Raw genomic sequence first — 57,671 nt, forward strand, 5'->3', positions numbered from 1 at the left:
GAGGGTAGCGAACCCCGGCGGGCGCAGCCGTGAACGGCGACAACGCCCGCCAGACTCCACGCGTCTGGTCGATTCTGCGACCGGTGCGTGGACAGGTTTATTTTGCCATGGTGCTGGCCGGGCTGGCCTGTGCTGCGGCGCTGGGGGCGCTGTGCGCGCTGGCCTGGGCGATGCATCAGCTGTTGCACGCCGCCGCCGGATGGCCGTGGCCCGCGCTGCTACTGGCCCTGCTGCTGACGGTGCTGGCCTATGTGCTGCGCCTTACCGCCTTTAACCAGTCACATTTTGCCGCTTTCCGGCTGGAGACGCGGCTGCGCACCGATCTTGCCACCCATCTGGCCCGCGTGCCGTTGGGGTATCTGCAACAGACCGGCTCCGGCGCGCTGACCAAAGTTATGATGGAAGATGTGAAAGCGTTGCATGTGTTTGTCGCTGACAGCACGCCGCTGTATGCCCGTGCCTGCGTCTCGCCCCTGTTAACTTTTCTTTTGCTGTGGTGGCTGGACTGGCGGCTGGCGCTGGCCGCCACGGCGGTGCTGGGCGTGGGAATGGCGGTGGTGTCGCTGACCATGCGCGGCAGTGAAGAGATGACCGCGCGTTACCACCAGGCCAGTGAAAGCGTCAGCAGTGCGGTGGTGGAGTATGTCCAGGCGATGCCGGTGGTGCGCACTTTTGACAGCGGTACAACCACCTTTCAACGTTATCAGCAGGCGCTTGATACCTTTCTGTCCGTGGTGCTGCGCTGGTACAGAATGGTCGGCTTTTCGTCGCGTCTGTCGGTAGCCATTCTTAATCCGCTGCCCACGCTGACCGCACTGCTGTGGTGTGGAAGCTGGCTGATCGGCCAGGATGGCACCGCCCCCGCTAACTGGCTGGCGGTGCTGCTGGTGGGCACCGGCATGGCGGAGTCGCTGCTGCCGCTGATGTCGCTGCGGCATCTGGTGGCCAGAACGCAGATGAGCGTTCAGCGTATTCATCAGGTGCTGGCCACGCCGGTACTGCCGCAGGTGGCCCCGGCCGGTGCGGCGCAGCCTCGCGATAACAGTGTGCGTTTCGAACAGGTTGATTTCAGTTACGGCGGCGAGCGGGTGCTGCACAACGTCAGTTTCACCGTCCCGCAGGGCAGCGTCACCGCGCTGGTTGGCCCTTCCGGCGCGGGAAAAACCACGGTGGCGCGGCTGATCCCGCGATTCTGGGACGTCAGTGCCGGTTGCATCCGGGTGGGCGGCGTCGATGTGCGCGATATGCTACCGGATACGCTGATGCGCCAGGTGGCGTTTGTTTTTCAGGATACCTTTCTGTTTGCCGGCACCATCGCCAGCAATATTGCCCTGGGCGAACCGGATGCTACGCCGCAGCAGATAACGGCTGCCGCCCGCGCCGCGCAGGCGGATGACTTTATTATGGCGTTGCCCCAGGGCTACGATACCCAGGTGGGTGAGCGGGGGGTGTTTTTATCCGGCGGCCAGCGCCAGCGGATTACCATCGCCAGAGCGATCCTGCAAAACCGTCCCATCCTGGTGCTGGATGAGGCGACGGCGTTCGCCGATCCGGAGAATGAAGCCGCGCTGGTGGCGGCGCTCTCCCGTCTGATGCGCGGTAAAACCGTGCTGATGGTGGCGCACCGACTCTCCACCATCTGCGATGCCGATCAGATCCTGGTGTTTGATCGGGGTCGGCTGGTGGGGCGTGGACGCCACCCCGAACTGCTGGCGCAGGGCGGCGTTTATGCCCGGCTGTGGCACAGTTATCAGCAGGCGCAGCACTGGGTGCTGAGCCGCGACAAAATGGAACAACCGGCATGAGCAGCGCAGGAGCAAATACACTGCGTCACAGCTGGCGTGTACTGATGCAGATTGCCGCCAGCCGGATGCCGCGCCTGCGCGCCAGCCTGATCGGACTGGCGGTGGCTGCGGCGGTGCAGGGGCTGGCCCTGGCCTGCCTGATGCCGCTGTTTATGGCACTGTTTCCGGTTTTTCACTCGCACTCAGCGCTCGGCTGGCTGCTGGCGATGACGCTGCTGATGCTGGTCAGCACGGTGATGCGTTGGTGGGCGCAGGGCTTTGATTACCGTGGCGATATGGTGCGCACCACACACCAGCTGCGCAGCCAGCTGGGAGAACAGCTGCGTCGTATTCCGCTGAACATTCTGCAAAACAGTCGTGCCGGTGGCGTCAATGCCACCCTGCTGGGCAGCGTTGATGAAACGCTGAGTTATATCCTGACCATCGCCAATATGATGGCGACGGCGCTGTTTACTCCCCTGGTTGTCGCACTGGTGGCCCTGTGGTTTGACTGGCGCATGGGGCTGATGCTGATGCTGGTTTTTCCACTGTTGATCCCGCTGTATCGCTGGCGGCGTCCAGCCTACGGGCGCGGGATGCGGCTGCTGGCCGATGCCAGTGAGCGGGTCAGCAGCGATATTCTGGAATATACCCAGGGGTTGCCGGTGTTGCGCGCCGCCTGCTGTGTGGGCGCTCAGGCGGCAACCTTGCAGGCGGGCCTCAGTGCCCTGCAAACCATCCAGACCATCGGACAGAAGAAAGGCGCAAAGCCTAATCTGGTGCTGGCGACGGTGATGGAGCTGATGGTGCTGGTGGTGGTGTTTACCGGCACGTTTCTGGTCGCCAGCGGCAGCCTGGATCTTGCCGTTCTGGCCGCGCTGATGGTGATTGTGGTGCGCTTTGGTGAGCCGCTGGCAACCTTTGTGCTCTACACCAAAATGATTGATCTGATCGAAGCGGCGCTGGGCAAGATTAATGGCCTGCTGAATATTGCACCCCTGCCGCAGCAACTGCCTGCCCGGACGCCGGAAAGGTTTGACGCGGCATTTAACCAGGTCAGCTTCAGCTATGCCGGTAAGCCGGTTTTCCACGCCTTGCAGGCACAATTTCCGGCGCGCAGTCTGACGGCGCTGGTGGGCCCGTCCGGCAGCGGGAAAACCACCCTGACGCGCCTGCTGATGCGCCACGCCGATCCGCAGAGCGGCTCGGTGACCCTCGGCGGCGTTGATCTGCGCGCGGTGCCAGCGGAGACGCTTAATCAACTGATTTCCGTGGTTTTTCAGGATGTGTATCTGTTTGATGACAGCATTATGGCCAATATTCGCATGGCCCGGCCGGATGCCAGCGACCAGCAGGTGGAAGCGGCTGCCCGTGCCGCCTGTTGTCATGACTTTATCAGCCGCCTGCCGGACGGTTACGCCACCCGCGTGGGGGACAATGGCGGGCGGCTGTCTGGCGGGGAACGCCAGCGCATCAGCATTGCCCGCGCGATGCTGAAAAATGCGCCGGTGGTGATCCTCGATGAACCTACCGCCGCGCTGGACAGTGAAAGCGAAGTGGCGGTGCAGCGGGCGATTAATGCGCTGGTTCACGATCGCACGGTGATCGTGATTGCTCACCGGCTGTCGACGATCAGCGGGGCGGATCAGATCCTGGTGATTGACGACGGGCGGGTGGTGGAACAGGGGCGGCATGATGCGCTGCTCAGCCGCCAGGGCCGCTACTTCACCATGTGGCAGGCGCAACAACGGGCCAAAAGCTGGCAGGGGCAATCGACGGATCCAGCGAAAGGGTGAGATTGAGTGCTTTCGTTCCGCAGATGTCTGTCGTGCGGGGCAACAACATGACTGGTAATCAGCATGACATCGTCGTTGCGGAGCCTTCTGCCGACGCTTTTTCTTTTCAGGGATAAACACATGCAAATACTCCGACTCTGCCCGCTGGCCTTTACCGGCCTGCTGCTTTCTCCACTGGTTTTTGCCCAGTCTGATACCGGCGATGACACGCTGGTGGTCAGCGCCAGCAAGCAATCTCCCCTGTCGGCCTCGGCGCAGAACGTCTCTTCCAGCGTCGCCAGCGGCGAGCAGTTGCGGGATGCCAATGTTACCGGTACGCAAAAACTCAGTCGGGTATTACCTGGCCTGAATACCGAAACCAGCGGTAGCCTGCTCTATCCGATTATCTCCCTGCGGGGGGTGTCCTCGGCGCAGGACTTTTATAATCCGGCCGTCAGCCTGTATATCGACGGTGTGCCCCAACTTGCCACTAACACCTTCCAGGCGTTGACCGATGTTGAGAGTGTTGAAATGCTGCGCGGACCGCAGGGCACGCTGTACGGTAAAAGTGCCCAGGGTGGGGTGGTGAACATCGTTACCCGCCAGCCGGACAGCACTGCCCGGGGTTACCTGGAGGGGGGCGTCAGCAGTCGTGAGGGGTGGCGCAGCAAACTGAATCTCAGCGGGCCGATACAGGACGGATTGCTCTACGGCAGCGTCACCCTGCTGCGTCAGGTGGATAACGGTGATTTAAAAAACCCGTCCACCGGCAGTGATAATCTGGGTGGTACACGCAGCAGCGTGGGTAATGTGCGCCTGCGACTGGCCCCGGACGACCAGCCCTGGGAGGCGGGATTCTCTGCGACGGAAGATTGTACCCGCGCCACGCAGGACACCTATCTGCCCTTTAATGATATTAAAGGCAGAACGCTGAGTATTGCCGATGGCGCACCGGATCCCTCACTGAAGCGCTGTACGCACAGCCAGTCACTGACGGCGAAATACACCAGCGATAACTGGATTTTCAATCTGGTCGGTGCCTTCCAGCAACAGAATTATCAGCGCAGTTTTCCCAACGGGACGCTGATTGCCACCATGCCGGAACGCTGGAATCAGGATGTACAGGAGCTGCGTGCATCCACCTGGGGCGAGGGGCGCACGGTGGATATGGTCTTCGGACTTTATCGTCAACATACCCGACAGAAAATTGACCTCTCCTACGATATGCCTGCCTTTAACTATATGCAGACCCATTCAGCCACTTCATCGCAAACGCTGGCCGGCTACGGTGATTTGACCTGGCATCTGACCGATCGGGTTGATCTGGGTGGTGGTCTGCGGCTGTCGCACGATCGGTCTGATACCCGCTACCACGGCAGCGTGATGGGCAGTGCCTTTGGCGACAGTAACAGCCAGAATGATAATCAACTGCTGGGGCAGCTGTCGGCAGGCTATAAAATGACCCGTGACTGGCGGGTTTATACCCGCATCGCCCAGGGATACAAGCCGGTTGGATTTAACATTATCCCGACGGCAAACGTCGCGGCAGAACCCTACGCGGCAGAAAAATCCATCAACTACGAGATTGGCTCCCGTTATGAAAAAGAGGATCTGACCTTGCAGGGGGCGCTGTTTTACACCCACAGCCGGGATATGCAACTTTATTCCGGGCCTGCCGGGATGCAGACGCTGAAGAATGCCGGAAGTGCCGATGCGCGTGGGGTTGAACTCAGCGCCGCCTGGCAGTTTACGCCCGGCTGGGCGTGGGATGTGAATGGCAATATGACGCAATCCGAATTCACCAGCGGCAGTGAGCTGTATAAAAATAAGCGGGTGCCCTTTGTTCCGCAGTACAGCGCTGCCAGCAGTGTCAATGGCACGATTGATACCGAATATGGCCTGTTGCAGCCGCGTCTGGCGGTGAATCTGGCAGGCGCACACTACTTCGATGGCGATAATCTGCTGCGGCAGGGCGCATACGTCACCACCGATTTACGCCTTGGCTGGCAGGCAACGGAACGGCTGAACGTTGCGGTGTATGTCGATAATCTGTTTGACCGCCGCTATCGTACCTATGCCTACCTGAGTGGGGATTCGGCGTTTGCGCAGGTTAATACCGGCAGGACGCTGGGACTGGATCTGCGGGTGGATATGTTCTGAAGTCTCTCTTCGTTACCCGGGCTGGTGAGTGGGGGGATCATGCCGTCAGGCTGACGGCGGAGACAGCCAGCCTGGCGACAGAGGATGCTACTGACGGCTGTTTTGCTCCAGCGCGGTAAAGTCTGCGGTGAATTTCTTCAGTAATCGCTCCAGTTGATGACGCTCCTCTTCCGGCCACTGCTGAAAAATGGCCTGATAGATCTGCGCCCGGGTGGCGTCGATTTTATCGGTCATTGCCTTTCCCTCTGGGGTGATGACCGCCTCATTGATACGTCTGTCCACGGCATTCTTCTGACGGCGCGCCAGGCCCGTTTCCTCCAGCTTCGCCACCTGACGGCTTACCGTGGTGTAATCACGACCCACCCTGTCGGCCAGCTCTCCCACGCCTGTCGGCCCGAAGCGGCTTATCAATACCAGCAGCGGAAACAGGGCGCGGTCAAGGTGAATACCGGCATCTTTTATCATTAATTCGTCGCGTTGCGGGCGGTTAAAAGCAGCAACCACGGTCAGCAACGTATCGTGCAGCGCATCGAAGTTATCGGGTTTATGTGTATTTTGCACATTTTTCATTGACGGGATCCGAAGCAGGGAATATTGTGTGCATTATACACATATATCTTGCAAACAAAAAGGAACAGAGATGAAAGCAGCTGTTATATCCGAAAAAGGTAAGACGCCGGTTTTTGGCGATTTTCCGCAACCTGAAGTGAATGAGGGGACGGTAGCGATTACTGTTAAAGCTGCCGCCCTGAGTCAGCTGGTAAGATCGCGTGCTGCCGGTACGCATTACAGCTCAACCGGCAGTTACCCCTTTATTCCCGGCGTGGATGGTACGGGGTATCTGAGTAACGGCGAGCCGGTCTATTTTATTGCTTTAGATCCCGTCTGGGGCAGTATGGCGGAAACCGCGCTGGCAACACCCGGCAGTATCGTGCCATTACCGGCAAACCTTGATCTGGTTGCAGCGGCAGCGATGGGCAATCCGGGCATGTCGTCATGGGCAGCATTAACCCGCCGGGCAGCGCTTCGTACCGGTGAAACGGTATTAATTAATGGCGCGACGGGCATATCAGGAGGGCTGGCGGTACGCATTGCACGCTACCTTGGTGCAGGAAAAATCATTGTCACCGGCCGTAATGCCACTGCGCTGCAACAGTTACGCACTGAGGGAGCAGATATTACCCTGACGCTTGAGCAGCTGCCGACCAGACTGCCCGAACTGATGCAGGAAGGGGTGGATGTGGTGCTCGATTATCTGTGGGGTGAAAGCGCGCTGGATATTATGACCGCTGCGGTTGACGGAGGCGCAAAGGTGGTGCGTTTTGTACAGATTGGCTCTTTGAGCGGCCAGCAGATTTCGTTGCACAGCAAGTTGCTGCGATCTTCCGGGCTGACGTTGATGGGAAGTGGGCTAGGCAGTATTGCAGGTAAAGAGCTGGTGGCGGCGGTGGCTGAGTTTTTCCAGGCCGCCGGGGAGCGCGATTTTACGGTGCCATTCCTCTCCAGGCCGCTAAGCGAAGTGCATCAAGCCTGGCACGAGGAAAAAGGCCGCATCGTATTTACGCTTTAGTTTATGCCAGGTGACAGGGCAAAGATGGGGCGTACCCTGAAAATTGATCGGCAATGTGATGCAGCCTGATAGCGGAATTCCCGCTATGGCGTTTAATTTCCCAGGTTTTGTTGACCGCTGGCTGAACGGAACCTGGGGGTAAACCTGAATGGCATGAGTCAATGGTAAAATCGAATCAGCGGGCTTTGTGCTATCTGGCGTACAAGGCTTGCTGAATGTTTTAGTCCGGGCTTTTTTGAGTTCAGTCATCAGTCACCAGTCTCCAGTCACCAGTCACCAGTCACCAGTCTCCAGTCACCAGTCTCCAGTCTCCAGTCTCCAGTCTCCAGTCTCCAGTCTCCAGTCTCCAGTCTCCAGTCTCCAGTCTCCAGTCTCCAGTCTCCAGTCTCCAGGTTTCGGACTGGACGATCTCTTCAGCTGCTTAAATCCCGGCAGACGGTTTCAAACCTGGATAAAAGGAGAGGGCAAATCCGGTCGACGATTGTCAAAACATCGCCAGGCATTAAAACTGGGTGACAGATTAATCTGCTAATTTCTGAAATTTATTTAAGAAAATACTCGGCATTACTGGCGACCACCTGTCAGTTTCCTGGAGGAAGTTCTCATTCTTATACGGAGCAAGAAAAAAATGAAAAGCAGGAATATTATTTTTTACTCTCCAGAGAAAAAATAATTGAGAAATTACGGCAGGAGGAAATAACAGCCTCTTATTGGTTGATTGTGATAAATAAAAGACTTTTTAATTGGAATTTTTATATTCAAATTTGATTTTTTTAAATTTTTTTAAATTGAATTTTTTAAGAATTGAGGAGATGGACATATACAGGATGGTTATGTATGGAACTGATTCCATGGCCGATTAATATAAGATTTCATTATGTTTAAGTAATGTTAAAAATGTAAATGAAGACAGGGCTGTTTTTTTATTCATGTAAAACAACAGGTTGTAATCTGCGGTTTTGCAAAATTACATTTGATTACAAACGCCGCAGCTAAAATTAATTGAATGTATTCGAAATCTTAAAGATATTTATTGAGCGAACTATTTCCAGACATCGACAAAATTAGATTACTTAAATCTAAGGGCGGTAGCTTGGAAATAAAAAGCGTAAACCATTCAGTAATCCTACGTCTTAAAGAGGCTTAAACATGAATATGAATGAAGAACTTGAATTGAACGAAGTTATTGAAGGTGACGTTCTGACTGAAGAAGAAATGATGGCGATCTCTGGTGGTTTGAAAGCCTGATTTATAGCTCCCCCTGCCGGGGGAGCATTAAAATAATTAGGAACCCGTATGACAGAAAACGATTTTTCTCATCAACAACATCTGGATGTCGTCAGGGCACTGTTCCGTCTCTATACAGAAGATGAATCTACACTTGACGTTGACCTGGAGAGGTTGAAATCAGCCAGTCTGGAAATCATTAACCGAAACAAACTCATTGCGCTGTATCGCTATGCAATGGAGAAATATGAATTACTTCCAGCGCTGGGAAAGAAAAATTTCCGTATGCTTGATTTGATGTGCTGTTATGAGAAAAACCTGCGGGCTAAAAGAGAAAGTCACAATCGGATCCTCTTCAGAAGGATGAAGGAAGAGAAAATAAATTTTGCGGTACGAAAAGGAGAAAGCCTCTCATTTTGCTACAAAGAATCTCATCATCGGATTTCAGGCGATACAGATATACTTATTGATAAGAATGACAAAAATAAAATAGTAGAAATACTTGATTCACTTGGTTATAAAATGGGAGAGTTTGACCACTTCAGAGGGGAAATCAAAGACTATCGTCGTGAAGAACTGATTAAATACAATATAAGTCCGGATCATCTACCGCATTACCTGCTGGTTGATGATGGCTATCCCGTTTCTGTTGATATTGCCTACAGCATTACGTGGTTTAAAGATAATGAAAGTTATTCCACCACGGAATTAATCGATTCATCGACCAGTGAATTAAATGCAGAGGCGAAATTTCTTGATACCACTCTGCACCTCTATCGGGAAACATTTCTTAAATCATCCCTGCTTAATCGTGCTCCCTACCTGTCAGGCATGTTTGACTCCGTTATTCTACACAACAAAAAAAATACAGAAATTGAAGATAACAGAGTGAAAGAGATAGTCTGGTTTTCACTTCAGACTTTAGCAGGCAATGAGTCTTATGAATGTCTGAACAGAAAATATGCCTATTATTATAGCGGAAGTGAAAAAAAACCTATGAAAAATAGCGTTCTTTTTTACATGTTCAAAAACCGAGAAACATCGATAATATTATGAACAGGACTGGATATGGAAAAATTAAACGCGTGGTTTGCAGCTAAAGGTATTAATGAATCTGATCTGAGAGAGGTGTTAATCAAATCAGAACAGGAGGATGTCATCCTGACAGGTAGCCTGCTGGCGGGCTATGGTGATGAAAATTCCGACGTGGATGTATATAAGATTATCGCAGATGAAGATTACGAGCAGATAACAGGCACTGCTGATAACGAAAGGAAATTTCAGCAACAGCGGCAAAGATTCACCATCAACTACATTGATGTTAAAGGCGTTGAGTTTGATGTTGAGATTCATCCTGCATCTAAAATAAACAGGTTGATTGATGAATTTGCTGAGGTTGACGTCGACTCAGAACGGGGAATCATTGAAAGTTTTGACGGCTTGCGCAGTTTTGAAATTGCGCAAGCAATAGACTTGTTGAATCGTCTGAGTATCGGTCACCACCTCAGCGGAAAATCATTAATTTCAGAGAAAATAAAAGCGATATCCCGCCCTAAACTGGCAAAGTGGATGTCAGCAAGACGATTTATTCACAGTCATGATTTTGGCAAGACTTTCAGAAGGAATTTAAATAAAAAGGAATATCTTAACGCATACATAGCATTAACTCATCGCATTGATGCCGCAGTCGACTATGTCCTTTTTGCTGAGGGTACACTCTTTGACCGATGGAAATGGAGAAGCAAAATGGTGAACGGCAGCAATAACGAAAAAATGATCAAAGCCTATTATGAAGTTCATGTGTGCGGCAATATCAGCAAATTGCATCTTATGCATTTGAATGAAATGACAGATGCTCTGATTGAAAGTTATAAAAATTCGCGGAATGATTTCATTTAATAAAGCATAAAAATAATAGTGATTGAGCTGGAGGTCAAAATGCAAAGCAATGACGTTGTGATAGATATTATTACTGAAAACTTACATCATTTCTCTAAACAATGTTTGAAAACAATCACTAATGAAATTGATAATGAAGATTCTGACCTTTATAAGTCAATAATAAGGAAGTTTTATAACGAAGTCCTTGATAACTGCCGTTCAGGTACGCTGGCCAGAAGTATTAAAAACTACCTTAAGCCAGATGATAAAATAATAGACATAATGTGTGGGACAGGAACGCTGACCAAAGCGCTGGAAAATACAGGGTATAACATTGAAGCTGTTGAAAGAGAGAGTGCACTTTATGGTGTTAAAAACTTTGAATATAAAAACTACGATGAAAATTGTAGCCTCGGCCACTATGATGTCAGCCTGCTAATCACCGTATTGCATCACGAAGAAAAATACTGGAATTTGCTTGAACTGGCAATGGCCCATAGCGACAAAATTATAATAGTAGAAAACGTTATCGACAAAAGGCATACCCAGGAAATCCACGAAAAAATCGATGAATTTTTTAACAGAATGCTGAATCAGTTTTCTGCTGATTGTCCTGGAAAACATCTGAGTGATATTGAGTGGCGAATATTATTAAGCACTTTACAGTCATTTAAGCTTACCCGTGTAGAAAAAATAGGATTTGTACCCGGAATTCCGGTTCCTCACTATTTATATGTGCTGGAGAGAGAGTGCAATGGCAAAAAGAGCAGCAAACTGTCATGAGGCAATATGCAATGGCGAACCGGTCGAAGCGTTTGAGGGGAAAAAAATCTCATTTATTCGCGGAGAATATCTGCTGAGAGATGATAACCTGCTACTGGATTGTCCGGATAAATACCGGAGAGTTGAAAAATATCTTTTAAAACTCTATGCTATTCACCCGGATGCCAAATACAGGTTTTCCGATCTTGATTCTGGAGAGATGCTGATAGCTGGATTTTTCGATTGCTGTTTTGAAAAAAACACCATAACGGGAAATCGTGGACATCGTAATAAAAGTTTCCTTGCTCATCACTATAAACTTGAGTTTGAACTGCTCAAAAGGATATCAGATTCATTGTCGTTACCCCTGTTGAAACTTATCGTGCCTTTTATCAGCTCACTACAAGAGTTATATAATATAAGAGACGGTTTGAACATCAGCAGTCATAAGATACAAATTATTCCAATGATAGAGACGCCCGGTCTTCTTGATGAAATACTCTCAGCTGAAATGCTTCAGTTCGATGAAGTTGTTGTCGGCCTGAATGACTTAACGTCGCTTTATTATGGTATGACGCGTGAGAAAAATAGCATCAACGTAGGTGATGTTTTATACCAGAAATTACTTCAGTTGGTGGATAAAAAACTGAAAGTTACCCTGGCGGGCAATATCAGGTCTGAAACCATTCAGAATGCTGATGACACTTTTCCACTGGCTATGCACCTGTGGAACGGGTGGAATGATAATCTGGCCAGAGAGAGAGTCACAAAGATAAAAGAGCTGGCCTTACAATTGAAGCATGATTATTTCAAACGTAAAGTGGTGGAAAATGAAAATTTCAGAATATATACCATATACGAAAAAAATAATATCAATAAGTGATATGCAATCGATTGAAAGTGAAACGCATAAACATTTTGAAGATGCTTTTTTCAGAACTGAATACTATATCAGACAAAGCAAATCATGGATTGACTCTTCAGAATTTAAAGAAAAATTGTATGCCGATATCCAGTATGCGGCAGAAAATGGCTATAAACGCATTTTGTTACGTGCACCAGATATCCAGTTAAATGAACTTGCTATCTACGATGCAAGATTTAATAAAGAAGATAATTCAATTATCGGGCATCGTGGTATCAGAATTCAACATCTTTATCATGACTATTTTTCGGACTTCAGAGAACTGTATCAGGAAATAATCTCAAGTTTTTCCCTCTCCGTAGAAATTGTCTGGCCATATGTAACACAATTGAGAGAATGTGATTTATTTGAACTGACTCCCAGCTATTACATCATGGTAGAAACGCCAGCACTGTTAATCGATCTTGTCCAGAAAAGGATAAGGAAGGAAATAAAGGGCTATGTCATTGGATTAAACGATCTCTACTCTCTCTATTTTGGTGCTTCGCGACAGGTAAGTTATTATCGGCAGGACATGTCTGAGTTGATTAACTTCACCATTGAGATGATAGAAAAAAGTAAAATTGAAAAAAAATACATCTATTGGGCAGGATATTATGCAGAGAAAGATGCCCGGTTAATAGTGGAAAAAGGTTTTGAAAATTTAATCATCGATCAACAAGCGTTGACCTGTACTGATAGCACCATGGATAAGGTATGGGGTTTATATGATAAACAACTTGAAAAAATAAGAAGGGTGCTATGAGTATTGAGCTGGCCAGGAAGAAAATGACAGAACTGGGGCTGCTGGTCAGCGGGATGCTGGAAAGTCTCAGATACGACATTTTATATAAACAATTTGTTGATGCTGAAGAGATATTGAAGGCCTGCGAACATTTATATGATCTTGCCAGATGTTATGCATCGATTAATGAAAGAATAACTGAACTCAGGGGCAGCAGCAGAAAGATCAAAGCCGCCAACAGAAAAAGTTTTCTCTCTTTGAAACGCGAAACCGAAGATAAAATAGCATCATATTATTCAAACAGCGATCCCATTCTTGATGCACCAGGTCTGAAAGTTTTGAAAACGCTTTCACTGACATTAAAGGATTATACCTATCCCGTCTCAAACAGCGATGACCTGGTTTATCATCCACAGTTGAATGGTATCAGCAGAGGGAAGAATAAGCCTGTTTATCTTGAATCGAAGGGATATGAAAAAGTCAATTTAAGTGAAAATATAAATACCACTTTGACCGAGGAAGAAGTAAAAGACCTCTGGTTACAGCGGGATGAAATTGATGCCGTTGAAACTTTCTTAATCGCCCTTGAAGCGCACTTAACCGAGAACGATGTCGAAAGTATCGTGACAACATCAAGATTTGCCTGGGATGAAGCACGTCATCACTATTACGGTTTGATGAAACTGGCAGAATATGGAATTGATGAGAAAAGTTTACCTTACAACGTCGTGGGTATTGCTGTCAGATCAAATCTCGAACCTCTGCTGGCCCAGGCACAAATTCATCTTTTTGGCGAAGTAGGTATTATTAGTCGAATAAAAGAAGTTAAAAACAGTAACTCTGCAATCAGCGAAGATTTTCAATGGATTTATACCGATGAAAATATGCATGTCAATGAGGGTGTTGCCTTACTGAAAGCGAAAGGGGTTTATGGCAAGAGTGTCAGAAAACAGATTTCACAAAAATGTAAAAATGCATTGATTAAGCTGGATATATTTGATGAGGAGTATATCTCTGCTCTTGATGATAAACAGCTGAATATATTGATAGGTGAGTGATGATTACCAGACTCAATTATTTATCGGAAAAATTCAGGCGCGAAATCTATGGCTATTTAGGCTTTTGTAATCTCACTGGCTCGATAAAAGATAAACCCGCGCTGATGATGGTCGAAGACCTGAAAAAAAAAAGCGTCCAAAAAGGACGCTGGATTATTGAAGGAACGGCAGGGAATACGGGCACAGGACTTGCCTGGTATTGTAAACAAGCCGGTTATAAGTTTATCGCAGTGGTTCCTGATAAAGTTTCACCTGAAAAAATTGAAAAATTAAAAGGTGTCTGTGAGAAAGTATTCGTCTGCCCGACAGTTTCAAAAGAACATCCGGATTTTTATCTTAAAAAGTGCGCAGACCTGGCTAATGAACTTGATGGGATATATATCGATCAGTTCAATAATTTAAGTAATATTCGTGCCCATGAGTGCTACACAGCACCAGATATTCACAGATACTTTGGGCAGCAGCCGGACGTGATCTTTTGTGGCATAGGAACCGGCGGCACCCTGAAAGGTCTGAGTAACTACTTTTCGAAATTGCCGGGAAAAACAGACTTTATCGTAGGGGATCCTCAAGGCAGCATCTACCACAAAACCATTAACCGCACATTGCTTTCAACAGAACATTTTGCCATAGAAGGTATTGGTAGTTCATATATCACGCCATTCTTCGATAATAATATTGTCAAGAAAGCCTACGCAATAAATGACCATGATGCTTATCTGGCATGTCGCGATTTTTATAAAAATGAAGGAATATGCTGCGGCGGTTCATCTGGTGTCCAGCTTATGGCACTGACGGAATACTGCTGTGACACGACCATTAAAAGGGCAGCGGGAAAAATAGTGTTAATGCTACCAGATCATGGTGGAAATTATATTGAGAAAATTTATAAGGAGGAGACATGTATATAGCCGGGCATGTCTATGTGGTGCAACAGGCATTTGAAAGAGACATCGATATATTCCAACTGATGCAGGCTGATATATTCAGAAGTCACGACTATTCGGCAATCACCGGGCAAAATTATGAGGTTATAGAAAGCGAACCTTATATGTATCTGCATCTTTTAGGTGATTATCATATTCATTTCGGTAATCGCTATCAGGAGCTGAAAGCAGGCTGGGTTTATCAAAAAATGGGCATTGCCACCGACACCTGGAAGAAAATGCATAATCTTGGTTACACGACAGAGGACAGTAAAAGAGGTATCTGTCACTCACTGGTTGAATATGTCGTTGATATTTATCTGGAGAAAAACAACTCATGCAGGCAACTCAACGATGTTAAATCACAGCTTACTCATGACAAAGTGAATCTGGCGCAATGCGATGATCAATCCAGAGAAAAAGCGCATGACTATATTAACCGGGTACATTTATCTGACAGCTATCATGAAATACTGGCACGCGCCGCGGCCAATAAGTTTTTTAAAACAAAAGACCAGAAAGTAACGGATTTTTTTTATGATGAACTATCCGTTATCTATCAGCGCTTGGATGAACAATCAATTGAAAATGAGTTGAAAAATAATATCGAATTTATAAAGAGGAACATTCAATGGAAATCTTAGGGCATTATTATGTGGCCAAAAATATCATACCTTTATTTGACAGCGAAAAATACTCTTCCCAAAGTGACTATATGATGTTCCCTAATTATATGCACTGTCACGAGTGGTGTTATGAAAATTTATGGCGGCAGACGATGCTTGACCCTGAAATGGAAATGATAAAAATTCACGCTTTATCAGACTGGTTTGTGCATTATGGTGATTCCACTGCAAACAAATATAAGACAGGCTGGGCATACAGCAAAATGGACTGTGCAATAAAAGCGACAGATAAAGCCTTTGTGCGTCTTGCAGAACTTGGTTACCTTGATTATAACAAAGGGGACTATCGTTTTTTCTCGGAAAGGAAATCATTTAATATATTTCACAGTATCATTGAATATGCCATCGAACTGCATTTTCTGGAGGAGTTTACAGATGAAAATATTAAATTTATCATCAGTAGCTATAAAAATATAACCAGTAAAAAGGAGCATCTTTTTTCATATATGGCGGGTCAGAATATACTTTCTGATCAAACAAAAGAAGTAATCAGTCAATCAATCGATCAGATGCAGGATATTGCATGGCAAAACGATATATTGCTATTTCCTGTCAGTGCTATGTTGGAAAAAGGCCGGGTTGCGTCTAATCAGGAAACCAATGAAGTTATATTGCAGTTGATGCACGATGTTTGTGAAAAAGTCAGTCGGAGCGAAGCTGTCAATGCTCTTGACCTTGTAACGTCGAAAGTCATGAATTTCGAGCAATATTATGATGGTGATTTTAATGTTAAGAGTCATTATATTAACACCTGATCAGTTTTGCGTTGAAGGCCTGACACATCAGGTCATGCTATTTCTGGAAAAGAGTAATATCACCCTGAACTCTTTTTTTCCTTTATCTGTGACAGATGACAATATCAATATTATCTATCCTGAGATGAAGGTCAGACACGGTCCGGTAAGCATGTATTCTCTCTCACCCTCTCTGGTATTGATCGTTGATATACCTGAAACTACAGATCTGAAGCTGCTTAAAGGATTAAGTCAGGGATTCAGAGAAAATACCATCAGGGGACTCTCTGCCCAAACACGAAAATCTTTTTCAGTAGTGCACACTTTTGATTCTGTTGATGAAGACAAACAATTTATTTCTGAAATACTTGATGTTGTACTTGATGAATTACCATCACGAGAGATTGCTTTCGGTAGTCTGCTTGCCTTATTGCCGGTGTACACTCTGTCGAGAGAAAAACAGTTTTCAGCTACCGATGCGCTGGAAAAAATGATTTCTGTCATTCGTTACGGTATCGGCAGCGATCTTATTGCAAATAACAGTAAGGCCGGTTCCTGGTTTAAGGAAATTGAGCAGCTATACCAGCAGCTTTTAAATGAAAATCAGCCCGAACAGGTATTTCAAAAATTAAGAAATATTAAAAATATGAGTGTGCCGCTTACTGAATTGCATATACACATTTGCGCGCTTGAACTTCTCAACGTTGAAAGGTAATTGCAGTATGCTGATTTCTAATGGACGATGTTTGATATCAGATTTAACCTGGGTTACAGACAATTATCATCCTAATATTAACATTACCCATCGTGAGGGTAAAAAGAACAACTGCAAATCGCTTACAGGTCAGGACTTGTCGATCTATAAAAAAGTATGCCAGCCTTGTTCTGACAGGACTGATGCCGGCTTTAACGTCAGTGAATGCTTTAACAAAACACAGTGTCATGCAATCAACGATTTTCTTGTTTCAAATGATATCACACCATTCTGTTGTGATTTTTTGTCAACGGCAGGTCAGGGCAAGTTTTTTGTTCACGATCTGGATAAGGGGATATTTTGCTGCGTCATTAACTTCCCTTTGTTTCACATCGATGATGTTCTTCTCTCTGCACTGGCTGTTCGTAGTAAGCGAAATGGCATCGGTTCAGCTGTTGTCAGGCAGATAAGTAGCCTGCTTTCGCAAGAGTCTTCACTTTACGCCTTCTCCGAACATAAAGAAAATAACAGGTTTTATCTGGCGAATAAATTCATCGCGGTTGACGATATTAAAGCAACTTATTATTGCAAAAGGTAAACCATGAAAGACACTTCGGCTATCAGTAGTTATTATAACAGCATGTCTGAGCTACATGCTGATGTGCAGTTACAGAAAGAAGGGAAAAGTTCGACAGTGCTGTGGGATCCTTTTATCAGCGGTGCAAGAAGGCAGGCTGAGATAACGTTTTCCAACATGCTCGGCTATAATGATTGCAGGCTGGTTAACTGTGGTATGGCTGCCATCTACTCTGTACTGGTAGCCGAGTTGCGACAATGCAAAAAAATAATAACGTCCCCAAAAACTTATTTTGAAACGGAAATTCTTTTTGATGATTTTATTCCACCAGATGTCGAGATAGTACGATGTGATCGATTTTTTGACGTGCCAGATACTGAGAATTGTCTGCTCTATTTCGAACCGTATATTAACGATCCTGTTTCTGGTTCAGTAATTTCGGGGCGAGATGACATCCGAAAACTCTGTGAAAAATATAAAACTGTAATTATAGATAACAGCCTCTTTGGCCCTGGTTTATCTTTACATGAGATTGCAGCAGATAACCTGATAGTTATTGAAAGCGGAGTAAAACATTCTTGTGAAGATTTTGTTTTTGGTGCAATTTTTTTTAACAAGAATGCTGAATATTTAGATAAAACAATTAAAACTACCGGTTCTGCACTTTGTAGTGTGCTGGTCAGTAAATTACAACAGCATCTCGACGGTGGTGATTTTACTTACCGCAAACGTTTTCTCAATGATATTAATTTTTCGACTGTTAAATCACACTTCTTTAATGTGACCGTACCTTCTCTCGATCATTGTGTCGCTCCTGTCATATATTTAGTGCCTCAAACTCAGATTAGTGTTTTACTGGATCTTCCCCTTCTGGTTGATTTAACAGTAAAAAATGGCTATCCTGACCTTGTCAGAGCCGGTTTTGGTTGGTCAAAGACCTGTATGCGGTCCTATGCCGATGATGGTCTGAACCAAAAAAATGGGCTGAATTATATTCGTATTTCTTTAGGTTGCGAAGGCAAGGAATTTTTGTTCAGGCTACTGGCCACTGTCGAAGATTTATGCAAAAAACTATACTTATAAATCTGGAGGTAAGTTGGTCATGTTTTTTTATTTGATGCATTTTAATGATTTTTTAAAAAATGTTTTGATAAAAATGACAGGCAGGTACGCTAAGTTCTACATAGCTTTCTTTGCTTTCCTTTATCTTACTACAATTACTGCCAGCTCTTTTTTCTATTACAAAATTATAGATCCTAAAATATGGCACAGTACCGATCTGTTTATCAGCTTATCTGTTTACATATTGCTTTATTATTTTCTGTACAATATTTCGTTTATACTGGCTAATGTTGCCAGCTCTTTGAGTCAGGCTCTCTATTTTAGCAAAATTAAAAAAGAAAATTTACTACGAGCCACTCTTGAACGTGATATTAAATCGGTAGGTGAACTTCATAATATCTTCCTCAACTACTATGTGACTTTGTCAATACTGTTAATTACCTGCTATCGCCTGGTGAAAATCAGCATTGCTCTTTTAGCTGTTTACGCGGTGGTCATAGGCCTGATTATGCTGGCACTGAAAGTATGGCAAAAAAAAATAAAGCATCTTGATAAAAAAAGAAAAGCGGTCATCGACAGATTTATCCAGGCATCAAAAAAATCTCACTGGAGTAGTGCTTCCGTTATTCGTGCTTACGAAAACAAAATTGTGTGGAAGTTACAAAATTACATGACCGTTTCCAGAGTCATATACAATCTCGCACCACTGATGGCGCTGATTATTGCCCTGACAGCTGCTTATCTTCATCTTTTTTCATTGTCACTGTCCCAGACGGCCAGTCTGGTTATTATCAGTACGGTGCTGATTGATATTGCAGACAGTACATCTTATCTGGTTTTTTACAGTTCCCAGATTACCAATGGTCTTGAAAGAATAAAAAAATTCTCGCTTACGGAAAGTCAGGAAGTTTATAACCAGTTTAGTTTTCTGAATAAAGATATGCTCAGATGCTTTATTAAAACCAGTCACAATTTTAAGCAGCACTGGCTGAAGCGATATGTCAGATATTTCGTACATGGTAAAAGTTCGTCGAAAACAGTTATATTGTTGTTGCTCTCTTTTGTCTTTTTAACAGCATACAGTTTTCTCAAATTTAAATTTGATGTTTTTGTTGTCAGTGGAGTAAATCTGATAACCCTGCTTTCAGTTATTATTTTTTCACTTTTTTGCCTGATGCTGGCCGATCTCTTACTGAAAAGGCTGTTCTATATCAATGCTAAATTTACTATCTTTGCTTTACTTCATAAACTAAGCCAAAGAAAAGTAAATGATAAAGATATTGAAGTCCTGTCTTACGATACTAAAGTTCTTGATGATGGCATATCTTTTTCGTTGACCGAGTTTTTCTTCGCTCTTGCAACATCGTTAATATTTATCTATTCCTATGTAAAAATGGGAGCAAGTCTGTATATTCTGGCCGTAGTCATTGTGCTGTTTTCAATTGGTCAGTATGTTTACAGAAAACTGGCGGTATTTACCAAGCAAATGGAAGTCTATTTCGTCACACGCTCAGGTACATTACTTTCTGGCGAAATAAAAAACTATCCGTATGCTGTGCAGGTTTATTTTTCATCATTATCTTCGCAACTGGCTAATACGATCAATAATCGTATTTTCATGGTTTATTGTGCACTACTGATTTCAGCCGTAATTTTTTCATTATCACAGTTTACTGTTACCTCTTCATTCCCTTTAATTGTAGCAACGGTATCACTGCTGTTTAAACTTTCACATTCACTCTCTTATGCAATTCGGTATCTGAGTCAGCTGGAAGGGTGGTCTATTTCTGTTGCACGGACCCTGTCCAGAATATACTGAAATTCGCGTATCACGCGCCTGCTTTATTATTGAATATGAGGTGGTATGAATATCTATTCTTATCTTATTCTGAGCTGTTACAGAAATCGTGATAATGTGTTTCTGATAGAAAATGATAGCACTTATACTTATAACGATCTTCTTGGAGCGATAATATCTCAAAAAAAGAGATTTATTTCGCAGATTAACGAGGAGGGAATTAACAGGGTTGATATTCTTGAGGGGAATGCTTTTTCACTTACTGTTTTTTTAATGCTGGCGCTCTCAGCAGGCATTCATCTCAGGATAAAAAACAGAACAAGTGCAGCATCAAATCAGCTGGATAATGGCTGTATCGATAGCAGGACTTATCAGACAGATAAGAATTGCTACGATGAAACTGAAATCCAAAAATTTCTCACCGAAACAATTATTAATGACAAATCTGAACATTTCAGACTGTCTCTTTTTTCATCAGGTAGCTCGTCAGGTCAACCGACAGAGATGATTGCGAGTTCAAAAAACCTGTTTTTCTCTTTGATGAGCATTTCCTCTGTACTTAAATACAATAATCATTCCCGTATTGGTTTTTGTACACCTCTCTCTTTTGATTACAGCCTGTATCAGATATTAATGTCCTTATCCGCAGGCGCATCCGTTGTTTATTATGATTTTCGGGAATACCTGCATCGGGTTTTTGTAAAATTCTCTGAACATAAAGCGAATTGTCTTGCGTTAATACCCGCAATACTGAAGCATTATGTCATCGCCAGCAAGAATGATCCCTCACTGTATGCGCCTGTTCAAATTACACTGACCGGTGAAACCTTTACCCAACAACTTTATGACAGCTGTAAGCTGGTATTGCCTGAAACGCATATTATTACTATGTATGGCATTACCGAATGTAAACGTGTTTCAATTATGCCTCTGTCGTGTTGTGCTGTCGACAGCCAGTGCTGTGGGGTTGCTATTCCGGGAATTACTATAGCTGTTCGTGATCTCAATAGCAGTGCACTGATGCGGCAGGGAAAGGGCGAGTGTATCGTGCGTGGTGATAATGTTCTGCTTGGTTATCAGGATTCTGGTCCATGCCAGTTTATTAACACTGACGAAGGGCGTGCGCTTTTCACCGGAGATCGTATCAATCTCACTGCGGAAGGGTATGTGTATTTCGAAGGCCGTGAAAGTGAAATGATAAAAATTAACGGCGTCAGAATTGATACCCGACCTTTAATAAAGTCTATTAACGATAAATTTTCTCTTAAATTAAAAATAAAATCCGCTGATAACTTTATTGAAGTTATCAGCAAAAATATCACAGAAGATACAGCTACCCTTGAGCTTTTTATCAAAAACTATATCAATAATAATCACGGTATAACCATCAGAGGCGTCGAGTTTAAACAGATTAGTAACTCTCTGTTAAATCATAATCTCAAGGAGTAAAAATGATCAATAGTATTCCTGTCGATTGTCGCACAAATTCAATTCTGGGCATTCTTAACAACTCTGTGTATAAGAATTTCTTAGCCTCAGTCTGCTATATGGACATCTTCCTCGATTTTAACCGTGAAAAACGGAGCGTCAGAATAGAACAAAGCAACCCGGTATTTTCCCTTGCTAAATTCGGTTTCGAAATAGAATCCAGAACTTATCAGCAGAAAGATTTGTCCGAGGCATATGAAGATATCATCAAATCTTCTGGCATTGTCATTCAACATTCATACAGTACTTTGTTGCGAAGAATGCGAATGATAAAAGTGAATCTACCTGTTGATATACCTCATATGGTTTATTCTCAACAAATGCGTAAGGTTGATGATAATCTCATATTTAATACTACCGATCTGAAATTCAGGGTGATGAGTTGGCAACATTTTTTTCTCAATGAAGATGATGAAGTGATCATTTATTTAATCCGTAAAAAACCTGATAAAGTATATGACAATAAGGTGCTTATCAGCTCTGCAAAAGACGCTATGGAAGTTTATTTGTCTACGGTAAACTCAAAGTTAATTGCAGATATTATCTCTGATATGCACCAGGATATTATCGCAGATAAAAAATATGAATCTGCTGCAATATGGAATCGCAATGTATGGAAGTTGTATATCACGCGCGGATGGTATCATCAATGCCTGCAAAATCTTTTCCCTGCTTGCAGTAAAAATGAATCCGTGTCACTGCTTTCTGCGGGGTATAAATCGATCAGTGATTCAATTGTAGAGAATGTTATTAATAATAAAAATTACAGCCTGAATGATTATATTCAACTTTTTGGAGAACACCTGGACAATGAACATAAAACCATTGCAGAAATCTATGAGCAAATCTGAGGTTACAGATATTATAGTCAGTTGTAAATCTATTGAATGTTTAAAATCGGCTATTGAGTCTGTGGAGTTTAATCAACTCTTTTATCTTAAATTTATTACCGACGCCGATGTTCATAACATTCTTCAGGCGCTTTCTGCTCACTCACTCTCTTTAGGTATCTCCTTCGCTCAACATATGCAATCTGTCTATGCGTTGATCGAATGTAATATTACCGATTTCACTGATACCGGGCTCATTTATTCTGCAACTACCACCGTCAACGGATCTTCCCTGACTTCGTTAGTGGAACTGATGCACATTGAGGGGCAACTCAGTCGCGTGTGCCCTGTTATCAGTTTTTTCAGTCTGGCATCACATATTCTGTTTACCGGTAAAATAGCCGATAAGCCGGTGCTGGTTTTTGCACCGATTAAGGAATTGAATATTTTGCACCATCATTTTCTCCAGGGCATGGGTATGCATGAGAACAAAATATCTTCTGTTACCTTCTCTCTGGATAGCCGTAAGGCCCTGATCATTGAAAATAATATTAAATTTATTTTAAATGAGGTAATTGCCTTCTACGCACATTATTTGTGGAGTATCTGCTGGAACAGCACTATGCGTGCTATGTTTGACAGCCTTCTTCACTTCATCAGTAATAAAAAAAATGAGGCCATATTTCTAAGGCTGAACAAATTAAATAATCTGTTGGTTATCAATGATTCCCTCATAATGAGAGTTTCACGTATTGCCAGTGAAAAAATCTCTCATATTGACAAACATGTGGTGCTCAATTCTGCCAAATTAATTATTTCAGAAAACGCATCGCAATTTGCTGATATTTTTATGCAATCGTTAGGTTTTAAGAATGGCTACATGGCAGTCAATGATGACAGGTTACACAATCAATATCATGATCTGAAATCTGCGGTTTATATGTTTAACAATGATACGCTTTACGATATCAATTTCAAATCCATATTATTATCCTTTCAGCTGTCAGGAAGAGAAAAATGATAGAAATTATTAAAAGTTATATTTTATCAAATACCGGCAATACGCCTGGTGATGAAATTTATCAGATGGATTTTTTTGCAACAGGTCTGGATTCACTGCTTTTAGTCGGTCTTATTGTTGAACTTGAAACCCATAATAATACTCAGCTGAGTGAGGAGACGTTAGCCGAACTATTATCTGGGTCGGACACAACCTTCGGAGAGTTAATTGATGCTTTCAAAAGATAATTCATTACCTCAGGCTAAAATTTCATATTCAAAGCTTGAGATAATGAAGAATATACTTGCCCTGCAAAAATTTTTACCTGATTTCTCTTCATTAATCTATTCATTAAAAGCTAATAATTATCCACCATTAATCGATTTTATTTCGGATTTTACTCAGGGGTTTGATGTTTGTTCACAGCAAGAGATGGATATTCTTATTGATGCTAAGGTGTCTGGTAAAGATATATTTATCACTGGCTATGACAAAGTTAATATTCATCTCTCCTCATTTATTAAGTTGTCATCCCAAAGTAATTCATTGTTTTTTGTACTGGAATCTGTACGCGAAATCGAATTTTTTAAAAAACTGGTCCAGAACGGTATTGATGGCAAAGGGCTGTTTCGTCTTTCTTATATACCCGGTACAACTTATGGTATTTATAATGGCTTACCCAAAAGTCATTTTGGTATGACAGCAAAACAGATTGTAGATTGCCTGGCTGGAGGAGGGTATTTTTATTTAAAAAACATTGTCGGTTTTCACTGTTATATCGGCTCCCAAATCCAGAGCATCGATGCAGTAATGATTTCTCTGGGTAATGCGCTTGATGAGATAAAAACAATCTGCCAGGCTACGGACTTTCAGCCGGACGTTATTAATTTTGGTGGAGGGTTTCCGCATACCTTCGGTTTACCTCATAAAGCTCTGTCCTTGCCTGATGTTTCACTCACCGAATCGCTGAGCAGTAAACTCAGAACGTTGAACCATATGCCTGAATCTGTGTTTTTTGAGAGCGGGCGGGGCATTGTTGGCGGCTCGGGGCGTCTTGAAGTGAGCCTGTTGGATTACAACATTAATGCAGAGTCACCTTTTCTGGTGGTCAATGCCGGGATATCTCAGGTTGGTGCATTACATCTGGTCAGATCGTTACGTCCTTCACCAATGACATTCTATGCCAGCAATCTACAGCCTGAGAATTTTGCTGGTTTGCAGAAATTTGACGTCTACGGTCCTGCCTGCACCTCTCTTGATCACGTCGGCACGGCGTATGTGGATGCAGCATCTCTCCCTGAGTTAAAAACACTTTACTGTGACAATATGGGGGCTTATGCCGCCAGTGCAGCGCTGAATGGATTTCATGCCAAGGGCAGAATTAATGAGGAACTGATTTAATCGGCGATGATGACTTTTCTTTTAATGCTCCTTTTTTTATTTGATCAATGGGTTGACCGTACTGTGCTGACTTACGCTGGCGTAATAAAGCCTGTCTACCAGGTTGAAAAGTATGATTGTGGCCTTGCCTGTGTTTGTACGCTAGCTTCTCACTATGGTTATCATCTTTCACTAAATCAGCTGAGGAAAAATTATCCGCCTGGATCGACAGGACTGTCATTTAACATCCTTAAACAGATTACCGACCGGTGCGGTATTGAATCCTGTTGCAAAAAAATACCCATGACTGCTTTTCAATTGCTCACTGTACCGGTAATCAGCCACCTTAAAAATGCACATTACGTTGTTTTCCTTGGTGTGAGAAATCATTGCTACCATTATTTTGATCCTGCGCGAGGATTCTGTATCACTGATGCTGAAGGCTGGAATAATCTGTTCAGTGGCGTGATTTTACTCCCTTTGCGCGGGGCAAAATCGGTATCGTCACTCATGCATTTTGTCACCTCTGGATTCGGCTTTGCTTTGCCATTTGCGCATTATTTTTTAATTGATTTTATACTTTCAGTATCGCTGTTTATGTTGTCTTTATACTTTAATGCGCATTCTGTTTTATTATCTTTTATCTACTCATTTTTAACTGCTCTTATATTTAGTTCTGCCTCAGGTAAGCTGTCAGCAAGGATAGAAAGTGTTAACAATGTGCAGCCGTCGATAACACCGTACTTACTGGCTTATCAGCTTTCAGTCACAAATCGGTTAAATAAAAAAGCCATGCTTTTTTTCTTTCCTGTGTTTTTTTTTGCCGCTGGTTTGTCCTGTTTCACCCCGGCTAAATTAATTCTGTTATTGATGTTTTCGCTGATAACACTGTGGTTTCTTTTTTTTAATGCTGACTTCAGAGAGCGTTACTATATGAAAAGAACTTATCGTAGTGAACTCAGCGCGATGCTCAGTTCTGACAGGATAGTGCGGAAAACAACGGGAATAAAATTTTATATCCTGACAGCTTTTCTGATTTTAATCTGTTTGTACAGTTGCTTCGACGGTCTGGCAATGTGGTCTATCTCTGTTGTGGTGGCGTATTTTTTGTCGCGTTGGATATTTAATTTTTATCTTGATTTGAAAGAATTTCTTTTCATTTTTAATGCAGAGTAGATCGACAAACAGGTTGTCATCGCCCGTTATCTGTCCGGGATGGCACTGTCGCTGCTGAAAGGCGGTGATTTGCGCAAGTTGAGTCATTGTTGAGAACAATCTTGCATAAAAAAAGCCGGTGTCGTGAGACACCGGCTTTTTTTTGAATCTGGCTCCTCTGACTGGACTCGAACCAGTGACATACGGATTAACAGTCCGCCGTTCTACCGACTGAACTACAGAGGAATCGCTTGAACGGGGCGCATAATATCCAGAGCGCTGGCGGATGTCAAAGCCTGTTTTCGCACTTTTCAACTGACTGCTGAATAAATCAACAGTTTATCAATTAAGGCCTCAACGCGACGTTAAAACAATAAATTCAGGCGAGATTTCATCATTCAGAATTTGCTGCCATGCAGGTCAGGCGGTTGATCAGGCCCGCTGCAAGAGCGGCCTGATTTAACCGACGGCTGAGCGCGGTGCTATCTGACCACCGATAACCTGCCGCAGCGCGGGCAGGTTATCACTAAAAACAGGCTGTTAGCGGAACGGCGGTTCATTGAAAGTACGCAACTTGCGCGAATGCAGTTTGTCACCTTCCGCACGCAGCAGGTTAATAGCATATATACCTATTTGCAGGTGTTCAGAAATCGCACCTTCGTAAAAACGATTGGCCTGTCCCGGGAGCTTGATTTCGCCATGCAAGGGTTTATCTGAAACGCACAATAAGGTGCCGTAAGGAACGCGGAAACGGTAGCCCTGAGCGGCAATGGTCGCACTCTCCATATCCACGGCAACCGCACGGCTGAGGTTAAAGCGCAACGCTGACGCAGAGTAACGCAGTTCCCAGTTGCGATCGTCCGTGGTCACCACTGTTCCGGTACGCAGCCGCTGCTTCACCTGCTCACCCGGCATACCGCTTACCTCGCGTGTCGCATCAAACAGCGCTCGTTGCACTTCAGCAATGCTGGGCACGGGAATATCCGGCGGCAGCACCGCATCCAGCACATGGTCATCACGCAGATAGGCATGAGCCAGCACATAGTCGCCAATGGTCTGACTTTCGCGCAGCCCACCACAGTGACCAATCATCAGCCAGGCATGGGGACGTAACACCGCGAGGTGATCGCAAATGGTCTTGGCGTTCGATGGGCCGACGCCAATATTTATCAGCGTAATACCCTGACCCTCTTTGGCAATCAGGTGCCAGGCCGGCATCTGATGATTTTTCCACGCCAGGCCTGACAGGGTTTCCTGCGGATTTGGGGTATCAGCGTTGATGTAAATGCCGCCTGCACAGGAAAGGGCCAGCCAGGGCGAGTCCGGATCGGCGATCTGCTCACAGCCCCAGCGGACAAATTCATCCACATAGCGGGTGTAGTTAGTAAACAGGACCCAGGACTGAAAATGTTCAACAGGCGTACCGGTGTAGTGGCGCAGTCTGGCCAGTGAAAAATCGGTGCGTAATGCATCAAAATGCGAAAGCGGAAATTGTGCACCTGGCTGATAAATACCGTCGGCATTTTCGTCGCCAATTTGTGCCAGTTCAGTGGTGGGAAAATGCTGCGCCAGTCCGGCGCTCATGCTGCGATCCAACCCAAGATTCGCCCCGTCAATGACATAGGGAAAGGGGATTTCCTGATTTGATGGTTTCACTTCCAGCGTGACCGGATATTCGTTGCTCAATATCTCCAGTTGTTCAGCAAGATAACGACGGAACAGGGCTGGACGTGTCACGGTGGTAGCGTAACTGCCCGGACGGGTGAATCGCCCAAAAGCCCGCGAATTTTTATGGCTGCCTGCATCTCCTTCCCAACTTACGCGTAGCTCCGGGTAGACAAACAGTCCTTGCGCGCGCCGGGTATCATCCGGCAAGGTGCCACTGCGAATATAGCTTTCAATAGCTTCACGCAGCGCTGTAACCGCGTTTTCATAGAGAAGATCCAGCTGGTCCAGTGCTTGTGCTACCGTTAATTTTGCAGGTTGAGTCATGGTTTTTCCTCACTGTTTTTTCATCGACTATGTTAACTGAAAGTGAAGATAAGCGCCCGCCAGTAAGAAAATTGTCTTCTGGCAGCGAGCGTTGCCAGCAGGGGCAGGGTAGCGATCGGATATATAAGGAAACGTCCTCCTCTTTGCGAGTGAAATCCCTGTTAATGGATGTACCCCAACTATCCCTGAAAGGAAGACAGTATGAATGCCAGATTCACCCCCACTCCTCTGTCCATTTTGTTGCAGCAACAGGGCTGCTTACTCACTGACACGGCGTGGATCAATCAGATTTCTCAGCACGCCGCAGGTAAGGAACCCGTTACTAAATATGCGTTGAAAAAATTTTACAGCATCATTGATAAATCCTTTTTTCAGCAGCACTTTGCCGCAGCCCGCCACAGTGCGGAGTTTTACGCTCTGTTGACCACGATTTATTTGCTCAGCCAGAAATATAAATCCTGGCATCTGAACTTTATCGATCTTGAAATGGCATCGGCTTCGGTTAAAGAGTCTCTCAGCGCATGGGATTTTTTTGATGCCGCACGTCACAATACGCAGGATGGCAGGCCTGCCGGGTCGAAAAATGGGCGCGAAAAAATCGATTTTTATCTGGCCTTTACCCAGTTTCTTAACAGTCAGAATGATGAACATGCGCAGGTAGAGCAGCTTACCTTCGACCTGGACTATTTCGCGGCGGAATTTATGCGGGTGGTACCAAGAATCAGCCATGATTATTTCAATCCTGCGACCCGGCTGGATGCGGGGCTGGCTGAAGCAGCAGAGCAGTTGGTGCAGCTGGCAGAGCAAACAAAAGTCAGGGTGTTAAAGGGTATTGCTTTTGATAGCGAGTCATCAGGCCCGTCCATGTTTGCCGCGCTGGCAAAGAATGCCTGCCTGCATGAGTGTATTAATCACAGCAATTACCATATTAAATCATCGCAAACTGTACCGGCTGCTCTGGATGCTTTTATTGCTGCGCATTTCAATCATCTTTTATCTTACTCATGCCGCAGAGCGGGCATTGACGATATTGCGTCGCTTTTTAACGGCAGCAGCAGGCCGGACAATCTGCATAAAGCAGTCAGAATCTGTCTGATGCTACATGCCATTGACAGACCGGCAGGCAATATCTTCCAGACATTCCGCGCCTTGCAACTGCCGTTTGAGCAGAACACCATGGCTGCCATTTTACTTTTCCATCGTGAACACAAAATTGAGGTTAAACGGATAGATCGTGGCGCGACTGCCAAAGCATGGAGTCTGTGGTCAGAGCTGGCCAGATTTGTCGACAGGATCCCCGATTGCGCGGATGAACAAGCGCTTTTCACCGAGGTAGAGCAGCAAATGACATTGCTCGCGCCGGAGCTGTTGAAATATCTCTGTTCATTTTTTTCAGCGGTGACCAGCCTTCCCGACAATCCGGCAGATCGCGGGGATTGCCTGGAAAGTTATTTCAAAGCCAGAACCATTAAATGGATGACGCACAAGGCTATTTATCGTTCTGCCATCAATATGTCTTTTAAGCAGCACCGGGTATGGAATCGCGCTTTGTGCCTGCAACTCCAAAAAATCGTTGCCAGTAAAAAACGGCGACTTGAGGCAAAGGCTGCGGAGGTGGGCTATGTGTGATGCGCTTATTTGCCGGGTCTGCTGCGGTGAGGGCACTGCGGAGTTTGCCTGTGAAAATTGTGCCGGTACAGGACGCGAACCCACAGATGAGAATGCTTTTGGACAGTGTCACACCTGTTATGGCGACGGCGTGGCGGAACAAATCTGCTTCAGATGCTCAGGGAGCGGTATCGAAGAGTAAACATTCGCGGCGCACTGATAACTGCACAGCGCCCAGCCTGAAAAGGCTGGGCGTTCAATCAATTTATCCGCTCCGTTTTTCAGACAGTGGCGTCGGCCTGCGCCACTGGGCTTCCAGTTCTTCCAGCGTTCTGCCTTTCGTCTCCGGCACATACTTCCACATAAACAGCGCTGCCAGCAGGGCCATTACGCCATACATCCAGTAAGCAAAACCGTTGTTGAAATGGGCGTTCAGGTAGCTGTTCTTGTCCATCATCGGGAAGGTCCAGGAAACCAGATAGTTGGCGATCCATTGCGCTGCCACCGCAACCGACATTGCTTTACTGCGGATACGGTTAGGAAAAATTTCTGCCAGCAACACCCAGCATACCGGCCCCCAGGAGATGGCAAAGGCGGCGACGTAAAACAGCATCGCTGCCAGCGCCACCGTTGGCGACAGCTTGCTGTAAAAGGCGCTTCCCAGCGTGAACATCCCCACAGCCATCCCCAGCGCGCCAATAATCTGTAGCGGTTTACGGCCAAATTTATCCACGGTAGCAATAGCGATGGTGGTAAAGAGAAGATTGATCACGCCAACGATAATGGTCTGTAATAAAGCCACATCGGTGCTGGAACCCACCGTCCGGAAGACTTCGGGCGCGTAATATAACACCACGTTGATGCCGACAAATTGCTGGAAAACAGAAAGCATTACGCCAATTACCACGATGCCAGTGCCAAATGAAAATAGCGGCGATTTTTTCTCCGGACCGGTGCTGACCGATTGCAAGATAGTCGTGAGTTCACTCATTCCCCGCAGTTTGCCTGACAATTTTTCCAGCACGGCGGCCGCCTGCTGCGTCATGCCTTTTGCCGCCAGCCAGCGTGGACTTTCCGGCACGGTAAACAGCAGAATAAAGAACAGCAGCGACGGCAGCGCCGCAGAAAGAAACATATAACGCCAGCCCATCGTATTCAGCCAGCTTTCGTTACCAGACAGCGCGATACGATAATTTACGCAGTAGACCAGTAGCTGCCCAAGGATAATGGCGAACTGATTACAGGCAACCAGCCTGCCGCGCATATCAGCGGGCGTAATTTCAGCGATATACATCGGTGACACCATGGACGCGAGGCCGACACCGATACCGCCAATTATCCGGTAGATCACAAATTCCGTCAGATAGCCTGACAGGTAATAAGGCACACCCTCCTGCGGATTAATCGTACGATGCCCGAATTCAGGAAAAGCCGAACCGAGAGCGGAAAAGAAGAACAGTACCGCAGCGATCAGCAGGGTTTTCTTGCGGCCAAAGCGGGCGCTGAGGGGGCCGCCACAGGCACCCCCAATGATACAGCCGATCAGCGCGCTGGCGACACAAAAGCCCAGCAGAGAATTGGCTGCGGATTCACTGAGGCCGCGAGAGCTGATAAATACCGTATCCAGCGATGAAACGGTGCCGGAAATAACGGCGGTATCATAACCAAATAATAATCCGCCTAATGTCGCCACCAGCGTCATGGCGATGATATAGCGATTATTCGCTTTCATTTCAGATAGGGGTGTCATGCCAGGCCTTAATATAAACGGGTTGAGGTGCGGCGAAATTAAAAAATAGGACTGCCTTTGCCGGAAGGAAATGACAATATTTTGTTATCGGGATGGCTATTTTGCTTTTCATGATGCCTGTCACAAAGCGTCAGTCATCAGCCCGGGATGTCGCAACAAAAGGCTGTGATCGCCGTCAAGGTTGGGATTTTACAGAACCGGTTTATAAAATTTTATAATTGTCACCCCGATTCTGTTATTTGCATAGTGAGGGCGTTAATTAACCCTGTTCGCCGGTTTCATCGCTATTTATTCAAGGAGACTCACCGTGGCTGACTATTTCGAACGCATTGAGAAAATTGTCTATGAAGGCAGTGAAAGCCAGAACGATCTGGCCTTTCATTTTTATAATCCGGACGAAATCATTCTGGGTAAAAGAATGGAAGATCATCTGCGATTTGCCGCCTGCTACTGGCATACTTTCTGTTGGGCGGGCACTGACATGTTCGGCACCGGCGCATTCGAACGTCCGTGGTTTCGGGGGGGCGATGAACTGGAGATGGCCAGAGTTAAAGCTGACATTGCCTTCGAATTTTTCCACAAGCTGAACGTGCCGTTTTATTGTTTTCATGATGCCGATGTGGCTCCACAGGGAAACTCGGTCCGTGAATATCTGCATAATTTTGCGGCGATAACCGATCTTCTCGCGGAAAAACAACAGCAGACCGGGGTAAAACTGCTGTGGGGCACTGCCAACTGCTTCACTCATCCACGCTATGGCGCCGGGGCGGCCACCAGTCCCGATCCGGAAGTTTTTGCCTGGGCCGCAACCCAGGTCAATGCCGCGATGGCGGCCACGCACACCCTCGGCGGTGAAAACTATGTGCTGTGGGGAGGGCGTGAAGGTTACGAAACCCTGCTTAATACCGATTTGAAGCGTGAGCGTGAGCAGATTGGTCGTTTTATGCAGATGGTGGTGGAGCATAAATATCGCACGGGTTTCAAAGGCACATTGTTAATTGAGCCTAAACCGCAGGAACCCACCAAGCATCAGTACGATTATGACGTGGCCACCGTGTATGGCTTCCTAAAACAGTTTGGTCTGGAAGGGGAGATTAAGGTTAATGTCGAAGCCAACCATGCCACGCTGGCGGGGCACTCTTTCCAGCATGAAATCGCGACCGCCACGGCGCTGGGTATTTTCGGTTCGGTGGATGCTAACCGTGGCGATCTGCAACTCGGCTGGGATACTGACCAGTTCCCCAACAGCGTTGAAGAAAACGCATTGATTATGTTTGAGATCCTTAAAGCGGGCGGGTTTACCACCGGCGGACTGAATTTTGATGCCAAAGTGCGTCGCCAGAGCACCGATCCTTATGATTTGTTCTATGGCCATATTGGGGGCATGGACGTGATGGCGCAGGGATTGCGGATTGCCGCGCGACTGATGGAAGAGGGCAGGCTGGAGCAGGCTCGCGAGGCTCGCTATGCCGGCTGGAATGCCCAACTGGGCAGGGATATCCTCGCGGGAAGCCTCTCGCTGGAAGATCTTGCCAGATATACCGAAAAATCAGCGTTGTATCCTCAGCATCGTAGCGGGGAACAGGAACGTCTGGAAAATATTGTTAATCAGGCTATCTTTCGCTGACCGCTGACCTGTGGATTATCCGGCGGTGCAGATGCGCTCTCAGAGGATAGCGCCGGTACGACGCGAGTCACTGCCAGCCGTCAGCGCCAGAACTGAACGCCAGAGGAAATAAGGCATGTATACAGGAATCGATCTCGGCACCTCAGGTGTCAAGGCGGTATTACTGGATGAGGATAACAAGGTGGTGGCCAGCCATAGCGAAGCGCTGACCGTATCCCGTCCCCATCCACTGTGGTCGGAACAGGACCCGGAAATGTGGTGGCAGGCGACCGACAGGGCAATGCAGGCGCTTGGGCAGCAGCACTCGCTACGTGATGTGCGGGCGCTGGGGCTGACCGGGCAGATGCATGGCGCGGTGCTGCTGGACAGTAGGCAGACGGTTTTACGCCCGGCGATTTTGTGGAATGACGGTCGAAGCGCAGAGGCCTGCGTCACGCTGGAAGAGCGCGTGAAGGACTCACGACGCATTACCGGCAACCTGATGATGCCGGGCTTCACCGCGCCCAAATTGCTGTGGATACAGCAGCACGAACCGGAGATTTTTCGCCAGATTGACCGGGTACTGCTGCCAAAGGATTACCTGCGCTGGCGGATCAGTGGAAATTTTGTCACCGATATGTCAGATGCCGCCGGGACAATGTGGCTGGATGTGGGCAAACGTGACTGGAGTGACGCGCTGCTGGCCGCCTGCGGATTATCGCGGGAGCAGATGCCTGAACTGGCGGAAGGAAATCAGGTTACCGGAATGCTGTTACCCTCGGTGTGCGAGCGATGGGGATTACCAGCCAGCGTACCGGTGGTGGCGGGGGGGGGTGACAATGCGGCCGGGGCGATTGGTGCCGGTATCTGGCGGGAAGGACAGGCGATGCTGTCGCTGGGCACCTCCGGCGTCTGTTTTGCCGTCAGTAACGGCTTTGTCAGTAATCCCGAGCAGGCGGTCCACAGTTTCTGCCATGCATTGCCACAGACCTGGCATCTGATGTCGGTGATGCTTAGCGCAGCCTCCTGCCTGGACTGGGCAGCGCGGCTGACCGGACAGCGTTCGGTCTCCGATTTGCTGGCACTGGCGGAAAAAGTGGAGCTTAACGAACGTTCTCCCTGCTTTTTACCCTATCTTTCCGGTGAACGGACGCCACATAATAATCCCCATGCCACCGGGTTATTCTGGGGCTTTACCCATCAGCATGGACCGCAGGATTTGGCGATGGCGGTGCTGGAAGGTGTCAGTATGGGGCTGGCGGAAGGCATGGCGGTATTACAGGCCAGCGGCGTCAGGCCCTCTTCAGTTACCCTGCTTGGCGGCGGGGCGCGCAGCCATTTCTGGCGTCAACTGCTGGCCGATATCAGTGGCATGACGCTGGACTATCGCACCGGTGGTGAAGTCGGGCCAGCTCTGGGTGCTGCACGACTGGCGCGAATGAGCTGCTTTCCGGGCGTTTCACCGCAAGAGTTGTTGCCGGAGCTGCCGCTGGAAGCCCATTATCATCCGGTCGCTGACCGCCATGCATTTTATCGCCTGCGACAGCAGCGTTTCAGTCAGCTTTATCAGCAAACGGCAAGTATTAAGTAGTGGCCTGCCTCCTCTGTTTGCGCAGGGGAGGTGCCATTCGTTCTCAAGCCGCTCTTTTAGCGGTTCTTCGATCCTCCTCGCATCTTTGCAGTGAAATCCGTTGTTTCAGCCATTTTCCCGTTTTTACCTGATTCTCGCGGCAGTAATCTGTTTCGTCATAACAGTCGGCCATTTTCAGGAAAACAGAATGAACAGTGATCACGATTTCTCCTCTCAGGCGAGGATCTCGTTGCTTTTCAATGCCAACAAGGCTTATGACCGGCAAATTATTGCGGGGATAGGGGAGTTTTATCATGCGTCCCAGTGTGACTGGGATATCTATGTTGAGGAGGATTTCAGCGTTCACCCTTTTCACCACAGCATTCTCAAAAGCAACGGTATCATTGCGGATTTTGACGACCTGTCTCTTGCCCGCCAGCTGAGTCAGATCGCCGTGCCGGTCGTGGGGGTGGGTGGTTCGTATCACAATCCGCAGGATTATCCGCCGGTGCACTATGTGGCAACCGATAATGACGCGCTGGTGGCGGCAGCCTTGACGCATCTGACGGAAAAAGGCATTGAGCGATTTGCTTTTTATGGTTTGCCCGCGGTGGCGGGCAAGCGCTGGGCGCAGGAGCGGGCCGCAGCCTTTACGCGGCAGACTCAGGCGCTCGCCTCTCCCGGGGTGATTTTTGAAGGGATGATCACCGACGGAGATACCTGGGGATCTGCCCGACAGCGGTTAGCGGAATTGCTCACAGGTTTACCTGAGCACACCGGCATTATTGCGGTCACGGATGCCCGCGCCCGGCATGTGTTGCAGACCTGTGAATACTGTGGCATCGCCGTGCCGGAACGCCTCTGTGTTATCGGCATTGATAATGAAGAGCTGACCGGCCATCTGTCACGGATTTCGCTTTCATCGGTGGTGCAGGGAACGCGCAGAATGGGTTTTGAGGCGGCAAAATTACTGAATGACCTGCTGTCAGCACGTCCTGTCCCCTGTGGTCAGGTAGTGGTGAAACCGGAAGGCGTGATTAGCCGGCAGTCCACTGACTACCGCCCCCTGGCGGATGCGATGGTGGTCAGAGCAATGGGATATATTCGAAAGAATGCCTGTCGGGGGATTTCGGTTGGGCACGTGCTGGCAAAGCTGGGTACTTCACGCTCAAATCTCGACAAAAAATTTATCGCTGAAATGGGTCGCACGGTGCATAAGGTTATTCAGGATGAAAAATTGTCCAGAGCGAAAGAGTTGCTGGAAACCACCAGTCTGCCGGTGGTGGAAATCAGCAGGCTGTGTGGTTACAACACGCCACAATATTTTTGCGCCATCTTTCAGCAGGCACTGGCGGTGACACCGGTGAAATATCGCACACGCTGACGGGGATTACGCCTGTTCAAATGACTTGCTATGTTTTGGCGGATCGCGCGCATCAGCTGTTCCTGGCTGCTGCGGGGAGTCCCTCTCTCAGACTCTGCATTCACCCCGCCACAATCTCTATCAGATTGCCATCCGGATCGTTAATTACCGCTTCATAGTAGCCATCGCCGGTCCATCTGGGTTTCCCGGCCAGTATTCCCTGCCGATTTGCCTGCTCTGCTAACGCGTTGACGTTGTCTTCGCTGCCAACGGCGAGCGCAATATGGACCCAACCGCTACGATTATTTTCCTCGTCACTCTGCACCAGACCGGGTTTGGTCATCAGCTCGATGGTCGCTCCCTGTTCAAGGGTGATGAAATAAGATTCAAAGCCAGGATTGTTGCTACTGACATATTTCTCGCCGCAACTGGCGGAAAAAAAAGTGGTCCAGAAGCGGACCTGACGTTCCATATTTGACGTCCATAGCGCAACATGCGTGATATGCATCATTGCTCCTCACGGGCATTAATCAGGTTTCTGATACCGAATGCCAGGCAGGCAGCGAGCACCACCAGCCCGGTGACAAAGATAAAGCCGTGGGCGATGGAGCTGTGATGGGCGATATAGCCAATCACCGCCGGACCGGCTAACACGCCGATATACCCCAGCGTGGTTACGGCAGGGACGGCAACCATCTGCGGCATACTTTTCTGTTTACCAATCTGCGAGAACATCACCGGCACAACGTTAGCGCATCCGGCTCCGGTTAACAGATAGCCCGCCAGTACCATCCAGAGGCGATCGCCATTGATTACCAACAAAAATCCGGCAATGGCCGTCGCGCTTCCTGCCATCACCACCTTCAGAGCGCCATATCTGGCAATAATCCTGTCTCCGCTCAGTCTTCCGGCGGTCATTGCGGTGGCAAAGGCGGCAAAACCCAGTCCACCCAGCGTGTCAGGGACGTTGCGACTCTCCACCAGATACAATGCACTCCAGTCAAGCACCGTGCCTTCTGCCATAAAAAAAATAAAACAGATCATGCCCAGAACCAGAACGGTGCCTTTCGGGATAGCAAATGCGGGGCCTTCTGATGGATTAGCGTAGGGCAGCAGGCCTTTGTAACTGAGTATCAGCAGAATGATGACCATGCAGGCAATCACCAGCGTGGCGTTAGCAACATTCAGTCCCAGTGCCATTAAGCCCGTCATCGCGCCAGCACCCGCAATCCCCCCGACGCTGAACATGCCATGAAAGCCAGACATCACTGGTTTTGTAGCTAATTTTTCCACCAGGATGGCCTGCACATTCATTGCACAGTCGGTGATGCCAACACCCACCCCGAAGACCAGCAGACTGAGCGCCAGCAGCAGCGGGCTGCTGACGACAGCCAGTAGAGGAAGGGAGACGATAATAATGACGGCGGCGACAGCGATCACTTTTCTGCAACCAAATCGTGTGGTCAGGGTGCCGGTCAGGGGCATGGCGATGATAGCGCCACCCCCAAGGCAAAGTAGCAGGCTACCCAGCAGGGCCTCATTAACGCCGGTATTCATTTTGGCAAAGGGAACGATCACCGCCCATGCCGCCGTCACGATACCCGCAATAAAAAAGACAATTCGTGTTGATAATCTTTCATTCATTTTAATACCCGAAAAAAGTGAAACCCATGCGTTAACAAAGCGAAACAGATGCAGGAATGATGATTGATTATGGCTTTTCTTGCAACATTAATGTCTTATTCAGATTTATTGTGCTCGATTATGCTCGTTTAACGTTCGGAATCTGGCATAACTGAACATCAGCGCTCGAAAGAGCAATGATAATGAGGCTCAGAACGAAACCTGAGTAGCCCTGACCTCAATATCGCAGTAATTGATATACGCTGATTGATGAACACCACAGGGCTGCCAGCGGCGGCGTTGATCTTATAACCTGAAGGAGGCAGACAAGATGATCAGTCATCTCGACCATCTGGTTTTAACCACTCATGACGTTGACACGTGCGTCGATTTTTACACCCGAATACTGGGATTTCAGCTGGAAACTTTTCATCAGGGCAGACTGGCGCTGAAATTTGGCGAACAGAAAATCAACATCCACGAACAGGGAAAAGAAATTGAACCAAAGGCACATCTGCCGGTGCCTGGTTCGCTGGATCTCTGCTTTATCACCACTGAAGCCATTGAGGAAGTGAAAGCAAAATTTGAAGCTCAGAGGGTGACAATACTGGAAAGGCCGGTAACAAGAACCGGCGCGAGAGGCAGCATTATCTCGCTTTATATTCGCGATCCCGACCTGAATCTGATTGAGATTGCCAGTTACCCGCCCACGCAGACGGAAGAACAGCCCGTGTGACGTGCCGCTGAATCAGCACTTTTACAGCGGATTCAGCGCGATAAAAGTTGTCCGCAACAGATGTCATTCGTTCAGCCATTTTCTGCTGACCAGAAAATGGCCATGACCGGGTGTTCTTACGTTCAGCGCTTTACTTCAGTTCATTTTCTTACATCGACAGCAGACCATAAACAGACTGGACAGAGCAGAAGCCAGGGTAAAAATAGATTATTAACTCTGTACAACTATCTCCTGAGGACACTAATGGAAAATTCAGGCAGTGACATTTTTCTAAAACAAATGACCAGATAACAGATATTTCACGAAACAAAGAACTGACTTTTCTTGCTGTTTTCTGGAATTAAAGATCTGTTGCTTTTTTTGTTGAGATGTTAAATATAAGTATTGTTTTGGTTTGACATCGTCGTTTCAGGAAGCTGATAATAACAACGTAAAATACACTGACAAAAACGCGTAACTCTATTCTTTCGAAGAGTTAATTAACTTTTTTATGCGGGCGCGTTTTTTATTTCGGGATGGCATTTTTCCAGATAAATATAAATTACAATTAATAAGAAAATGAGTAAACGATATCAGGAGCTGTAATTACCCTGATACGTGTTGTCATGATTGTTAATTATAAGGGAATTGAGCAGATGTCGGTTAGTGCGCTAAGAAAAACAGGGAAAAGATTTATCCTGTTTGATAATTTTATTATTGTTTTTGGTTTCTATATCGTCTTTCCTATGATATCGCTCCATTTTATAAATAATCTCCACTGGAGCGGGTGGGTGGTCGGTCTGGCTTTGGGCGTCAGACAACTCCTGCAACAAAGTTTGTGCATACTTGGCGGCGGTATGGCCGACAGGTTTGGTGCCAAACCAATGATTGTTGCCGGGATGCTGATGCGAACAATCAGTTTTGCAATAATGGCATATGCCAGTAATCCACTCATCCTTATCCTGGCCTGTTTCTTTTCAGCTGTTGGGGGAGCGCTATTTGATCCTCCACGCACTGCGGTTATTATTAAAATTACCCGGCCCCATGAAAGAGGGCGATTTTTTTCAATACTGATGATTCAGGACAGCGTTGGAACCGTGCTGGGTGTATTAGTTGGCAGTTGGCTGGTTAATTATGATTTCAGCTCACTGTGCTGGGCTGCAAGCGCCTTATTTTTTCTGGCTGCCGTTTCAAACTATTATATTTTACCCGACTTCAGGACTTCCACGGTCGGTAACAGCGTTACACAGGGAATATCAGTCGTCTTACGAGACAGAAAGTTTGTTATATGGGTGATCACCCTGGCCGGATATTATGTCCTCAGCGTACAGGTGCTTATGATGTTGCCTGTAGTATTGTACGATATTGCCAAAAGTACTCACCTGGTAACAGGAATGTACGCCATTGAAAGTATTCTGTCGGTCACGGTACTTTATCCTGTAGTGGTATGGAGTGAAAAAAGATTCAGTCTGCCAGCCAGAATCATCTTTGGTCTTATAATGATGATTGCAGGGCTGACATTCATCGGATTCATTCAGCGTACAGAAATATTATTAATGAGCATTACCCTGTTTTACATGGGGTCAATTATTGTCGAACCCGCACGTGAAACGCTCAATGCCCTGCTGGCTAACCATAATGCTCGTAGTAGCTATCTTGGATTCAGCCAGCTGGGACTCGCCTTCGGCGGACTTATCGGTTACTGCGGCGGTGGGAGTTTATACGATTTAGGCAAGCAGATGGGGGCGACTGAACTGCCGTGGCTACTGCTTGGCGCAATTGGGGTGGTGACTACTGCAAGCCTGTATTTTCAGTTTTTTAATCAGGGAAATATAAAAGTTAAAGCAGAAACGAACAATTAAATAATCGAGAAAAAATCATGAATTTAAAAAATAAGGTAGCTATTGTTACAGGGGGTAGTCATGGCATTGGTGAAGCTATTGTCAAAAGATTTTCTTCTGCTGGCGCAAATGTTCTGTTTACTTATAAGAACTCAAAAGAAAAAGCAGAAGAGATAATCGCAGGTTCATTACAGGAACATGGAAAAATAGTTGCTATGCAATGTGACATGTCTGATGTCTCATGCTGCAATGATATTATTGAAAGATGTGTTGATGAGTTTGGTAATACAGATATCCTGGTTAATAATGTTGGAATCCTGACCAGAGATTCTTTTATGACAATAAATGAGGATGACTATGACAGGGTTCTTAATACTACCCTGAAGGTCCCTTTCTTTTTAACACAATCAGTAGCGCGCAGAATGATAACCGAAGAGACCAGAGGAAGTATAATTAACATCTCTTCGCTGAGTGCCCGGATTTGCCGAAGTCGGGTTGCGCATTATCAGATAGCCAAAGCAGGAATGGAAAATCTTACCAAAAGCGCTGCGTTTGAACTGGCTGAATATGGCATCAGGGTTAATGGTATTTGCCCGGGTTTAACCGCAACCAATGCTAATCGCGAACAGTGGGAGAGCCAACCGGAATTATGGAAAAACAGGGCTGAAAATATCCCATTGGGCAGAACGGGTATAGCTCAGGATCATGCTGGTGCAGCACTGTTTTTAGCATCAGATGAGGCTGCATGGGTTACCGGCACCACGATAACGATTGATGGTGGGATGGCACTTTATTAACGCAATCAGGATAGTGCTGGTGAGCAGCCGATAAAAGAAATAATTCACTGTCTTATTTTTCCTGAATAAAAAGTTTAATTTAAAGGAGAGCATCTGTGGCGCAAATTAGCTGGTTGTGCGGGCCTGCAACAAAAGAAAATCTCAACAGTAAAGCGCAGGAATTTGGCGCGGATATGACTATTATGGATCTTGAAGATGGTCTGGCGCGCACTCATAAGCATGATGGAAGATTACGTGTATTAGAAGAATTAAAAAAAGGCAGGATGGCTAATACAGCGGTACGAATAAATAATTTATCTGATGAGCAGGGTTTGCTGGATTTGCACTTTTTTTCTTATCACAAAGTTGCGCCTGATTACATCATTATTCCAAAGTTCTGCCAGTTGCGTGATTGTGAAATCGTGAAGGAAATTTTATCTCCTTTTCAGGCAAACCTGAAAATAATTCCGGTTATTGAATCAATAAAGGGATTCAGATTTTTACGTAACGCAACCAGTATGCCAGATTATATTTCATCATTTCATTTTGGTTCTGCTGATTTTTCTGTTGACATGGGATTCGATCCCAAAAAAAATAAATTATCAAAATACAAAGAAGAGTTGAGCTTTCTGTGTCACGAACTGAATATACCCGTTATTGATTCGCCTTATTTCAATATCAACGATCTGACGGGATTAAGAGATGACTGCTTCGTTGCCCGCGAACTCGGTTTTTATGGGAAAATTGCTATTCATCCACAACAAATTGATGTGATTAATAGCCTGTTCAAAAATACAAAAGAAGATGTCAGGCTGGCACACGAAGTCATTGAACGTCATGGTGATAAAAATATTGTCAAACATAATGGTGAAATGACAGGCCCCCCATTTATCAAGTTTGCACAGAAAGTTATCGACTCAGAATCTGACAAAGGTTATATAAAATGAATAAAGATAAAGTCCTGTCGCGTTTAATTTATAAAGGCAATAACCGTTACGAAGAAAGTCATGGTTTATGGTATGAGGATTTTATACCAGGCGAAATTTATATGCATAAACCAGGAAGAACAGTGACGGAGGCCGATAATATCTGGCAGTCATTGATCAATCTTAATAACCATCCCTTACATATCGACAATGAATACGCCAAAGACACCGAATTTGGCAAGCCGTTGGTATCAAGTCTGGTGACCTTTGGCATCGTCGGGGGGCTGAGTCTGGCCGGTACAAGTGCCAGAGGCATTGCCAATCTTGGCTGGGATAAAGTGAGGTTCGTTCATCCTGTTTATGTTGGCGACACCCTTTACGCAGAAACTGAAGTTATTTCCCGGCGTGAATCAGCTTCACGTCCTGGTCAGGGAATCGTGACGGTTGAGACGCGTGGTTTAGTCAATAAAGATACCGTTTTTATGACGGCGATTCGTAGCTTCCTGATACCAATGCAAAACGCAAAATGAATAATATTCCTTTTATCAGCGCTGACGAGATAAGAAAAAAACTGACAGTGTCTCGGGCAATTGCGGTCATGCAGCAGGCATTAGTTTCTCAGGTGCACAAGGAAAGTCATTGCCCTGTGCGAACACTTATCCGGCAAAATAATCCTCTGGCAGTTTTTGGCAGTATGCCCGGTTTGTTTACGGACAAAAAAATATTTGTGAACAAAATTGCCACTTTTGTCGAACACAATGACCCGACACAACCTTTAGTGAACTGCATTGTGGTGGTTTTTGATGCCGGAACAGGAAAACCTTTAGCACTGATCGAGGGGGGTGAACTTACCCAGTTAAAATGTGCAGCCGTTGTGGGTGCGGTTACCGCACAATGTGCATCGCCAGCAGCCAGAAAACTTGCCCTTGCAGGTGCCGGCAACCTCGCAAGGCAACAACTTTTAGCGGTGTTGGCGGTTCGTGATATCAGGCAGGTTAATCTCTATAATCGCAGTGATAATCGGGTCCGGCAACTTGCAGAATATATTTCCTGCGAGTGGCCAGAAATTGATGTTGTGATTTCAAAAAGCGCTGATGATGCGGTTAATGACGCAGATATTATCTGTAGCGCAACAGGTTCTTTTACGCCGATATTCAGCACAAATAACATCAAAGAAAATGTTCATATGAACATTATGGGCGCGCATACACCGCTTGCCAGAGAAGTTCCACAACAATGGCTTAAAGAAAGTTTTGTTGTTGTAGAAGATCGCGAGACAGCAATTAAAGAAGCCGGTTCGCTACATGAAAATGCCATTGATTTATTCGAATTAGCTAAAAAAGACCAAAGTTCATTAATGAACAGGAAAACGCTTTTTAGCTCTACCGGGCATATCATGATGGATATGATTCTGACAGGCGAAATATTATCTCAATTTGGTATTGTGGAGTGATTATTAATGAATAAGCAGGCCCTGAATAAACTGGTGGATAATGCACGTAAAAACACTATTTTCTATCAGCAACTTTATAAACATGCCCCTGCGGTGATCTTTGATCTTAAAGAGCTGCCAATTGCAACGCATGAAAAGATTATGTCTGTCGCTCATGATCCGCATCGTGTATCAGAGATATTTAGCGTACACGATGCCTTTGGCATGTTCTCTTACTCCTCTTCAACCACCGGCAAGCCTAAGACTGCGCTGTTCGGCCGGGATGACTGGCGCAAAACCAATGAAATTCTGGCAATGAAACATACCGCGAACCAGGTTATTTGTGCCGGTGACGTGGTTTGTAATCTTTCAGAGCCTGGCAGTGCCTCTTTTATGGCAGTACACGATATTATTAATCTGAGTTCCGCTCCCTGCTCAGAAATTCCGCTGGGCTGTGACCACAGCTACGAGCGTATTGTCGAAGCCTGCCAGCAGTTTAAAGCAAATGTAATTTCAGGCATCAATTCCACAGCACTGGGTATTGCTTGCTATCTGTATAAAAACAATCAAACGATGCCACAAATCAGAAAAATTTGGGGTGGCGGTGAACTGCTTTATGGCGCACAGCAAGAGTTGTTAAAACGAAGCTTCCCGCAAGCAACCCTGATTCCTTTTATGTATGGTACGACGGAGGCGGGTGCCATTGGCTTCAGTAAGCCGGGTTATCAGCAAAATGTTTACAACACTATTGATGAATCCGTGGTGATTGAAAACATTGATATTAAAACCGGAGAGGAAATTGTTGAATGTGGCGTGATGGGCGTTGCCGTTGTAACAAATAAATTGCGTACCTCAGCCCCGGCCATTCGTCTGGATACCGGCGATTTTATGCAGTGGATCGATCCGCCGGGAACGCCAGTAAGGCTTTTCTCTATTCACGGTCGTCGCTATCCACGGCACTGGACTTTTAAAGATATCCGTTTTACCGAAACAGATGTCTCAGCATTGCTGAAAGAGTTTGAAAAAGAGCTGGAGATAACAAAGTTTCAAATCCAATTACACGCTGGCGAGATTAACTTAATTTTATCGCTGCTTGATGAAAGTCTGTCTGCTGAAGATATTAAAGACAGAGCCAGTCAGATCCTCAGAAACAGTGAAAATCCTGTTGCTCACTGTTTAACTGATAATAATTATTCACTGCACAGGGTGGGTATTGATTACTTAATCAATTCAAGTAAGCGTAAATCAAAATTGATCGTTGAGGGTGAATTAGTATGTTGACATCCAGTGAGTCTGAATTATGGCATCGATCGCTGTGTGATGTTGCACATAAATTAGAGATAGTCGATCCTGGTGAGAATGTTGTTATTGGTGGCTTACCCATGGCTGAAGAGGAGCTATCAGAAGCAGCCAGTAAAACCAGCGCTGTTTTAAGGCTTTTGTCCGACATCTATATTCATGACTTTGATCGTGATACCAAAAAAATGGCGTTGGCGCTGGGTTTTTCTGAGCAGTCGGCACAGATTTTAACTATGTTCACTGAGGATATTACTCATGAGGTTTTCGCACGCAGCGATCTCATTTACTCTGATAAGCAGTGGCAACTGGTTGAACTGAATATCGGAACGACCGTAGGGGGGATTTTTTATGCCTCACTGCCCCGACTCAGTGGGCAATCACAAGCTTATGATACCCTGAAATTTTGGGCTAAATACTCTGCTGAATATTTTAATTTCGATGGCAATATCGTCTTTATTGAAGATGATGCACATCTTGAACATATGAAGCTTTCACTTCATGTGATGGTAGATGAGTTAAAGCAGTTTGTACCCTGTAAAGATATTTCGGTTATTGGCCACAAAGATGTTCACTGGGATGGCAAATCATTATATACCGCAGAGGGCGCGAAAATTGATGTGGTGTACAGATTTTTCGACGAGCGGGATGTCCGGGATCGCTACGACGAATATCAACCTGTTATGCAGGCAATTGCCAGTGGCGCTGTTCGTTGTCCGATGAGTCCAAAATATAATGTATTAAGTAATAAAGGCATTCTGGCATTGCTCTGGGAAAAAGCCCTGGCCGGTAGCCTTTCTTCTGAAGATACAACGCTGGTCAGGAGCTTCATCCCTTACACTTTTTGGCTGACCAGTGAAAGCTATGATGCGGTACTTGCACAAAAGGACAGTCTCGTTATCAAGCCGATAGATGGTAATTGTGGTTTTGATGTATATGTCGGCCCGGATATGAGCGAACAGGAATGGAAGGATGTTGTCACCGAAGTGATGAATAAATTACATCCTAAATCCTATGTCGCTCAGCGTTACGTCGCGCCCCCACTGATGAATGTGACATTAGCGCATCCTGATGGCGGATTATCAAACGAACTACAGAAAATTATCTGGGGCATTTTCGTCTTCGGTAATAAAAATCTTGGCGGATTTATCAGAGCAAAAAATAACGCGGGCTCCAATGTTATTAATCATGCTAATGGTGCAAATATCGGGCCGTTACCCTGTTGCCAGTGGATGGCTCATCCGACTGATTGAGTCAAATCGTTCTTTTCTGAACCAGTGAAAATAATTTACTGAAGCACCGCTTTTATCTGAATGGAGAATATGATGAATATCAAAGTTGACAGAATTAAATTGCCAGAGAAAAAAGTTTTTGATGAAGAGGTACTGCATAGTTTACGGCCTGTGGTCATCACGAATTTATTTGAAGGTGAAGCAATCAGAGAAATTAATACCCGTGAAAAAGTCATCGAGCATTTTGGTGATATGTCTGTCGGTATCCAGAACGAGTACGGCGAAGCATATCGCAAGCAAGCCGAAAACAGCACAAGTTCGCCGGGCAGTGCTTCAGGAAATCAGACGCTGACCGTCGCACAATATTTAAAGTTTCTGGAGACGAACCCGGACACCAAGATGATGTGTATCGAGTTTGCCAGCCCGGAAGAACTTAAAGCCACCTATCAGATACCTGAAGTCTGCCATGCAGAAAAAGGTGAAAGCAGTAAATTTGTCAATCAGTGTTTTATCGGTAATAAAGGTAACTTTGCACATATTCATATCGACAAAGCTGGCACGCATGGCTTTCTTTATCAGGTTTTTGGCCGGAAGCGTTTTATTACCTGGCCACAGTCCGCAGCGCATAAACTTGCTCCATTCACGCAAATTGCCGGCTGGAGTCTGGAAAACTTTACCGATGAAGATCGTAAGGCATTTCTTGACTTCACCGGTGGGTGCGAAGTCATTCTGGAAGCGGGCGAATGTATGTATGTCCCTGCGTTAAGCTGGCATTACGTTGATTACATTGAAGACAGTATGTCTGTCAGCCTTCGTTTCCGCCGTTCTGATTATATTACCCGGCTGGCAAATATCTGTTTCCCCGATCTTTACTATCAGGGAATTGGCTATAAGTTTTCTCACCCTGAAGATGCAAAGAAAAATGAGCCTCTGCTGCACAAGCTTGAAGCTCAATGGGATAAATTTTATGAGGACGGCGTTCAGAAGGTCAACGATGCCCGGGCACTGGCGAAAGACATTTATCAGCAACTGTATCCTTCAGCGCCGCAAAAAAGCTATTTCCTGGATTACCAGGATTTTATGCCGCCGCTGTTGCCTGAGTTTCTCGATGCTAATAATCCGCTGCGGCCGAAGCATAATTAAAAAGGAAATTAACCTTGAGACAGTTTGCTAATGTTCAGAAAATGGTTGAGTTAAGTATGCCATCCTGGCGTGAAGCCCGGAGTAAAGGACTCACTGATATCAGAACCACCGGTTATAGCGGGAATAAACTCAGTACTGCGGAAGGACATCAGTTTATTAATATGATCTCCTGCTCGTATCTTGGATTAAATCGGCATCCTGACATTATTGCCGGAGCGATTTCTGCTATTCAGCAGGAAGGTGTGATGAGCACCTCAGCTTCACGTGCCCGTATTGCGCCGCAGCTGATGGATGATGTTGAAAATACCCTTGGTCAGGTTTATCAGGCTGAGGCTATTCTGACGCCGTCATGCACCTCCAGCTCCGCGGTGGTTCTTCCGCTGCTGGCATCAGGCACTTTTACTGACGGTAAAAGGCCCGTGATGGTTTTTGATAAGAACTGCCATTTTTCGATGAATGTGCTGAAGGCGGCCTGTGGCGATGAAACAACTGTTCATACCGCGCCACACAATGACCTCGATTATATTGAACAATTATGTAAAGAGAATGAGGTTGTTGCTTACATTGCCGATGGCGCTTACAGCATGGGCGGCAACGCGCCGGTGAAAGAGCTGGTCGCGCTGCAACAACAGTACGGACTCTTTTTATATTTCGATGATTCCCACGCTTTGTCGGTTTATGGTGAACGCGGGTGCGGCTTTGTACGTTCTCAGCTTGATACGCTGGGAGAAAGAACCATCATCGTCGGTTCTCTGGCGAAAGCATTTGGGGCGACAGGCGGCATTATTCTCTTTGGCAACCCGGCGTGGCGCGAGATTTTTAACTATTGCGGTGGGCCACTTGGCTGGTCGCAAATGATTAACGCCGCGGGCCTGGGAGCCGTCTATGCATCGGCAAAAATTCACCTTTCGCCTGAACTTCCGGCCCTGCAAAATAAGCTGTCTCAGATGATGGCGTTTTTTGATAAAACCATTCCGACGGTAAATGCGGGAAATGGATTACCAATAAGAATTATTAACCTGGAGAGTACCGGGCATGCAATTAATGTCGCTCAGTATATCTACCAACATGGTTTTTATACTTCTGCGGTATTTTTTCCCATCGTGGCAAAAGGAAAGTCCGGATTGAGAATTATGGGACGAGCAGATATGGAGCAGCAAGACATTCGTAACTTCTGCAATATTCTTGAGCAGGCTATTCACCGCTACGGTTCGTGAGGAAGAAATGAAATTTATTAAAGTTGCAGACAATCAGTTTGATGATGATGTACTTAGCGATACGTTGGATATTATTAACAACAAGGCGCGCTGGGAATTTGGTTCCCTTTCTGACCGTGAAGGTTTTTCCTATGGCCACTGGGAGCAGACGCTGCTGCATGTGAACCCACGAAATCAGGATGACAAACAGCACCTTTTACAACAAAATCCTGACTTTGCGCCAATTAATAAAATATGGGAAGTACTGGAAGCCAACTGGCTGCCAGGTCATAAACTTGTCCGGTGTTATGTCAATGCCCACACCTATGGCATAGAGGGTTATCCTCATACTGACAGCCGTACGCCGGGCCATTTTACAACCCTGATCTATTTAAACCAGGACTGGTGTCCTGAGTGGGCGGGCGAGACCGTTTTCTTTGACCATGCTGGTGATATTATCCATTCTGTTTTACCTTCTTATGGAAGAATGGCGATATTTGATGGTTTGATTCCCCATGCTGCGCGTTCAGTCAGTCGCCGCTGCCCTGAATTACGCCAGACTCTGGTGCTCAAAAGCTTTTTAAAGCCACAAGAGTCTGAGCTGGAAATTGCCGCGCGGAAACTGATTGATTCCTGTAATAACAGTGAACCTAATACCTACGGTTATAAAATAGCCGATCACAGCCTGGGCCTGCATACGATCCTCAAAAATAATGATGCTAATCAGCAAGTGCTTTCAGCATCTTTATTTTATTTGCTCTATTTATATAAAATGTCTAATGGTGAGGACATTTCATCGTTACGACAGGATGTCCGCAATATTGTCAATGAGGAAAATGAAGCCTTTGTTTACAGCGTTGCTTCTTTTTATTACTCAGAGGGAGAATCGAAGAATAATAATTCGATTGCTGAACTGACTTCTTCACCACCTAAAATGTGTCATGGGCTGCATCCTGCTCATCCGATGTTTTCGGCGATCGCTTTACTGGAAATTGGCATCGCCATTTACACCAATACACTCTACAAAGACAAAGCGCTGTGTAAACTTGCGCGCGAACTGGGTTATCTGGCGGATTGACTGGTATGTTAATCAGCAAATAAAGGCATTTTCCTGAGCGGGATTGCTATGGTGAGTGCACCTGAGTCAGGCATGTTAGCTGGCTTTGGGCGCTCTCCGGTTAAATGCCTGCACTAAAAGGACCAGTGAGGCGGACAGTTCCATGGAGGATTATTACGCTGCCAGCAGCAACCTTAATGAAACTGACTCCGCCTTTAATTCATTTTTTCACTATTATTATCTTTTTTTGTTTATTTTATGAGCTGTTGTCTGAGGTGGAAAGGCCCTCGTAAACCCGCGCGCTGAATGCCTTTTTCAGAACGATTTCATCTGCATTTCAGGCGCGATTTCATATACATTGGCTGAATAGTTGGATATAATTTTAATAATAAAAATTGCTATGGAAAACCTGAAAAGGGGTTATTTACATTTATGAAATCATACGTCACCACGCCGATATACTACGTAAATGATAAACCGCATATGGGGCATGCCTATGCGACCATTCATGCCGACGTAGTGACGCGCATAAAAAAAATGGCTGGCTGTCATACCTTTTTGCTGACAGGCGCAGATGAGCACGGTGAAAAAATAGCGAAAGCAGCAACTGCGCGTGGAATAACCAATGAAGAGTTTGTCCGGCAAAATGCAGAACATTTTATTTTAGCGTGGGATAAATTAAATGTTGATTATTCATTTTTTGTAAGAACATCCTCGACGTTTCATCGGGAATTTGTACAAAACTCACTACAAAAACTGTACGATGCGGGGGATATTTATTCCGCTGAATATGAAGGTCTTTATTCCGTTGGACAGGAACGTTTCGTTACCGAAAAAGAGCTGGTCAATGGAAAAATACCGGAAGACAAAGATCCACCGGTGATCCGTAAAGAAAAAAATTACTTTTTCCGCATGTCAAAATATCAGGACTGGATCAAAAGCTACCTGCATGAACATCCGGATCTTATCTCGCCATCCCAGTACACGAATGAAGTCATGCAAATGTTGAATGAGGATATTGGCGATCTCAGTATTTCTCGTCCCCGCGAAAGGCTCTCATGGGGAATTGCCATTCCGTGGGATAACGAGCATGTCACTTATGTCTGGTTTGATGCGCTGTTAAGCTATATATCAGCACTCCATTATGCTCATCCGGATGATGCACAGGCATTCTGGCAGGAATCACAACATATTATCGGTAAAGATATTCTCAAAACACATACTCTGTTTTGGCTGAGTATGTGCAAAGCGTTGGGTTTTTCTCCTTACAAGCGTCTGTTGGTTTCAGGGCATTTATTGGGCAGTGATGGCCGCAAAATGAGTAAATCACTTGGCAATGGTGTTGATCCTCTTTATGCCGCTGAAAAATACAGCTGTGATGTCTTGCGCTACACGCTAATCAAAGAGCTTCGTTTTGGTTCAGACGGCATTATCAGCGAGGCAGTTATTCAGCAGCGACTGAACAATGATTTGGCAAATGATATCGGGAATTTACTTTCAAGAACTGTCGCAATGATCAATAAATATTGTAACGGTGTCGTCCCTGAAATGTCTGAACAGACTTTTTCTCAGCATTTTTTAATCAGTAAAGCCGCTGCCACTTTTGATACCACATTGCCATTAGTCGATGAACTTAAACTATCTATAGTTTATGAAAACGCACTTGATTTTGTGCGTGAGGCAAATAAATTTGTTAATGACAGCCAGCCCTGGAATTTATTTAAAGATGGCCAGACAGCGTTGTTAGAAGAGGCGCTCAGCGTACTCTTTTATTCACTTGATGTTATTTCAACATTATTTTATCCGGTCTTACCCGAAAAAATGAGCAGCATGCGCAACACTCTGGGGCTGACTACTGACCAGTTACAGTGGCAGTTACCTGCTGTTACCCGTGCGGGCCATCAGGTCTCTGAACATGTAATGGCACTTTTCGAAAAAATTATCGATTAATCACCCTTGCTGCGTGCCGTAGTGACACGCAGCGTCTTTTATCTTCCAGCGGTTTTTGCTGATCCCGATCTGTTTTTACATTTATTTTCTCATCGTGCGTAACTGGTATTTAATATGAATAGAAAGCAATACTCCCCTGTTGCAATAACAGGTATGGCATGCAGGTTTCCAGACAATATTAAAATGCCTGAAGAACTCTGGAATTCACTGAATGTCGGACATGATCCGGTTGACACTATTCCGACGGGAAGATGGACATCGCAAGCAGTAAAAAATAATATCGCGACCGATCAGGGGGGATTTATCGATGATATTGAATATTTCGATGCGGGCTTCTTTGATATCTCTCCGAGTGAGGCGCTGGAACTGGAACCACAACAACGTTTATTGTTAGAAGTCAGCCATGAAGCCTTCGAAAATGCCGGTATTCGGGTTAAAGACCTCATGGGCAGTAAAACCGGAGTCTATATTGGAATTTCAGCCTCTGAATATATGGCTGTCGGTAAACAGTTGGGGCACGAAATTGGCCCTTTCTCTGCCTTTGGCAGTGCGATGAGTACCGCCGCAGGTCGAATTTCCTACTGTTTTGGGCTTGAGGGGCCAGCCCTTGCCATTGACTCAGCCTGTGCTTCCTCTCTGGCGGCGGTTCTCCAGGCTGCATCCGCATTAAATAATCACGAGTGTGATTTAGCACTGGCTGGCGGCGTCAGCCTTATTCTGACGCCTGACGGGTATATCAGTTTTTCGGCACTCAATATGATTTCACCATCAGGGAGATGCCGCAGCTTTTCCGCCGATGCTGATGGTTATGTTCCGAGTGAAGGGTGCGGGGCCATCGTATTAAAACGTCTCGATGACGCTGTAAAAGATAATGACCCTATCCTGGCGGTACTGAAGGGTGGGGCGCTTAACAATGGCGGCCGTAGTGAATATTCGCCTGGAGGGGCTCCGCAGGCACAAGTGGATGTGATCCGACAGGCATTGTCAGTCAGCAATCTTAATTACGATGATATTGACTTCCTTGAGACGCACGGCTCCGGCAGTCCGCAAGGCGATATTCAGGAAGGCGCTGTACTTAATGACGTTTTCAGCCAACGTCACTCTCCGCTATTAATCGGCAGCGTTAAATCTAACCTCGGCAATATGGAAGCCGCAGCGGGGATGGCCAGCATTATGAAAGTCATTCTGTGTATCAGGCATCAACAGCTGGTGCCCAATCTTCATTTCAGTACGCCTGCGGACAAGATTGACTGGAATATGACGCCATTACAGGTTGTCAGTGAGGCGCGTGACTGGCCGGTTACCGGGCGTCCTAAAACTGCGGGTATCAGCGGCAGGGGGATCAACGGCACCAATGCACATCTGATTCTGCAAGAGTGGACAGGCAGCAGACCCCGACAGGCAATCGCGCCTTCTCCCCCTTATCTGGTCACCCTGGCAGCGAAAAGTATCAGCGGATTAGAAAATACGCTTCGATCATTTACGGCAAACTTACCCACGACAGATTCCGCTTTGGCTGCATGGTGTGAGGCGACGAATTTCCAACGTTCTGCTTATCCGGTGCGCTTTGCCAGTCTGGTATCGAATGTCGAACAGTTACACCGGGATTTCACAAGGCTGAACAGTTTGACCCCTGAGGCTCGTCAAAATCACTATCAGACCTCAGCTTGTTCACCACAGATCTTTTTTCATTTCAGTTTTCAGCCCACAGCCCCTGCGGCAGAAAGCAAAGCATTGTATGACAGCTATTCTGATTATCGTGACGCTTTTAAATACGTTATCTCTGGCCTGTCTGTAATCAGACATATGACATTCAGTCAGCTGTACAGCGTAGTCAACAAGGTAACAACGCCTGAAAACCTGCTCAGTCTGGCCGCTTTTAGTCTTTGCCATCAATTTTCCTTAGCGAGCCTTTTACAGACAAAAGGTTTAGCGCTGGATTATTTAACCGATGAAAAACAACCGTTGTTTAAAAAAGAACGGAGTAATACAGACGACGTTATTTTCAGAACGCTGCGTGATGAATTTATTCAGTTACTTTCTTTGTCTGTTAAAAATGGCCCAGCTGAACAGGAGCTGGTCGCCGGTGCTGAAATGAAACTGAAGGCGTTTGACCGTCCGGCGATCGTTTTATCATCTGAGCTGAATAAAACCTTTGATGTTGATAAGAAATCCCTTTCGCAAATCACCGTTATCGCATTACTACCATTGCTGAATAATTTAACTGAACTGTGGTCATTACTGTTCATGGCTGGCGTAAATATCGACTGGCAGTTATATCATGGCAATAAGTCTGATACGGTTCTGTTGCCGACCACAGCCTTTGCACGCAGTCATATCTGGTTTGATAAAAGCAAAGCATCAACTGCCAGTAAGTCGATTGCTAAAGAAAATCAGTATCCTCTGTGTTATACCGGCCAGCGTCCTGCTGCTGATGAGATGAGGGGTTGGTGTCATGTAACATTCAGAATACTAAAAGAATTCGACACACAGAAAGCCTCACTTTTAATTACAGCACTGACAATCCGTTATCCACAATATCAGCTATCAGATTCTGATAATGCAGTTAATTCATTAAACTGGTGGATGGATTATGATCTTGCTGAGGAAAAATTATTGCTGGCTGTCAATCCATCCTTTGGTGATGAAAGTACGTTAATTACGCTGTTTCAAACCTTTCACGCGCTGTATACCGGCAAATCGTTGCCGCAAACAGATCAGTGGATGGATACTGATGAAATAACACTTTATCCCCTCCAGCTTACCAGAGAACCTTCATTACGTTCTTCAGATAATAAGCAATTTGCATCGGTCGGAGTACCCTTGCAGGCTTAATGGATCGCTAAAATCCACAATTTTTGCCAGCAGCAGGGTGTGACAAAAGAAGATTTCTTTTCAGGCTGTTTCATCGCCTTTTTAGGCAGAACGCTCGATCAATATGATTTCTCAATTGCGATATCGGCTTTTCAGGCGGACAATTTATCATTTGGACCTGGCACCGTCGGAATAAAAAATATTCATATTGCATCCTCGCAGCCATTTATCGAGTGGGTCAGAGAAAATATTACGCGTGCGAAAATAATGCCCCTACTGCGAAATAAGACAGCTCTCTTTGGGCCTGATGGCGAAAAATGTTTTCCACAATTTTGCATTCGCACCTCATTTCCGGAATTAAGTCCGGATTTTCCTGTTGTCGGCTATCTGCCTGCTTCTCCCGAACACGATCTGGCTTTTGAGCTTATTCTTTCAGAGACAACTCTGGCCTGTCGTCTGCATTATTCCTGCGCCACATTTAACAAAAAAACTATCACTGACTGGAGTGAATGGCTGGCTGCACTAATAACAAATGCTGTTACGGAACCCAATATTCCGGTGCGCATGTTAGAATTGCTGACCAGCCAGTCCCGTGATTTTATATTGTATAATCTGAATGATACTGCACGCAGCTATCCTCTTAACTGCCCGGTTGATCGGCTTATAGACTATTCTTCATCGCGTACGGCCATTGTATGCCAGGATCGGCAACTTACTTATTATCAACTGGGGCAGGAGGTCAATACGCTTGCTCAGATTCTGGTAGAGAACGGTGCCAGACCAGGAAAACCAGTTGGCGTTATGCTGACAAGAAGCAGTTATTTAATCATCTCGCTGCTTGCCGCCATTAAAATCGGTGCGCCTTACGTTCCATTAGATCCTGCTTATCCTGCGGACAGAGTTGAGTTGATGATTAAAATATCGCAAACAGATATTTTGTTGTCCGACAGGCCCCTTGATGAGCACACGGAATACACCGGATTAGTTATCGACCCTGTGGTGGCAATTAAGGCTGCCGCCCGTCGTCCGGCTACGGCTGTTCAGTATGATTTTGCCAGTGATACACTCGCTTATATCATTTTTACCTCCGGCTCAACGGGCCTGCCTAAAGGGGTAATGGTAGAGCAGAAAAATGTTGTTAATTTTATTTTTGCTATGCGCGAGTCGCTCCCTTTGCCAGCCAATCCAACGGTTCTGGGGCTGACCTCTGTCTCCTTTGATATTTTCGTACTCGAACTTTTTCTCACTCTGGCATCAGAAGGGACGTTGGTTCTGGCAGCAGAAGAACAGCAAACCAACCCTTACGAAATTGCGGCGCTCTTGCAGCAATACTCTGTTGAACTGGCGCAGATGACGCCATCGCGTCTTCAGCTTCTTGCTGCTTCTGAGCTTAATCTTAACAGCCTGTTCAGTACCTTAAAGCTGTTGCTGGTGGGCGGTGAGGCCTTCCCGCTTTCTTTACTCGAAAATCTGAAAGATATTAAGACATTACGCATATTTAATATGTATGGCCCTACTGAAACCACGGTGTGGTCAGCGGTTAAAGAGATGACTGAGGCCACAGCGGTCACACTCGGAAGCCCTGTTGCCAATACCCAATTGTATCTGCTGGATCAACATTTAACGCCGGTGCCTCGCGGAATGTGCGGCGACCTCTATATATCCGGCGAGGGTCTGGCCAGAGGCTACTTTAACGATCAGCAACGCACCCAGCAGGTCTATATTGATAATCCATTTATTGCCGGCAGGAAGATGTATCGCAGCGGTGATCTCGCTGCCTGGAATGACCGTTATGAGCTGGAGTATTTTGGACGAAGTGATAATCAGATTAAGCTTCGGGGTTACCGCATTGAATTACAGGAAATTGAAAATACACTTCAGGATTACCCCGCATTAACGGGTGTCGCGGTGATTCTGAGAACCTCCGGTGATGGCAGCCCAATCATTGCGGCCTTTTACACGGCACAGGAAAAACTGTGTGCTGAGCAACTACATAGCTGGCTGGGTAAGAAATTGCCCGCCCCGATGTTGCCCGGCGTCTGGATTCAGTTAGATAAATTTCCTTTAACGCCAAACAGTAAAATCGATCGTAAGCAATTGCCAGAAAACATTCAGCCCTGGCTTGCTGTGCCACCTGGTGACGCGATGGTTACACCTGCGGAAAATGAACCTGCTCTTATGCAGGCGCTCAGATCTGTCTGGCAAAGTGTACTGGGTGACATTCCACTGACTGAGGAAAGTAACTTCTTTAACGTGGGTGGAACTTCGATAAGCATGGTTTTGCTGCACAGCAGAGTTCAGAAGCATTTGAATAGGGTTATCGATATCAACGACTTTTTCACCCAACCGACTCTGGCCGGGAACTATCATTGCATTCTTAAGCAGGGTGATGAGCTGTTGTTATAGCAGCCGGCTGCATTCCGCCATATCAACTCAGAACCATTGATATAGCCGCCAGCAACGGCAGGCGGCTGGGACGGCCTGACAGTATGATGAATGAGGTACTGGTCAGGCTTAAAGCCATTCTGAGCTGATGCTTTTTATCTGACCTGAATGTGGGCGCTGTCACACAGCGCTCTGATGTTGCATATCGACGCAAGCTGAGATTCTTTGTTGTTGCAGCGATAGTTGAGGTAGCAAAGGCGTAATCACCCGGACAGGCAGGCAGATACAAAGCATGGGAAGTGGTCAGTTCAGGGGGGATCACAAAGCTGGCTGCTGCGGATTTCTGCGTTTGAGAGGCGAGAGGGGCACTCCATTATCAAACAGAAATGACCGCAAATCAGAGCAACCCTTTCGACGGATGTGCGGGTGCAGCCATGATATGGAAGCTGCGCCGCATTTTGGTTACCTGATCCGTCATAATCCTTTGAACTGAAAAAACAGTTTTCTATTATCGGGCTTCTTAATTACGCACCGGGCGCCCGGCTGTCCGCAATGCTTTATGAATTGAAACAAGCGTCTGCTGCATCAGGATGGTCACCACTGAAAATTGCCGGAACAGTACTTCGACAGACTAAGGCTCTGTTCACGCTTTATTGCACTGGGGAAATCACAATGGATCTGATGAATAATTGCGCATCGCCTGCCAGAAATGTTATATTAAAATATAATATCTGGAGGTGCTCTATGTATACTACTCGCCTGAAAAAGGTTGGCGGATCCATTATGTTGGCGGTTCCTCCCGCCGTGTTGAAAACGCTGGAGCTGTCGACGGACAGCGAAGTGGGTATGACCATTGATAATGGCTGCCTGATTATCGAACCTCAGAAACGGCCCCGTTATTCACTTGAGGAGCTGCTGGCACAGTGTGATCCGCACGCCGAAGTGAGCGAAGTGGATCGGGAATGGATTGATGCGCCAGCGGTGGGCAAGGAGATCCTGTAAATGGACAGAGGGGAAATCTGGCTTGTTTCACTGGACCCGATTGCTGGTCACGAGCAAAGCGGAAAACGTCCGGTGCTTATCGTATCGAAGGCATCGTTTAACAAGCTGACCCAGCTACCCGTTGTTGTTCCCGTCACCAGCGGCGGAAACTTCGCCCGCGCCGCCGGTTTTACCGTCTCACTGGACGGCGCGGGTACA

Annotated in this window: 49 protein-coding genes and 1 tRNA gene (1 of these 50 running past the window's edge); 44 read left to right on the forward strand and 6 right to left on the reverse strand. The window is 46.1% G+C overall.

The annotated features are described in order from the left end of the window. Positions 1 to 29 precede the first annotated feature (29 nt). The 3 genes from BG55_RS05865 to BG55_RS05875 all read left to right on the forward strand — a co-directional run bounded on the left by BG55_RS05865 (position 30) and on the right by BG55_RS05875 (position 5,719). Positions 30 to 1,805, forward strand: a complete 1,776-nt coding sequence (locus BG55_RS05865; protein ID WP_235192728.1) for an ABC transporter ATP-binding protein — start codon at positions 30 to 32, stop codon at positions 1,803 to 1,805. Then, positions 1,802 to 3,580, forward strand: coding sequence for an ABC transporter ATP-binding protein (locus BG55_RS05870; RefSeq protein ID WP_034935420.1), 1,779 nt, complete (start codon positions 1,802 to 1,804; stop codon positions 3,578 to 3,580). The genes BG55_RS05865 and BG55_RS05870 overlap by 4 nt, the downstream gene beginning before the upstream one ends. A gap of 120 nt (positions 3,581 to 3,700) precedes the next feature. Continuing rightward, a complete protein-coding gene (locus tag BG55_RS05875) occupies positions 3,701 to 5,719 on the forward strand; it encodes a TonB-dependent siderophore receptor (RefSeq protein WP_034935423.1) in 2,019 nt (672 codons plus the stop codon). Positions 5,720 to 5,806: 87 nt separating this feature from the next. On the opposite strand, the gene BG55_RS05880 is transcribed toward BG55_RS05875, so the two are convergent. Beyond that, a complete protein-coding gene (locus BG55_RS05880; RefSeq protein ID WP_034935427.1) occupies positions 5,807 to 6,289 on the reverse strand; it encodes a MarR family winged helix-turn-helix transcriptional regulator in 483 nt (160 codons plus the stop codon). Between the two features lie 70 nt (positions 6,290 to 6,359). Between BG55_RS05880 and BG55_RS05885 the strand changes: the two genes are divergently transcribed. From BG55_RS05885 to BG55_RS21770, 21 genes are all read left to right on the forward strand, one after another. Continuing rightward, positions 6,360 to 7,289 (forward strand): quinone oxidoreductase family protein, encoded by a 930-nt coding sequence (locus tag BG55_RS05885; RefSeq protein WP_034935429.1) that lies wholly within the window; start codon positions 6,360 to 6,362, stop codon positions 7,287 to 7,289. Between the two features lie 1,149 nt (positions 7,290 to 8,438). Then, entirely contained in the window at positions 8,439 to 8,537 is a 99-nt protein-coding gene (locus tag BG55_RS22450; protein WP_152542652.1) for a bacteriocin, read from the forward strand. Between the two features lie 48 nt (positions 8,538 to 8,585). Next, complete coding sequence (locus BG55_RS05890; RefSeq protein WP_034935433.1) at positions 8,586 to 9,572, forward strand: nucleotidyltransferase family protein; 987 nt, start codon at positions 8,586 to 8,588, stop codon at positions 9,570 to 9,572. A 12-nt stretch (positions 9,573 to 9,584) separates the two neighbouring features. Next, positions 9,585 to 10,415: a hypothetical protein gene (locus BG55_RS05895; protein WP_034935435.1), complete on the forward strand. Its 831-nt coding sequence runs from the start codon at positions 9,585 to 9,587 to the stop codon at positions 10,413 to 10,415. Between the two features lie 39 nt (positions 10,416 to 10,454). After that, positions 10,455 to 11,180 (forward strand): class I SAM-dependent methyltransferase, encoded by a 726-nt coding sequence (locus BG55_RS05900; RefSeq protein WP_034935436.1) that lies wholly within the window; start codon positions 10,455 to 10,457, stop codon positions 11,178 to 11,180. Continuing rightward, on the forward strand, positions 11,152 to 12,042 hold the full coding sequence (locus BG55_RS05905; RefSeq protein WP_034935439.1) for a putative PEP-binding protein: 891 nt from the start codon (positions 11,152 to 11,154) through the stop codon (positions 12,040 to 12,042). Before BG55_RS05900 ends, BG55_RS05905 begins: the two co-directional genes overlap by 29 nt. Then, positions 11,990 to 12,829 carry a putative PEP-binding protein gene (locus BG55_RS05910; RefSeq protein WP_160170836.1) on the forward strand — a complete coding sequence of 280 codons (840 nt, stop codon included), beginning with the start codon at positions 11,990 to 11,992 and terminating at the stop codon, positions 12,827 to 12,829. The genes BG55_RS05905 and BG55_RS05910 overlap by 53 nt, the downstream gene beginning before the upstream one ends. Continuing rightward, the gene (locus BG55_RS05915; RefSeq protein WP_034935444.1) at positions 12,826 to 13,866 is read left to right on the forward strand and encodes a hypothetical protein; all 1,041 of its coding nucleotides are present in this window, start codon (positions 12,826 to 12,828) and stop codon (positions 13,864 to 13,866) included. Before BG55_RS05910 ends, BG55_RS05915 begins: the two co-directional genes overlap by 4 nt. After that, positions 13,866 to 14,777: a cysteine synthase family protein gene (locus tag BG55_RS05920; RefSeq protein WP_052018715.1), complete on the forward strand. Its 912-nt coding sequence runs from the start codon at positions 13,866 to 13,868 to the stop codon at positions 14,775 to 14,777. The genes BG55_RS05915 and BG55_RS05920 overlap by 1 nt, the downstream gene beginning before the upstream one ends. Continuing rightward, positions 14,768 to 15,436 carry a hypothetical protein gene (locus tag BG55_RS05925; protein ID WP_034935446.1) on the forward strand — a complete coding sequence of 223 codons (669 nt, stop codon included), beginning with the start codon at positions 14,768 to 14,770 and terminating at the stop codon, positions 15,434 to 15,436. The genes BG55_RS05920 and BG55_RS05925 overlap by 10 nt, the downstream gene beginning before the upstream one ends. Then, complete coding sequence (locus BG55_RS05930; RefSeq protein WP_034935448.1) at positions 15,424 to 16,233, forward strand: hypothetical protein; 810 nt, start codon at positions 15,424 to 15,426, stop codon at positions 16,231 to 16,233. Before BG55_RS05925 ends, BG55_RS05930 begins: the two co-directional genes overlap by 13 nt. Beyond that, positions 16,205 to 16,927, forward strand: a complete 723-nt coding sequence (locus BG55_RS05935) for a hypothetical protein (RefSeq protein ID WP_034935449.1) — start codon at positions 16,205 to 16,207, stop codon at positions 16,925 to 16,927. Before BG55_RS05930 ends, BG55_RS05935 begins: the two co-directional genes overlap by 29 nt. Before the next feature lie 7 nt (positions 16,928 to 16,934). After that, positions 16,935 to 17,504, forward strand: coding sequence for a hypothetical protein (locus BG55_RS05940; protein ID WP_034935451.1), 570 nt, complete (start codon positions 16,935 to 16,937; stop codon positions 17,502 to 17,504). Positions 17,505 to 17,507: 3 nt separating this feature from the next. After that, on the forward strand, positions 17,508 to 18,566 hold the full coding sequence (locus BG55_RS05945) for a PLP-dependent aminotransferase family protein (protein WP_034935454.1): 1,059 nt from the start codon (positions 17,508 to 17,510) through the stop codon (positions 18,564 to 18,566). Positions 18,567 to 18,600: 34 nt separating this feature from the next. Next, positions 18,601 to 20,364, forward strand: a complete 1,764-nt coding sequence (locus BG55_RS05950; RefSeq protein ID WP_152542656.1) for a hypothetical protein — start codon at positions 18,601 to 18,603, stop codon at positions 20,362 to 20,364. Positions 20,365 to 20,460: 96 nt separating this feature from the next. Next, positions 20,461 to 21,792, forward strand: coding sequence for an AMP-binding protein (locus BG55_RS05955; RefSeq protein WP_160170837.1), 1,332 nt, complete (start codon positions 20,461 to 20,463; stop codon positions 21,790 to 21,792). A 2-nt stretch (positions 21,793 to 21,794) separates the two neighbouring features. After that, on the forward strand, positions 21,795 to 22,682 hold the full coding sequence (locus BG55_RS05960; protein WP_034935462.1) for a hypothetical protein: 888 nt from the start codon (positions 21,795 to 21,797) through the stop codon (positions 22,680 to 22,682). Then, positions 22,669 to 23,682 carry a hypothetical protein gene (locus BG55_RS05965; protein ID WP_034935465.1) on the forward strand — a complete coding sequence of 338 codons (1,014 nt, stop codon included), beginning with the start codon at positions 22,669 to 22,671 and terminating at the stop codon, positions 23,680 to 23,682. Before BG55_RS05960 ends, BG55_RS05965 begins: the two co-directional genes overlap by 14 nt. Beyond that, positions 23,679 to 23,909, forward strand: coding sequence for an acyl carrier protein (locus BG55_RS05970; RefSeq protein WP_034935468.1), 231 nt, complete (start codon positions 23,679 to 23,681; stop codon positions 23,907 to 23,909). Before BG55_RS05965 ends, BG55_RS05970 begins: the two co-directional genes overlap by 4 nt. Next, positions 23,893 to 25,062: a type III PLP-dependent enzyme domain-containing protein gene (locus tag BG55_RS05975; protein WP_084276220.1), complete on the forward strand. Its 1,170-nt coding sequence runs from the start codon at positions 23,893 to 23,895 to the stop codon at positions 25,060 to 25,062. Before BG55_RS05970 ends, BG55_RS05975 begins: the two co-directional genes overlap by 17 nt. 6 nt (positions 25,063 to 25,068) lie before the next feature. Next, a complete protein-coding gene (locus tag BG55_RS21770) occupies positions 25,069 to 26,217 on the forward strand; it encodes a cysteine peptidase family C39 domain-containing protein (RefSeq protein WP_071994983.1) in 1,149 nt (382 codons plus the stop codon). Between the two features lie 149 nt (positions 26,218 to 26,366). On the opposite strand, the gene BG55_RS05990 is transcribed toward BG55_RS21770, so the two are convergent. Together BG55_RS05990 and BG55_RS05995 are read right to left on the reverse strand one after the other, a co-directional pair. Next, a tRNA-Asn gene (locus BG55_RS05990) sits at positions 26,367 to 26,442 on the reverse strand. A gap of 294 nt (positions 26,443 to 26,736) precedes the next feature. Continuing rightward, positions 26,737 to 28,188: an AMP nucleosidase gene (locus BG55_RS05995; RefSeq protein WP_034935475.1), complete on the reverse strand. Its 1,452-nt coding sequence runs from the start codon at positions 28,186 to 28,188 to the stop codon at positions 26,737 to 26,739. Between the two features lie 201 nt (positions 28,189 to 28,389). Between BG55_RS05995 and BG55_RS06000 the strand changes: the two genes are divergently transcribed. Next, a complete protein-coding gene (locus BG55_RS06000; RefSeq protein WP_034935478.1) occupies positions 28,390 to 29,817 on the forward strand; it encodes a hypothetical protein in 1,428 nt (475 codons plus the stop codon). 244 nt (positions 29,818 to 30,061) lie between these two features. Here the strand turns inward: BG55_RS06000 and xylE are convergent, their stop codons facing one another. Next, complete coding sequence (gene xylE / locus BG55_RS06010) at positions 30,062 to 31,546, reverse strand: D-xylose transporter XylE (RefSeq protein ID WP_235192729.1); 1,485 nt, start codon at positions 31,544 to 31,546, stop codon at positions 30,062 to 30,064. A gap of 307 nt (positions 31,547 to 31,853) precedes the next feature. Here xylE and xylA point away from each other — a divergent pair, with 307 nt between their 5' ends. The 3 genes from xylA (at position 31,854) to BG55_RS06025 (ending at position 36,106) form a co-directional block, all read left to right on the forward strand. After that, the gene (gene xylA / locus BG55_RS06015) at positions 31,854 to 33,173 is read left to right on the forward strand and encodes a xylose isomerase (RefSeq protein WP_034935485.1); all 1,320 of its coding nucleotides are present in this window, start codon (positions 31,854 to 31,856) and stop codon (positions 33,171 to 33,173) included. 115 nt (positions 33,174 to 33,288) lie between these two features. Beyond that, positions 33,289 to 34,743 carry a xylulokinase gene (gene xylB / locus BG55_RS06020; protein WP_034935486.1) on the forward strand — a complete coding sequence of 485 codons (1,455 nt, stop codon included), beginning with the start codon at positions 33,289 to 33,291 and terminating at the stop codon, positions 34,741 to 34,743. A gap of 187 nt (positions 34,744 to 34,930) precedes the next feature. After that, positions 34,931 to 36,106, forward strand: coding sequence for a XylR family transcriptional regulator (locus BG55_RS06025; protein ID WP_034935488.1), 1,176 nt, complete (start codon positions 34,931 to 34,933; stop codon positions 36,104 to 36,106). A gap of 100 nt (positions 36,107 to 36,206) precedes the next feature. Here the strand turns inward: BG55_RS06025 and BG55_RS06030 are convergent, their stop codons facing one another. After that, a complete protein-coding gene (locus BG55_RS06030; protein WP_034935491.1) occupies positions 36,207 to 36,593 on the reverse strand; it encodes a VOC family protein in 387 nt (128 codons plus the stop codon). Next, complete coding sequence (locus BG55_RS06035; protein ID WP_034935495.1) at positions 36,593 to 37,729, reverse strand: MFS transporter; 1,137 nt, start codon at positions 37,727 to 37,729, stop codon at positions 36,593 to 36,595. The genes BG55_RS06030 and BG55_RS06035 overlap by 1 nt, the downstream gene beginning before the upstream one ends. A gap of 310 nt (positions 37,730 to 38,039) precedes the next feature. On the opposite strand from BG55_RS06035, the gene BG55_RS06040 reads away from it, so the two are divergent. The 16 genes from BG55_RS06040 to BG55_RS06115 all read left to right on the forward strand — a co-directional run. Then, positions 38,040 to 38,444 carry a VOC family protein gene (locus BG55_RS06040; RefSeq protein WP_034935497.1) on the forward strand — a complete coding sequence of 135 codons (405 nt, stop codon included), beginning with the start codon at positions 38,040 to 38,042 and terminating at the stop codon, positions 38,442 to 38,444. Between the two features lie 605 nt (positions 38,445 to 39,049). Next, the gene (gene mdtH, locus BG55_RS06045; protein ID WP_420889607.1) at positions 39,050 to 40,285 is read left to right on the forward strand and encodes a multidrug efflux MFS transporter MdtH; all 1,236 of its coding nucleotides are present in this window, start codon (positions 39,050 to 39,052) and stop codon (positions 40,283 to 40,285) included. 17 nt (positions 40,286 to 40,302) lie between these two features. After that, the gene (locus tag BG55_RS06050) at positions 40,303 to 41,061 is read left to right on the forward strand and encodes an SDR family NAD(P)-dependent oxidoreductase (protein WP_034935499.1); all 759 of its coding nucleotides are present in this window, start codon (positions 40,303 to 40,305) and stop codon (positions 41,059 to 41,061) included. A 95-nt stretch (positions 41,062 to 41,156) separates the two neighbouring features. Continuing rightward, positions 41,157 to 41,987 carry an HpcH/HpaI aldolase/citrate lyase family protein gene (locus tag BG55_RS06055; protein WP_034935501.1) on the forward strand — a complete coding sequence of 277 codons (831 nt, stop codon included), beginning with the start codon at positions 41,157 to 41,159 and terminating at the stop codon, positions 41,985 to 41,987. Next, positions 41,984 to 42,496, forward strand: a complete 513-nt coding sequence (locus BG55_RS06060; protein ID WP_034935504.1) for a MaoC family dehydratase — start codon at positions 41,984 to 41,986, stop codon at positions 42,494 to 42,496. The genes BG55_RS06055 and BG55_RS06060 overlap by 4 nt, the downstream gene beginning before the upstream one ends. Beyond that, positions 42,493 to 43,419: an ornithine cyclodeaminase family protein gene (locus tag BG55_RS06065; protein WP_052018716.1), complete on the forward strand. Its 927-nt coding sequence runs from the start codon at positions 42,493 to 42,495 to the stop codon at positions 43,417 to 43,419. The genes BG55_RS06060 and BG55_RS06065 overlap by 4 nt, the downstream gene beginning before the upstream one ends. A gap of 6 nt (positions 43,420 to 43,425) precedes the next feature. Then, positions 43,426 to 44,679 carry a phenylacetate--CoA ligase family protein gene (locus BG55_RS06070; protein WP_034935506.1) on the forward strand — a complete coding sequence of 418 codons (1,254 nt, stop codon included), beginning with the start codon at positions 43,426 to 43,428 and terminating at the stop codon, positions 44,677 to 44,679. Next, positions 44,673 to 45,947 (forward strand): circularly permuted type 2 ATP-grasp protein, encoded by a 1,275-nt coding sequence (locus BG55_RS06075; RefSeq protein WP_034935509.1) that lies wholly within the window; start codon positions 44,673 to 44,675, stop codon positions 45,945 to 45,947. Before BG55_RS06070 ends, BG55_RS06075 begins: the two co-directional genes overlap by 7 nt. A gap of 72 nt (positions 45,948 to 46,019) precedes the next feature. Beyond that, positions 46,020 to 47,069 (forward strand): cupin-like domain-containing protein, encoded by a 1,050-nt coding sequence (locus BG55_RS06080; RefSeq protein ID WP_034935512.1) that lies wholly within the window; start codon positions 46,020 to 46,022, stop codon positions 47,067 to 47,069. A gap of 14 nt (positions 47,070 to 47,083) precedes the next feature. Then, positions 47,084 to 48,286: an aminotransferase class I/II-fold pyridoxal phosphate-dependent enzyme gene (locus BG55_RS06085; protein ID WP_034935515.1), complete on the forward strand. Its 1,203-nt coding sequence runs from the start codon at positions 47,084 to 47,086 to the stop codon at positions 48,284 to 48,286. 7 nt (positions 48,287 to 48,293) lie between these two features. Beyond that, complete coding sequence (locus tag BG55_RS21370) at positions 48,294 to 49,343, forward strand: 2OG-Fe(II) oxygenase (protein WP_052018717.1); 1,050 nt, start codon at positions 48,294 to 48,296, stop codon at positions 49,341 to 49,343. A gap of 411 nt (positions 49,344 to 49,754) precedes the next feature. Beyond that, a complete protein-coding gene (gene metG / locus BG55_RS06095) occupies positions 49,755 to 51,272 on the forward strand; it encodes a methionine--tRNA ligase (RefSeq protein WP_052018718.1) in 1,518 nt (505 codons plus the stop codon). A gap of 114 nt (positions 51,273 to 51,386) precedes the next feature. Continuing rightward, on the forward strand, positions 51,387 to 54,107 hold the full coding sequence (locus tag BG55_RS21375) for a type I polyketide synthase (RefSeq protein WP_084276224.1): 2,721 nt from the start codon (positions 51,387 to 51,389) through the stop codon (positions 54,105 to 54,107). Positions 54,108 to 54,650: 543 nt separating this feature from the next. Beyond that, entirely contained in the window at positions 54,651 to 56,492 is a 1,842-nt protein-coding gene (locus BG55_RS06105; protein ID WP_160170838.1) for a non-ribosomal peptide synthetase, read from the forward strand. 723 nt (positions 56,493 to 57,215) lie between these two features. After that, the gene (locus BG55_RS06110; RefSeq protein WP_034935520.1) at positions 57,216 to 57,473 is read left to right on the forward strand and encodes an AbrB/MazE/SpoVT family DNA-binding domain-containing protein; all 258 of its coding nucleotides are present in this window, start codon (positions 57,216 to 57,218) and stop codon (positions 57,471 to 57,473) included. Further along, positions 57,474 to 57,671: the 5' portion of a type II toxin-antitoxin system PemK/MazF family toxin gene (locus BG55_RS06115; RefSeq protein ID WP_034935522.1), read on the forward strand. 135 nt of this gene lie beyond the right edge of the window; 198 of the gene's 333 nt are visible here — the first part of the coding sequence; it begins with the start codon at positions 57,474 to 57,476; its stop codon lies off the right edge, out of view.

The sequence above is a fragment of the Erwinia mallotivora genome, from assembly GCF_000590885.1.
Taxonomy (GTDB): Bacteria; Pseudomonadota; Gammaproteobacteria; order Enterobacterales; family Enterobacteriaceae; genus Erwinia; species Erwinia mallotivora.

Bases quoted from the DNA above. Each gene is read 5' to 3' on its own strand.
- BG55_RS05870 (WP_034935420.1), top strand. From the start codon at position 1,802: ATGAGCAGCGCAGGAGCAAATACACTGCGTCACAGCTGGCGTGTACTG.
- BG55_RS05875 (WP_034935423.1), top strand. From the start codon at position 3,701: ATGCAAATACTCCGACTCTGCCCGCTGGCCTTTACCGGCCTGCTGCTT.
- BG55_RS05880 (WP_034935427.1), bottom strand. From the start codon at position 6,289: ATGAAAAATGTGCAAAATACACATAAACCCGATAACTTCGATGCGCTG.
- BG55_RS05885 (WP_034935429.1), top strand. From the start codon at position 6,360: ATGAAAGCAGCTGTTATATCCGAAAAAGGTAAGACGCCGGTTTTTGGC.
- BG55_RS22450 (WP_152542652.1), top strand. From the start codon at position 8,439: ATGAATATGAATGAAGAACTTGAATTGAACGAAGTTATTGAAGGTGAC.
- BG55_RS05890 (WP_034935433.1), top strand. From the start codon at position 8,586: ATGACAGAAAACGATTTTTCTCATCAACAACATCTGGATGTCGTCAGG.
- BG55_RS05895 (WP_034935435.1), top strand. From the start codon at position 9,585: ATGGAAAAATTAAACGCGTGGTTTGCAGCTAAAGGTATTAATGAATCT.
- BG55_RS05900 (WP_034935436.1), top strand. From the start codon at position 10,455: ATGCAAAGCAATGACGTTGTGATAGATATTATTACTGAAAACTTACAT.
- BG55_RS05905 (WP_034935439.1), top strand. From the start codon at position 11,152: ATGGCAAAAAGAGCAGCAAACTGTCATGAGGCAATATGCAATGGCGAA.
- BG55_RS05910 (WP_160170836.1), top strand. From the start codon at position 11,990: ATGAAAATTTCAGAATATATACCATATACGAAAAAAATAATATCAATA.
- BG55_RS05915 (WP_034935444.1), top strand. From the start codon at position 12,826: ATGAGTATTGAGCTGGCCAGGAAGAAAATGACAGAACTGGGGCTGCTG.
- BG55_RS05920 (WP_052018715.1), top strand. From the start codon at position 13,866: ATGATTACCAGACTCAATTATTTATCGGAAAAATTCAGGCGCGAAATC.
- BG55_RS05925 (WP_034935446.1), top strand. From the start codon at position 14,768: ATGTATATAGCCGGGCATGTCTATGTGGTGCAACAGGCATTTGAAAGA.
- BG55_RS05930 (WP_034935448.1), top strand. From the start codon at position 15,424: ATGGAAATCTTAGGGCATTATTATGTGGCCAAAAATATCATACCTTTA.
- BG55_RS05935 (WP_034935449.1), top strand. From the start codon at position 16,205: ATGTTAAGAGTCATTATATTAACACCTGATCAGTTTTGCGTTGAAGGC.
- BG55_RS05940 (WP_034935451.1), top strand. From the start codon at position 16,935: ATGCTGATTTCTAATGGACGATGTTTGATATCAGATTTAACCTGGGTT.
- BG55_RS05945 (WP_034935454.1), top strand. From the start codon at position 17,508: ATGAAAGACACTTCGGCTATCAGTAGTTATTATAACAGCATGTCTGAG.
- BG55_RS05950 (WP_152542656.1), top strand. From the start codon at position 18,601: ATGCATTTTAATGATTTTTTAAAAAATGTTTTGATAAAAATGACAGGC.
- BG55_RS05960 (WP_034935462.1), top strand. From the start codon at position 21,795: ATGATCAATAGTATTCCTGTCGATTGTCGCACAAATTCAATTCTGGGC.
- BG55_RS05965 (WP_034935465.1), top strand. From the start codon at position 22,669: ATGAGCAAATCTGAGGTTACAGATATTATAGTCAGTTGTAAATCTATT.
- BG55_RS05970 (WP_034935468.1), top strand. From the start codon at position 23,679: ATGATAGAAATTATTAAAAGTTATATTTTATCAAATACCGGCAATACG.
- BG55_RS05975 (WP_084276220.1), top strand. From the start codon at position 23,893: ATGCTTTCAAAAGATAATTCATTACCTCAGGCTAAAATTTCATATTCA.
- BG55_RS21770 (WP_071994983.1), top strand. From the start codon at position 25,069: ATGATGACTTTTCTTTTAATGCTCCTTTTTTTATTTGATCAATGGGTT.
- BG55_RS05995 (WP_034935475.1), bottom strand. From the start codon at position 28,188: ATGACTCAACCTGCAAAATTAACGGTAGCACAAGCACTGGACCAGCTG.
- BG55_RS06000 (WP_034935478.1), top strand. From the start codon at position 28,390: ATGAATGCCAGATTCACCCCCACTCCTCTGTCCATTTTGTTGCAGCAA.
- xylE (WP_235192729.1), bottom strand. From the start codon at position 31,546: ATGACACCCCTATCTGAAATGAAAGCGAATAATCGCTATATCATCGCC.
- xylB (WP_034935486.1), top strand. From the start codon at position 33,289: ATGTATACAGGAATCGATCTCGGCACCTCAGGTGTCAAGGCGGTATTA.
- BG55_RS06025 (WP_034935488.1), top strand. From the start codon at position 34,931: ATGAACAGTGATCACGATTTCTCCTCTCAGGCGAGGATCTCGTTGCTT.
- BG55_RS06030 (WP_034935491.1), bottom strand. From the start codon at position 36,593: ATGCATATCACGCATGTTGCGCTATGGACGTCAAATATGGAACGTCAG.
- BG55_RS06035 (WP_034935495.1), bottom strand. From the start codon at position 37,729: ATGAATGAAAGATTATCAACACGAATTGTCTTTTTTATTGCGGGTATC.
- BG55_RS06040 (WP_034935497.1), top strand. From the start codon at position 38,040: ATGATCAGTCATCTCGACCATCTGGTTTTAACCACTCATGACGTTGAC.
- mdtH (WP_420889607.1), top strand. From the start codon at position 39,050: ATGATTGTTAATTATAAGGGAATTGAGCAGATGTCGGTTAGTGCGCTA.
- BG55_RS06050 (WP_034935499.1), top strand. From the start codon at position 40,303: ATGAATTTAAAAAATAAGGTAGCTATTGTTACAGGGGGTAGTCATGGC.
- BG55_RS06060 (WP_034935504.1), top strand. From the start codon at position 41,984: ATGAATAAAGATAAAGTCCTGTCGCGTTTAATTTATAAAGGCAATAAC.
- BG55_RS06065 (WP_052018716.1), top strand. From the start codon at position 42,493: ATGAATAATATTCCTTTTATCAGCGCTGACGAGATAAGAAAAAAACTG.
- BG55_RS06070 (WP_034935506.1), top strand. From the start codon at position 43,426: ATGAATAAGCAGGCCCTGAATAAACTGGTGGATAATGCACGTAAAAAC.
- BG55_RS06075 (WP_034935509.1), top strand. From the start codon at position 44,673: ATGTTGACATCCAGTGAGTCTGAATTATGGCATCGATCGCTGTGTGAT.
- BG55_RS06080 (WP_034935512.1), top strand. From the start codon at position 46,020: ATGAATATCAAAGTTGACAGAATTAAATTGCCAGAGAAAAAAGTTTTT.
- BG55_RS21370 (WP_052018717.1), top strand. From the start codon at position 48,294: ATGAAATTTATTAAAGTTGCAGACAATCAGTTTGATGATGATGTACTT.
- metG (WP_052018718.1), top strand. From the start codon at position 49,755: ATGAAATCATACGTCACCACGCCGATATACTACGTAAATGATAAACCG.
- BG55_RS21375 (WP_084276224.1), top strand. From the start codon at position 51,387: ATGAATAGAAAGCAATACTCCCCTGTTGCAATAACAGGTATGGCATGC.
- BG55_RS06105 (WP_160170838.1), top strand. From the start codon at position 54,651: ATGTTAGAATTGCTGACCAGCCAGTCCCGTGATTTTATATTGTATAAT.
- BG55_RS06110 (WP_034935520.1), top strand. From the start codon at position 57,216: ATGTATACTACTCGCCTGAAAAAGGTTGGCGGATCCATTATGTTGGCG.